This window comes from Thalassospira sp. HJ, from assembly GCF_000948415.1.
In the GTDB taxonomy this organism is placed as follows: domain Bacteria; phylum Pseudomonadota; class Alphaproteobacteria; order Rhodospirillales; family Thalassospiraceae; genus Thalassospira.
Map to the genome: position 1 here is coordinate 230,206 of NZ_JYII01000019.1, position 57,671 is coordinate 287,876.

The 57,671-nt window shown below is 55.1% G+C and carries 50 protein-coding genes (2 of these 50 only partly in view); 25 read left to right on the top strand and 25 right to left on the bottom strand.

Going from position 1 to position 57,671, the window contains the following annotated elements; translation table 11 throughout:
* A protein-coding gene (locus UF64_RS15360; RefSeq protein WP_044829592.1) for an AraC family transcriptional regulator crosses the window boundary here: on the bottom strand, positions 1-76 show its start. Its footprint begins 1,235 nt before the window's first position; the window shows 76 of its 1,311 coding nt (coding positions 1-76); the start codon lies at positions 74-76; its stop codon lies beyond the left edge, outside the window.
* 383 nt (positions 77-459) lie between these two features.
* Here UF64_RS15360 and UF64_RS15365 point away from each other — a divergent pair, with 383 nt between their 5' ends.
* The 4 genes from UF64_RS15365 (at position 460) to UF64_RS15380 (ending at position 6,763) form a co-directional block, all read left to right on the top strand.
* The gene (locus UF64_RS15365) at positions 460-1,044 is read left to right on the top strand and encodes a PadR family transcriptional regulator (protein WP_044829472.1); all 585 of its coding nucleotides are present in this window, start codon (positions 460-462) and stop codon (positions 1,042-1,044) included.
* 117 nt (positions 1,045-1,161) lie between these two features.
* Positions 1,162-2,349, top strand: coding sequence for an efflux RND transporter periplasmic adaptor subunit (locus UF64_RS15370; RefSeq protein WP_044829473.1), 1,188 nt, complete (start codon positions 1,162-1,164; stop codon positions 2,347-2,349).
* Between the two features lie 24 nt (positions 2,350-2,373).
* A complete protein-coding gene (locus UF64_RS15375) occupies positions 2,374-5,568 on the top strand; it encodes an efflux RND transporter permease subunit (protein WP_044829474.1) in 3,195 nt (1,064 codons plus the stop codon).
* Between the two features lie 259 nt (positions 5,569-5,827).
* Positions 5,828-6,763: a TIGR02285 family protein gene (locus UF64_RS15380; protein WP_044829475.1), complete on the top strand. Its 936-nt coding sequence runs from the start codon at positions 5,828-5,830 to the stop codon at positions 6,761-6,763.
* A gap of 54 nt (positions 6,764-6,817) precedes the next feature.
* On the opposite strand, the gene pssA is transcribed toward UF64_RS15380, so the two are convergent.
* The 4 genes from pssA to UF64_RS15400 all read right to left on the bottom strand — a co-directional run bounded on the left by pssA (position 6,818) and on the right by UF64_RS15400 (position 11,111).
* Complete coding sequence (pssA, locus tag UF64_RS15385; RefSeq protein ID WP_044829476.1) at positions 6,818-7,678, bottom strand: CDP-diacylglycerol--serine O-phosphatidyltransferase; 861 nt, start codon at positions 7,676-7,678, stop codon at positions 6,818-6,820.
* Positions 7,678-8,400, bottom strand: coding sequence for a phosphatidylserine decarboxylase (locus UF64_RS15390; protein ID WP_008890308.1), 723 nt, complete (start codon positions 8,398-8,400; stop codon positions 7,678-7,680). The genes pssA and UF64_RS15390 overlap by 1 nt, the downstream gene beginning before the upstream one ends.
* A 418-nt stretch (positions 8,401-8,818) precedes the next feature.
* Positions 8,819-9,919, bottom strand: a complete 1,101-nt coding sequence (locus UF64_RS15395) for an Ig-like domain-containing protein (RefSeq protein ID WP_044829477.1) — start codon at positions 9,917-9,919, stop codon at positions 8,819-8,821.
* A 220-nt stretch (positions 9,920-10,139) separates the two neighbouring features.
* The gene (locus tag UF64_RS15400; RefSeq protein WP_044829478.1) at positions 10,140-11,111 is read right to left on the bottom strand and encodes a hypothetical protein; all 972 of its coding nucleotides are present in this window, start codon (positions 11,109-11,111) and stop codon (positions 10,140-10,142) included.
* A gap of 346 nt (positions 11,112-11,457) precedes the next feature.
* Here UF64_RS15400 and UF64_RS15405 point away from each other — a divergent pair, with 346 nt between their 5' ends.
* The 6 genes from UF64_RS15405 (at position 11,458) to UF64_RS15430 (ending at position 17,324) form a co-directional block, all read left to right on the top strand.
* Positions 11,458-12,042 carry a TIGR00730 family Rossman fold protein gene (locus tag UF64_RS15405; protein WP_044829479.1) on the top strand — a complete coding sequence of 195 codons (585 nt, stop codon included), beginning with the start codon at positions 11,458-11,460 and terminating at the stop codon, positions 12,040-12,042.
* Between the two features lie 256 nt (positions 12,043-12,298).
* Complete coding sequence (locus UF64_RS15410; protein WP_044829480.1) at positions 12,299-13,084, top strand: DeoR/GlpR family DNA-binding transcription regulator; 786 nt, start codon at positions 12,299-12,301, stop codon at positions 13,082-13,084.
* A complete protein-coding gene (locus tag UF64_RS15415; protein ID WP_044829481.1) occupies positions 13,081-14,205 on the top strand; it encodes an ABC transporter ATP-binding protein in 1,125 nt (374 codons plus the stop codon). The genes UF64_RS15410 and UF64_RS15415 overlap by 4 nt, the downstream gene beginning before the upstream one ends.
* A 16-nt stretch (positions 14,206-14,221) precedes the next feature.
* Entirely contained in the window at positions 14,222-15,487 is a 1,266-nt protein-coding gene (locus UF64_RS15420; protein WP_044829482.1) for an ABC transporter substrate-binding protein, read from the top strand.
* 98 nt (positions 15,488-15,585) lie between these two features.
* Positions 15,586-16,479 carry a carbohydrate ABC transporter permease gene (locus UF64_RS15425; RefSeq protein ID WP_044829483.1) on the top strand — a complete coding sequence of 298 codons (894 nt, stop codon included), beginning with the start codon at positions 15,586-15,588 and terminating at the stop codon, positions 16,477-16,479.
* A complete protein-coding gene (locus UF64_RS15430) occupies positions 16,476-17,324 on the top strand; it encodes a carbohydrate ABC transporter permease (RefSeq protein WP_044829484.1) in 849 nt (282 codons plus the stop codon). The genes UF64_RS15425 and UF64_RS15430 overlap by 4 nt, the downstream gene beginning before the upstream one ends.
* An 18-nt stretch (positions 17,325-17,342) precedes the next feature.
* Here the strand turns inward: UF64_RS15430 and UF64_RS15435 are convergent, their stop codons facing one another.
* A complete protein-coding gene (locus UF64_RS15435; protein WP_044829485.1) occupies positions 17,343-18,254 on the bottom strand; it encodes a LysR family transcriptional regulator in 912 nt (303 codons plus the stop codon).
* A 236-nt stretch (positions 18,255-18,490) separates the two neighbouring features.
* On the opposite strand from UF64_RS15435, the gene UF64_RS15440 reads away from it, so the two are divergent.
* The 3 genes from UF64_RS15440 (at position 18,491) to UF64_RS15450 (ending at position 24,272) form a co-directional block, all read left to right on the top strand.
* A complete protein-coding gene (locus UF64_RS15440; RefSeq protein WP_044829486.1) occupies positions 18,491-20,158 on the top strand; it encodes a GMC family oxidoreductase in 1,668 nt (555 codons plus the stop codon).
* A 52-nt stretch (positions 20,159-20,210) separates the two neighbouring features.
* Positions 20,211-22,721 carry a CoA transferase gene (locus tag UF64_RS15445; RefSeq protein ID WP_044829487.1) on the top strand — a complete coding sequence of 837 codons (2,511 nt, stop codon included), beginning with the start codon at positions 20,211-20,213 and terminating at the stop codon, positions 22,719-22,721.
* Between the two features lie 480 nt (positions 22,722-23,201).
* Positions 23,202-24,272, top strand: a complete 1,071-nt coding sequence (locus tag UF64_RS15450; protein WP_044829488.1) for a cytochrome-c peroxidase — start codon at positions 23,202-23,204, stop codon at positions 24,270-24,272.
* Positions 24,273-24,452: 180 nt separating this feature from the next.
* Here UF64_RS15450 and UF64_RS15455 read toward each other — a convergent pair whose 3' ends face one another.
* Positions 24,453-26,036, bottom strand: coding sequence for a DHA2 family efflux MFS transporter permease subunit (locus UF64_RS15455; protein ID WP_082049812.1), 1,584 nt, complete (start codon positions 26,034-26,036; stop codon positions 24,453-24,455).
* On the bottom strand, positions 26,036-27,139 hold the full coding sequence (locus UF64_RS15460) for an HlyD family secretion protein (protein ID WP_052657670.1): 1,104 nt from the start codon (positions 27,137-27,139) through the stop codon (positions 26,036-26,038). Before UF64_RS15460 ends, UF64_RS15455 begins: the two co-directional genes overlap by 1 nt.
* Positions 27,140-27,233: 94 nt before the next feature.
* Here UF64_RS15460 and UF64_RS15465 point away from each other — a divergent pair, with 94 nt between their 5' ends.
* A complete protein-coding gene (locus UF64_RS15465; protein ID WP_044829593.1) occupies positions 27,234-27,884 on the top strand; it encodes a TetR/AcrR family transcriptional regulator in 651 nt (216 codons plus the stop codon).
* Positions 27,885-27,947: 63 nt separating this feature from the next.
* Here the strand turns inward: UF64_RS15465 and UF64_RS20735 are convergent, their stop codons facing one another.
* Entirely contained in the window at positions 27,948-28,121 is a 174-nt protein-coding gene (locus UF64_RS20735) for a hypothetical protein (RefSeq protein WP_200892686.1), read from the bottom strand.
* A gap of 420 nt (positions 28,122-28,541) precedes the next feature.
* Between UF64_RS20735 and UF64_RS15470 the strand changes: the two genes are divergently transcribed.
* Positions 28,542-29,756 carry an NADP-dependent isocitrate dehydrogenase gene (locus UF64_RS15470; RefSeq protein ID WP_044829491.1) on the top strand — a complete coding sequence of 405 codons (1,215 nt, stop codon included), beginning with the start codon at positions 28,542-28,544 and terminating at the stop codon, positions 29,754-29,756.
* A gap of 120 nt (positions 29,757-29,876) precedes the next feature.
* Here the strand turns inward: UF64_RS15470 and UF64_RS15475 are convergent, their stop codons facing one another.
* The 4 genes from UF64_RS15475 to UF64_RS15490 all read right to left on the bottom strand — a co-directional run bounded on the left by UF64_RS15475 (position 29,877) and on the right by UF64_RS15490 (position 34,013).
* Positions 29,877-30,740, bottom strand: coding sequence for a pirin family protein (locus tag UF64_RS15475; protein ID WP_044829492.1), 864 nt, complete (start codon positions 30,738-30,740; stop codon positions 29,877-29,879).
* 177 nt (positions 30,741-30,917) lie between these two features.
* Entirely contained in the window at positions 30,918-31,520 is a 603-nt protein-coding gene (gene wrbA / locus UF64_RS15480) for an NAD(P)H:quinone oxidoreductase (protein ID WP_044829594.1), read from the bottom strand.
* A 106-nt stretch (positions 31,521-31,626) separates the two neighbouring features.
* Positions 31,627-32,691, bottom strand: a complete 1,065-nt coding sequence (gene glpQ / locus UF64_RS15485) for a glycerophosphodiester phosphodiesterase (protein ID WP_235285097.1) — start codon at positions 32,689-32,691, stop codon at positions 31,627-31,629.
* A 134-nt stretch (positions 32,692-32,825) separates the two neighbouring features.
* A complete protein-coding gene (locus UF64_RS15490) occupies positions 32,826-34,013 on the bottom strand; it encodes a VWA domain-containing protein (RefSeq protein WP_044829596.1) in 1,188 nt (395 codons plus the stop codon).
* Positions 34,014-34,192: 179 nt separating this feature from the next.
* Between UF64_RS15490 and UF64_RS15495 the strand changes: the two genes are divergently transcribed.
* Positions 34,193-34,714, top strand: coding sequence for an isoprenylcysteine carboxyl methyltransferase family protein (locus UF64_RS15495; RefSeq protein ID WP_044829493.1), 522 nt, complete (start codon positions 34,193-34,195; stop codon positions 34,712-34,714).
* Between the two features lie 8 nt (positions 34,715-34,722).
* On the opposite strand, the gene UF64_RS15500 is transcribed toward UF64_RS15495, so the two are convergent.
* From UF64_RS15500 to UF64_RS15515, 4 genes are all read right to left on the bottom strand, one after another.
* Positions 34,723-35,571 carry a MoxR family ATPase gene (locus UF64_RS15500; protein WP_044829494.1) on the bottom strand — a complete coding sequence of 283 codons (849 nt, stop codon included), beginning with the start codon at positions 35,569-35,571 and terminating at the stop codon, positions 34,723-34,725.
* Positions 35,572-35,830: 259 nt separating this feature from the next.
* Positions 35,831-37,375, bottom strand: coding sequence for an autotransporter outer membrane beta-barrel domain-containing protein (locus UF64_RS15505; protein WP_044829495.1), 1,545 nt, complete (start codon positions 37,373-37,375; stop codon positions 35,831-35,833).
* A gap of 650 nt (positions 37,376-38,025) precedes the next feature.
* Positions 38,026-39,471, bottom strand: coding sequence for an autotransporter outer membrane beta-barrel domain-containing protein (locus tag UF64_RS15510; RefSeq protein ID WP_161794629.1), 1,446 nt, complete (start codon positions 39,469-39,471; stop codon positions 38,026-38,028).
* 746 nt (positions 39,472-40,217) lie between these two features.
* Positions 40,218-40,841 (bottom strand): TetR/AcrR family transcriptional regulator, encoded by a 624-nt coding sequence (locus tag UF64_RS15515; RefSeq protein WP_044829497.1) that lies wholly within the window; start codon positions 40,839-40,841, stop codon positions 40,218-40,220.
* A 143-nt stretch (positions 40,842-40,984) separates the two neighbouring features.
* Between UF64_RS15515 and UF64_RS15520 the strand changes: the two genes are divergently transcribed.
* The 9 genes from UF64_RS15520 (at position 40,985) to UF64_RS15560 (ending at position 51,058) form a co-directional block, all read left to right on the top strand.
* Positions 40,985-42,073 carry an extracellular solute-binding protein gene (locus tag UF64_RS15520; protein WP_044829498.1) on the top strand — a complete coding sequence of 363 codons (1,089 nt, stop codon included), beginning with the start codon at positions 40,985-40,987 and terminating at the stop codon, positions 42,071-42,073.
* A gap of 162 nt (positions 42,074-42,235) precedes the next feature.
* On the top strand, positions 42,236-43,099 hold the full coding sequence (locus tag UF64_RS15525) for an ABC transporter permease (protein WP_044829499.1): 864 nt from the start codon (positions 42,236-42,238) through the stop codon (positions 43,097-43,099).
* Position 43,100: 1 nt separating this feature from the next.
* The gene (locus tag UF64_RS15530; protein WP_044829500.1) at positions 43,101-43,892 is read left to right on the top strand and encodes an ABC transporter permease; all 792 of its coding nucleotides are present in this window, start codon (positions 43,101-43,103) and stop codon (positions 43,890-43,892) included.
* Entirely contained in the window at positions 43,889-45,001 is a 1,113-nt protein-coding gene (locus UF64_RS21165) for an ABC transporter ATP-binding protein (protein WP_044829501.1), read from the top strand. Before UF64_RS15530 ends, UF64_RS21165 begins: the two co-directional genes overlap by 4 nt.
* Positions 44,998-45,738: an MBL fold metallo-hydrolase gene (locus UF64_RS15540; protein ID WP_235285098.1), complete on the top strand. Its 741-nt coding sequence runs from the start codon at positions 44,998-45,000 to the stop codon at positions 45,736-45,738. The genes UF64_RS21165 and UF64_RS15540 overlap by 4 nt, the downstream gene beginning before the upstream one ends.
* A 66-nt stretch (positions 45,739-45,804) precedes the next feature.
* Positions 45,805-47,229, top strand: coding sequence for an aldehyde dehydrogenase family protein (locus UF64_RS15545; protein ID WP_044829502.1), 1,425 nt, complete (start codon positions 45,805-45,807; stop codon positions 47,227-47,229).
* A 470-nt stretch (positions 47,230-47,699) separates the two neighbouring features.
* Entirely contained in the window at positions 47,700-48,542 is an 843-nt protein-coding gene (locus tag UF64_RS15550) for a lipopolysaccharide assembly protein LapB (RefSeq protein WP_044829503.1), read from the top strand.
* A gap of 176 nt (positions 48,543-48,718) precedes the next feature.
* The gene (locus tag UF64_RS15555; protein WP_044829504.1) at positions 48,719-50,083 is read left to right on the top strand and encodes a DUF2254 domain-containing protein; all 1,365 of its coding nucleotides are present in this window, start codon (positions 48,719-48,721) and stop codon (positions 50,081-50,083) included.
* Positions 50,084-50,170: 87 nt separating this feature from the next.
* Complete coding sequence (locus UF64_RS15560; protein WP_044829505.1) at positions 50,171-51,058, top strand: GyrI-like domain-containing protein; 888 nt, start codon at positions 50,171-50,173, stop codon at positions 51,056-51,058.
* A gap of 77 nt (positions 51,059-51,135) precedes the next feature.
* On the opposite strand, the gene alaS is transcribed toward UF64_RS15560, so the two are convergent.
* The 8 genes from alaS to UF64_RS15600 form a co-directional block, all read right to left on the bottom strand.
* Entirely contained in the window at positions 51,136-53,790 is a 2,655-nt protein-coding gene (gene alaS, locus UF64_RS15565; RefSeq protein ID WP_044829506.1) for an alanine--tRNA ligase, read from the bottom strand.
* 180 nt (positions 53,791-53,970) lie between these two features.
* Positions 53,971-54,474 carry a GNAT family N-acetyltransferase gene (locus UF64_RS15570; RefSeq protein ID WP_044829507.1) on the bottom strand — a complete coding sequence of 168 codons (504 nt, stop codon included), beginning with the start codon at positions 54,472-54,474 and terminating at the stop codon, positions 53,971-53,973.
* Between the two features lie 22 nt (positions 54,475-54,496).
* On the bottom strand, positions 54,497-54,640 hold the full coding sequence (locus UF64_RS15575) for an entericidin A/B family lipoprotein (protein WP_044829598.1): 144 nt from the start codon (positions 54,638-54,640) through the stop codon (positions 54,497-54,499).
* 208 nt (positions 54,641-54,848) lie between these two features.
* Positions 54,849-55,025: a DUF1328 domain-containing protein gene (locus UF64_RS19970; protein ID WP_044829508.1), complete on the bottom strand. Its 177-nt coding sequence runs from the start codon at positions 55,023-55,025 to the stop codon at positions 54,849-54,851.
* 52 nt (positions 55,026-55,077) lie between these two features.
* Positions 55,078-55,218 (bottom strand): entericidin A/B family lipoprotein, encoded by a 141-nt coding sequence (locus tag UF64_RS15585; RefSeq protein WP_044829509.1) that lies wholly within the window; start codon positions 55,216-55,218, stop codon positions 55,078-55,080.
* A gap of 236 nt (positions 55,219-55,454) precedes the next feature.
* Entirely contained in the window at positions 55,455-56,528 is a 1,074-nt protein-coding gene (gene recA, locus UF64_RS15590; RefSeq protein WP_044829510.1) for a recombinase RecA, read from the bottom strand.
* A 495-nt stretch (positions 56,529-57,023) separates the two neighbouring features.
* Positions 57,024-57,503 (bottom strand): nickel-responsive transcriptional regulator NikR, encoded by a 480-nt coding sequence (gene nikR, locus UF64_RS15595; protein ID WP_044829511.1) that lies wholly within the window; start codon positions 57,501-57,503, stop codon positions 57,024-57,026.
* A gap of 104 nt (positions 57,504-57,607) precedes the next feature.
* Positions 57,608-57,671: the final stretch of a DMT family transporter gene (locus UF64_RS15600; RefSeq protein WP_044829512.1), read on the bottom strand. 836 nt of this gene lie beyond the right edge of the window; only the last 64 of its 900 coding nucleotides appear in the window; its start codon lies beyond the right edge, outside the window — the gene reads right to left on this strand; its stop codon occupies positions 57,608-57,610.

Consider the following 57,671-nt stretch of genomic DNA (forward strand, 5'->3'; position numbering starts at 1 on the left):
TCAGGCATAGGAACACTGCCTGCACCAAACCGACGGCTGCCACCACCACACTTACATAGTCCGTCCAACCGGTCATTCCGGCATGCTCCTGCATTTCTTGATCACGTTTCTTCTGCCCAACCTTGCACCGGTCAGGCCGTCTATATCGTTTCAATAGACACAATCGGACACTATCGGCGTCCGATTATGCACAGGCGGACGCAGCAACCCGCCGGTTTTGCCAATCTGATCATCAGACGAACCGGACCAGCATCATTGATTTCGGATCATGATGTAACACGATCGATGTCCGGATCGTCCAGATTGAAGGGCCGTCATAAAAAGTTCCATCATATTCGATTGACTATATCGAATTGATATATGATAGTTCGATATGTATCGGATTGATACAGTTGCTTTGATAACTTCCCCCATCAAGGCACGGTCAATCCGGGGGAAGCAACAAGGATAGACGACACAATGGACGTACGAACTCTATGCCTGGGTGCTCTGATGGGCGGCGAGGCAACTGGATATGAAATCCGCAAGATGTTTGAAGATGGCACGTTCAGCCATTTTCAAATCGCGTCCCTTGGCTCGATCTATCCGGCACTGACCAAACTGACCCAAGATGGTCTGGTGACCTTTGTCGAACATGAACAGGAAAACCGACCGGACAAGAAGATCTATCAGCTTACGCAAGAAGGCCGTCGCACATTCCTGCGCACCCTTTTGCAAACGCGTCCGGCCGAAGATCGATATCGTTCCGATATTCTGTTCATGCTGACCTTCGCCGAAGAAATGCCGATCGAGCTGACCGAGGCCCTGATTGATGAATTTGCCGCCCGTCATGAAATGATGAGCATGCAGATCGATCCGGAAAACCCCGACAAGCCGGCCCCGCAGACATCGCATGGCCGCGACGAAGACGGCACACCAAAACCCGGCTGTTGCTTTGTCGCCGGACTGGGACAGGCCATGTGCGAAGCGACCTTGAAGTTTATTCGCGAAAACAAGCAGGGCCTGCTTGATGAATTAAGAAATCGCAAGGCCAACAAGTCGTAAGCGACTTTACCCTAGGCAGCACACAAGATTGCCCAGCCAGAAATACCAAGTGCCAGACGTGCCCAACCAAGAGCCACTGACGCATTCCGGCAACGGAAGATTTGAGGGAACAGAACAATGAATGCTTCACGCCTGATCGCCATTCTACTGGTCGTTGGGACCGTTATATGGATCGGCAGCGCCTATTTGACCGGCGATGATGCGCCTGCGCAAGGCGAACAAAGCGCGGCCGCAAACCCGGCAAGCGAAAACGCGGCAGCCAAACCGCATGCCAGCGTGCGCACGATTACCAGCCGTGCGGTCGATCACGTCGATCACCTGCGCATTACCGGACGTACCGAAGCGGTCATTTCTGTTGATATCCGTGCTGAAACCGAAGCGCGCGTGATTGAAATCGGCGCGATCAAGGGTCAGGCGGTCCAAAAGGGCGATCTGATTGCCCGCCTTGAAGTCGGGGACCGTCAGGCCCGCGTTGCCAAGGCCCGCGCCCTTGTAGCGCAGCGTGAACTGGAACATTCGGCGGCTGAAAGCCTGGCTGAGAAAAACTACCGCTCCAAAACCGGCGTTGCAGAGGCGCTTGCCCTTCTCGAAGAAGCGCGTGCCGACCTGACCATTGCCCGCACGGAGTTGGGCAATACCGAAATCCGCGCGCCGTTTGATGGCATTGTCGAAGAACGCCCGGCCGAGGTCGGTGACCTTCTGTCTATCGGTGATCCGGTCGCAACCCTTATTCAGGGTGACCCGATGCTGGTCGTGGCCCAGGTGCCAGAACATTCGATCCGTGCGATTGATCTTGGCCAGCTCGCCAATGTCACCCTTTTTGATGGCAGCACCCATGACGGCATCGTGCGCTATACCGCGCGCGTTTCAGATAACGACACCCGCACATTCCGGGTCGAGGTCGAGATTGATAACGCCGATCTGCGCATTCCCGATGGCATGACCGCCGAGCTTGAAATTCCGGTCGGCACCAAGCGCGCCCATCTGGTGACGTCTTCTGTCCTGACACTAAATGACGCGGGCGAGCTTGGTGTTCGCTCGATCGTTGATGACAACAAGGTCGATTTCCTGCCCGTTGAACTTCAAGGCGGCACGCGTGAGCGCATCTGGATCGGCGGCCTGCCTGAAGAGTTCGAACTGATCGTGGTCGGGCATGACTGGGTCAAGGAAGGTGCGACCGTCGATGTCGTCCATCTTGAAACCGACAAGGACGGCCTGCCGATCATGCAGGATAACGAAGCCCCCGGTGCTGTTCCCGGGGCTGAGGACGGTGGCGCCACCCTTTCGGAAAATGCCGCGCAGTAAGCGCGTATCATGAGGAGATGAAAAATGTCCCTGATTGATCACGCGCTTAATCGTTCGCGCACCGTCATTCTGGTTCTGGTCCTGCTGCTTGTTACAGGTTGGGTTGGCTATAACACCATCCCCAAGGAAGCTGACCCGGACGTTCAGATCCCGGTTCTGTACGTGACCATGCATCATGACGGCGTTTCGCCCGAAGATGCCGAACGCCTTCTTTTGCGCCCGATGGAACAGGAACTTCGTTCCATCGAAGGTGTGAAGGAAATGCGATCACAGGCCTATCAGGACGGCGCATCGGTCACGCTTGAATTCTATTCCGATGTCGAGATTGATGAAGCGCTGGCAGATGTCCGCGAACGGGTCGATATCGCCAAATCCGAACTGCCAGATGAAACCGACGACCCCGAAGTGCACGAGGTCAACCTGTCGCTGTTCCCGGTTCTGGTCGTGACCCTTTCGGGGGACGTGCCCGAACGCGCGCTCCTGCGTATGGCGCGTGACCTGAAGGACGCGATTGAAGGCCTGCCTGCCGTGCTTGAAGCCAATCTGGCGGGCGAGCGTGAAGAACTTGTCGAATTCATCATCGATCCGATGAAGATCGAGGCCTATCGCCTCAATGGCGTCGACATCGTCACCCTGGTGCGGAACTCCAACGCTCTGGTCGCGGCAGGCGCAGTTGATACTGGCAGTGGCCGCTTTAATATCAAGGTCCCCGGCCTCTTTGAAAGCGTGAACGATATTCTTGATATGCCGCTTCTGGTCGATGGCGATTCCGTTATCCGCTTCCGCGATATCGGCGATGTCCGCCGGACCTTCAAGGATGCCGAGAGCTTTGCACGCCTTAATGGCGAACCGGCAATCGCGATCGAGGTTTCCAAACGGGTTGGCGAAAACATCATCGAAGTCATCGATGCCATCAAGGCCACCACGGCCGAGGCACAACAAGCCTTCCCGCCCAACCTGACGATCAGCTATTCGCAGGATAAATCATCTGACATCCGCACCATGCTGACCGATCTGCAAAACAGCGTGATCCTTGCGATCCTTCTGGTGATGGTGGTCGTCATCTGGTCACTTGGCTGGCGGTCCGGCCTTCTGGTGGGTCTTGCCATTCCGGGCTCGTTCCTGACCGCGATCCTTGTGCTGTGGGCGCTCGGGATGACGGTGAATATCGTTGTTCTGTTCAGCCTTATTCTTGCCGTTGGGATGCTGGTCGATGGTGCGATTGTTGTCACCGAATATGCCGACCGGAAAATGATCGAAGGCCTGCATCGCAAGCAAGCCTATCCGCTTGCCGCCAAACGCATGGCGCTTCCGATCATTGCTTCGACCGCGACAACGCTTGCCGCCTTCCTGCCGCTGGCCTTCTGGCCGGATGTGGTTGGCGAATTCATGAAGTTCTTGCCAATCACGGTGCTGTTTACCCTGACCGCATCGCTTGCCATGGCGCTGATCTTTGTGCCCACCGTGGGCGCATGGTTTGGCAAACCGGGCAGTCAGAACAATGAAAGCCTCGAAGCCATTGCAGCCGATCATGGCGATGACATCGAAAAGGTCAAAGGCGGCACTGGCGTTTATATCCGGATGCTAAAGACCTGCCTGCGGTTCTATTGGCTAATTGTGCCGGCGGCCTTTGTGGTTCTGATTTCAGTCTGGGCGGCGTTTGGCCAACTGGGCAAGGGTGTCGAGTTCTTCCCGTCTGTTGAACCCGAAGTGGCCATTGTTCAGGTCCGCGCACGCGGCAACATGTCCTATTACCAGCAGGACACCCTGCTGCGTGAAGTTGAAAACCGCATTCTGGCCCTTGATACCCATCATGAAGGCGAGAACTGGTTTGATACCGTCTATGCGCGCTCCGGTTCCGGTGCAGGTGGTAACGAAGCCGCCGAAGACGTAATTGGTGTCGTTCAGCTTGAATATGCCGATTGGCAGACCCGCCCCAAGGCGAGTGAAATCGAAAAGCGCATTCTGGCCGATACCGCCGATCTGGCTGGTATCCAGATCGAGGTCCGCGCTCAGGAAGCTGGCCCGCCGCAAGGCAAGGATATCCAGATCCAGCTGCGGTCTTTCTATCCCGAATTGCTTGATCAGACTGCGACCATGCTGATGACGGGCCTTCAGGATATGGGCGGTCTTTACAATTTCGAGGACGGAAAATCACCCCCGGGCATTGACTGGGAATACAGTGTTGACCGTGCGCAGGCACTGAAATTCGGGGCCGATATCACCCAGATTGGCAATGTCGTCAAACTGGTGACCAACGGCATCAATTTCTCGACCTATCGCCCGGATGATTCGACCGAGGAGATCGATATTGTCGGACGCTACCCGGCAAAGTACCGCTCGCTTGAGGAGTTGCAAAACCTCAAGATCGTGACGGACAAGGGCCTGGTGCCGATGGCCAACTTCATCAAACGCACGCCCATGCCCAAGACCGGCACACTCCATCGTGTTGACAGCCGCCGCACCCTGACCGTCAAGGCCGACGTGCAGGAAGGTGTTCTGGTTGATACCAAGCTTGGTGAGGTCAAAGACTGGATGAGCACCCTTGCGATCGATCCTCGCATTTCGGTCGAATTCAAGGGTCAGGATGAAGAACAGAAAAAGTCGGCCGACTTCCTGAAAAACGCGTTCTCGGTGGCGCTGTTCATCATGTTCATCATTCTGGTCACCCAGTTTAACAGCATCTCAAGTTCGCTTCTGATCATGATTGCCATCATCATGTCGACGGCGGGCGTGTTCCTTGGACTGATGCTGACCGGGCAGGCCTTTTCGATTGTCATGAACGGGATCGGTATTGTCGCGCTGGCCGGGATTGTCGTGAACAACAACATCGTTCTGATCGATACGTTCGACCGGCTCAAACACACCGCCAGCAGCATCGAAGCAGCCATCCTGCAAACCGGTGCACAGCGTTTGCGTCCGGTGATGCTGACCACGGTGACTACTATTCTTGGTCTGGTGCCGATGGTGCTGCAGATCAATATCGACTTCGCTGCGCGCGATGTGTCGGTTGGCGCACCTTCCACGCAATGGTGGGTGCAACTTTCGACCTCCATCGCGTTTGGTCTGGCCTTTGCCACGGCACTTACGCTGGTCTTTACACCCTGTGCGCTGATGGCGCGTCACAAGCTGGGCGGGCTGATGCGAAAGATCAAGCCGCGCCTCGCAAAGCCGTTCAGTTCAGGCCTGCCAAAAGGCCCGACGGATCAGACCAGCTAACCCCATAGCCGCGCGCTTTTTCCCCCGACCCCGCCGCGCGGTTACACCGGCCCCCTTCCCCGGGGGCCGGTGACTTTTTATCCCGGCAACACTGCAACGTGAATTGAGCATGCTTGCTATATCATTATTTTATAACTATATGATTTTTCGCTTCGAACATGATCGGGCGGAGGTGGCGAATACACACTTTCCTAAGGATTTTAGAAGTATTTTATCGTTATTCGTCACAACTGATTTCCGCCGGAATCAAAGGAACTGCATGGTATCGGCTCTCTGGCATAACGCGCGACCAAAGGTCTTTGGCATTGCCTGTGCGCTTGGCGCATTGATGTCTGATGGCGCGATGGCCCAGAATAGCTCGGAAGATCAATCCTTTACCTGGGCGGTTCCCGCCTTTGCCCCGGCCTTCATCCATGAGCAAGGCAAGCTGACCGGCTATGCTGCCGATACCCAGAACTGGTTTGCCGCCCAACTGCCGCAATATCGGCACGACGTTCTTCATGTGCCGCTTGCCCGCCTTCTGGCCGAAATGAAAAACGGCGAAGGGTCATTGCGCTGCTCGGCAACGCTGATCCCGACCCCGGAGCGGCGCGAATATATCACCTTTGCCAAGACCATCCTGCTGCATCTGCCGATCTCGATTGTCATTCGGGCTGAAGATGAAGACCGCTTTACGCCTTATCTGAATAAGGAAGGCCATGTGGAGCTTGAGCAGCTTCTGGCAGATGAAAGCCTGTCAACGGCGGTGCGGATCGGCCGGGCCTATGGTTCGCGCGTCGATGGCCATCTAAACCGGTTCCGCGACACCCATCAGGTCATGCAGGTTGCCGAGGATACCAAGTTCGTTCGGATGCTGGACCTCAAACGCATCGACTGGACGCTTTATTTTCCATCCGAAGCCGAATATTACCGCCGCACCCAAACGCCCGGGCTTGAAATCAAGGCCCTGCCGATTGCCGGCAACACCACCCTGCTTGAAGCCACGATTGGTTGTGCAAAAACGCCCGCTGGGCAAAAGGCGATTGCCGAAATCAACGCCATCGTCGATGACAACCCGACCATGCCCTGGACGGAGTTTTACGCCGAATGGCTCAGCCCCAATGACCGTGAATGGTTCAATGCCGCGCGCGACCAATACATCCACGCCGAACATTTCGAAACCCGGCTGGAATACAGCCCCTCGACCGCGCAATAGAAATCAAAAAAGCCGGCATATGCCGGCTTTTCTTTTGATGTTTTGATCTGATGATCAGTTCTGATGGACGCGGTTCAATCCCTCTTCGGGATCGTCATCGGGTTCACCGTCATCGTCTTCTTCATCTTCCTTGTCCTGACGCTGCTGGTTCTCAATCCCCATACGGCGATAGGAGCGATAAGACAGCGGGAAGGTTATGAAATAGATCGCGGCAATGGCCGAAAGGGTCAGCCACGGCGAGGACACCAGAAACGCCACCGACGCCCCAAATGCCAACATCAACGGCAACACCCAGGCGCGCGGCACCTTGACCTTCTTGAAGCTGAATGTCGGCAGGCGCGATACCATCAGGCCCGCAATGATCACACCATAAGGGGCGACGATATAGGGGCTGTCAAAGATGCCTTCGCCGAACTGGAAGGTCAGAACAATCGGCCACATGGCAAGGGCGGCTGCCGCCGGGGCCGGAACCCCGGTAAAGAACCGGTAGGCCCAAGTCGGCAGTTCAGGTTCGCCCAGCATCTGCGTGTTAAAGCGCGCCAGACGCAGCATCATGCAAACCGCAAACAGAAGCGACAATGCCCAGCCAATGCCGCCAAATTCATGCAGCGACCAGAAATACAGCATCATGGCCGGAGCAACGCCAAAGCAGACAAAGTCCGACAGGCTGTCAAGTTCGCCCCCAAAACGGCTGGATGCGTTGAGCATGCGGGCAAGACGGCCATCAAGACCGTCAATGATCCCGGCAATCAGAATGGCGGCAACGGCGGCTTCCCAACGATCCTGCATCGCAAAGCGGATCGAGGTCAGACCGGCACACATCCCCATGATCGTCGCAACGTTCGGCACAAGTCGCGTTAGCGACATCGCCTTGAAACGACGGGGACGACGAACGGGATCGATGCCGCCTGCCATTATCGGATCTCCCCGACTGCGGCGTCCTTGCCCTTGGCTGAGACATCAGCAAGGACGGTTTCACCGGCAATCGTCGTTTGCCCGACAATCACGTTGGGCGAGACACCTTCGGGCAGATACACATCCACGCGCGAGCCAAAGCGGATCAGACCGAAACGTTCACCCGCTTTGAGCTGCGAACCGGTACCGACATCACACAGAATACGGCGCGCAACCAGACCGGCTATCTGGACAACACCGAACTCGCGGCCTTCCTTGTCACGGACAAGAAGGATCTGGCGTTCGTTGTTTTCCGATGCCTTGTCGAGTTCGGCATTGACGAACTTGCCGGGCACATAGGCCTCGCCAACGATTTCGCCATTGACCGGGCAGCGGTTCACATGGACGTTGAACACATTCATGAAGATCGACACACGCGTACGCGGGGTCTTGTCGTCAAGTTCAAGTTCCTTGGGCAGCGGCGCCTGCGAAATCATGCAAACGCGGCCATCTGCCGGGGAAATCACCAGATTTTCATCGGTGGGCGTAATACGATCCGGGTCGCGGAAGAAATACGCGCACCAAAGTGTCAGGATCACGCCGATCCAGCCCAGCGGTTCCGCAATCAGGAACAAGCCCACAGTGATCGCTGCAAAGATCGCAACGAATTTCCAGCCTTCCGGATTGATCGGCACAAGAACGGATTTCAAAGTCTTAATTCCCTGGTTGCCATGGTTGGGCATATCAATTTGGTACGCATGGTACCGTGCGGGCGCATTCCTACCATCTAGTGATGACAAAGGGCAACGCAACCCGCGTCAAACTGTTTGGCCCCAAACTAGGGTTAGGTCCTACTAATTTGGTTTGAATGGTCGCTCAGATTTGTGCGGATACACGAAGCCAAACCGCCGGAAGATATCTATCTTTCAAGGTTTTGCGACACAGTAGACCGTGCAAATCTGGTCGATCCGAAGGACAGAGTTTATATTTGCAAACTCCTGCGTCAAATCCCTTGAGCGGGATGCCAACCCGCTCGGCGGCATTTTCCTTGGATTTCACAAATATAAACTCTGCCATTCCAATCAAATTAATAGGGCCTAACCCTAAAAGGGGCAAAACACACTTACCATGTGCTTTGCCCCTCGCAAAGAAAAGTGATGCTTATTGCTGAATTTCTTCGTTCGGCAGTGCAAAAATCTGCCCCGGGTAAATCAGGTCAGGATCGCGGATCTGGTTGCGGTTCTGATGATAGATCACCCAGTATTTCAGGCCTTCGCCATAGGTGCGGCGCGCAATACGCCACAGGCTGTTGCCCGGCTGAACGACATAGCGAGAACCTGGCTCAAGAATCTGGTCAGGTCTTGCGCGTTCGAACGGAATTTCAACACGTGCGGTCACAGTACCCGAACTATCAAGCTGATCTGCACGCATCGTGTAATTGCCCGGCTCGATCGGCTCGCCGATGGTCAGTGCCCAGTTGCCGTTTTCATCTGCCGGGGCAGTTCCGACATGCTTGTTATCAAGATAGATCCGAACGGTATGATCGAGATCCGCCTTGCCTGACATCGCAACACGGCCTTCGGTGTCGTAATCAACAATATCAATCGACAGACGCGGCAGGGTTGCATCCGGCGTATCGGTTTCTTCGGTTGCAGATGCGGCTTCTGGTGCCGGACCCTGCATGACGGTTGCAGCACCATTGCCTTCGGCCGGAACCTTAAGCGCGATCACAGGCTGCTTTTCGCTTTCCGGTGCGCTCTCAGCTGCCTCGGCAGTTTCGGCGGTGTCTTCGGATACCGGTGCAGCCTCTTCCTCGGGGATCAGGACAACGACCTTGTCTTCGGCCTTGGAAACAGTGCCGGTGGCATCTTCGGCCTCAAGCGACAGTTCTCGATCCCCGCTTGCCAGCGGCTTGTTGGGCAGAACAACCCATTCGCCGCGCTCATCAGCTGTGGCTTCGCCAATCACTTCATCGCCTTCGCGGATACGGACCGTGCTGTTGGGTTCGGCGCGACCGGCGATCACGGCATTTCCATCCGGACCGATGCGCACGACATCAAAGCTTGGATTGGTAATTTCGGGGGCAGCGGTTTCCGGCTCGGATGCCGGTTCGCTTGGCGTCGTTTCAGTCGCAACTGCTGGCGCCTGGGTGACTGCCGGTGCGGTTTCGTCATCCGCACTCTTGGTCAGCATGTAGTTCAGCGCAATCGCTGCAATGATCAGTACAACGCCGACAATGACGAGGATATAGGGTCGCTTCACCGGAAATATCCTTGAACGATGTTTATGTTTTTAACGGTCGCGCTCAAGACACTGAAATTGTTTGCCATATTCCCCTCAAACAACTCGTCCGAGCACGTTAATTAGAAACTTGTACTACTTTCAGCGCGCAGTTTCCATAACGTAACGAACAAACGATACAGCGCAACCGTTAGGCAAAGATGAAGAGAATCAGTCTACTCGCCCCGAGTCAACCTTCGCCTCAAACTGCTCTGGCTGCCATTTCGGCACCGACATAGGCAACAAGGGCTGCGATGATCAGTGGCAAGGCCAGCACGCCAACCTTGATCACACTGCCCAACAGCACCGCCTGCGCAGGGTTATCACTTGGCAAATGCGTGGCCAGCCTGACCGATGCCTGTCGCCCCGACACCACCAGCAACAAGACCGCAAAGGCAAGACAGGATGCTGGCACAATGATCATCGCACTGGCTGCCGCCGCCATCAGCGCCCCGACAACACCAAGCCAGACCGCAACACGGTATTGCGGTGCTGCCTTTTCCGAAATCACGGCCACGATTAGGGCCACCGTCAGGGCTGCCTGCAAGACAACAAAATCACTTAACCCGAACAGATGAACGATGATCCCCTGCCCCAGGGCCAATGTCATCAGAACCGCCACCGGTCCCGGCTTTGCGAGATTGATAATATCCACTGCCGCATCGGCCTTGCTTGCCTTGGGCTTGGCCGTCTTGGTCTTCTTGCCCCTGGTCGGTTTGGCGACCTCGTCATCGTCTTCGGAGAATTCCGGGCGCGTCACCCACAGGAAGCAGCCGCCAACAATCAGAAACGCCAGCCAGGCAATGATTTGGATCGCACCGGGATGGTATGAAAGCCCGCTGATCGGGGCTGCCAACACCAACCAGGCACCCAGCAACAAGATCACCCCGGCAACGCCCAGCGATACCCGTTCCGACAGTCGGGAAAAGTCCATAATCGCGCCGCAGATACCGCCAAGTACAAGCATCAAAAGGGCCGCCCCCACGCCACCGCGTGCAGTTTCGGGCAAGCCGATGGCTGCCGGCACGGCAACCGCCACCGCCGGAATGATCGCGCCCAACACAAGGCGGCGCGCAATCGCACGTTCCAGCCCCAGCCACAAGGCCAGCATCAAAACAGCGGCAATGATGCCCGAGATCACGATGGCAAGAATGAATGGACTATCGACAAACACGTTGGGCGGTCCTGCCTTCTTTTTATGGTTACGTTCAATACAGTTTCCTGCTTCAGGAACTACCCATCCCACAATCAGGTTCAGAACTTGTTAACCCTGCGACAAAAAGCGCGCGATCGGAGGGTTTCCAAGGTAGTGCGATCAATGCCAAAGCGTGTTGGCAACAATACGGCCAAAGGCGATCAAATCAGGGCACGGGCATGTCACTTAAATTTCAGATGCTGCCATGCGGAAATTACTGCCACAGATGTGATTTGATCGGTTAAGGTCGCTTTCCGTACGGGACGATGCGCAAACCATGCGCCGTTCCGCTACCTGCGAAACAAGAAACACAAGGCAGGTCGCCATGACTAAAGTTAAATCAATCTGTGTCTTTTGCGGTGCGTCGAACGGCAAGGACCCGCGACACATGGAAAATGCCATCGCCTTTGGCAAGATGATGGCCGAACGCGGCATCACGCTGGTCTATGGCGGGGGTCGCATCGGTCTGATGGGGGCTGTGGCAGATGGCGTCATGCAAAATGGCGGCACCGTGGTGGGCATCATTCCGGCCCATCTTGATGATATCGAAGTTGGCCATACCGGCCTGTCCGAACTGATCGTTTGCAAATCCATGCATGAACGCAAGGTCGAGATGTTCCGGCGCTCGGACGCCTTTGTCACCTTGGCCGGCGGCCTTGGCAGCCTGGACGAGGCGTTTGAAGCCATGACGCTGCGCCAGCTTGGAATTCATGACAAGCCGATGGTGTTCCTCAATGCGCTTGGCTATTGGGACAAGTGCTTTGACATGATTGACGGCATTATCGAGGACGGCTTTGCCCGCCCAAGCCACAAGAACCTCTATACCGTTGCCAACACGCTTGATGAAATCTTTGAGCAGCTTGCCGCCGAACCGGCCCCGCGCTTTGACCCGCGCGAAAAACTGTTCTGATCCGAACGTCACTCCGCACTCAAGCATCAAGACGCCGTCCGATTCACATCGGGCGGCGTTTTTTTTGTTACAGCGCCGTCATCCATCGATGAATTTGCCAGTCATGTTCGTTTGAGCATCACCTCAAAAGGCGCGGTTTTCTGCCGCGTTCGCCGCCTTCTGAATATTCATATGAATGTCATGCTTCTGAAATCTTAGTGACAACGAAGCCGCGTATGATCGCTTCAATGTTCAAAACAACAAATTGAACGATCAAATGAATATTTCTGCGCGACAACGCGACATCATCGACATCCTGCGCCGCGACAGTTTTGTCTCCATCGACAAACTGGCCGAGCATTTTGACGTTACCCCGCAAACCGTGCGGCGCGACGTCAATATGCTGAGCGACGCCAATCTGGTGCGCCGTCGCCATGGGGGCGTTGAATATGCCGGTGAACCGGGCATGAACCTGTCCTATGACAGCCGCCAGGTCACCAATATCGCGGCCAAGCACGCCATATCCCTGCATGTCGCAAGCCTGATCCCCGACGGGGCGTCGATCCTGATCGGGATTGGCAGCACGCTGGAACTGGTGGCGCTTAATCTTGTCGATCATCGCAACCTGACCGTGATTACCAACAACATGAATGCCGCCATGGCGTTGGGCAACAATACCGGCAACCGGATTGTCATTCCTGGCGGCACGCTGCGCCTGCCTGATCGCGATGTCATCAGCCCAGAAGCCGAGGCGATGTTTAACAAATACAAGGTCGATTTCGGCCTGTTTGGCGTCGGAGGGATCGAACCCGATGGGACCCTGACCGATTTCGATCATCGCGAAGTATCCCTGCGCCAATCGATTGCGGGTAACTGCCGCAATTCCATCCTTGTTGCCGATCAATCGAAATTCGGCCGCCCGGCCCCGGCCAAGGGCGGACACATCACCGACCCGGACTTGATCGTGGTTGATGGCGTCCCGGGTGGCGTATTCGATCCGTTGTTTGACCGTCAGGACGTTCGCGCACGTCTGCAAATTGCCAAAAGCGAAAATTACGAATGACTGACCAATCCCCCTTTATTCGCATCACTTCCGTGTCGCGCGTGTTTAACGGCGGCAATGGCGTGCATGACCTGTCACTCGACATTCCACGCGGAAGCTTTGTCGTTTTGCTCGGCCCATCTGGCTGTGGCAAATCGACAACCCTGCGTCTGATTGCCGGCCTTGAAACCGCAGATCAGGGAAGCATCGCGATTGATGGCAAGGACGTCACCAGCACACCGCCGTCGAAACGCGGCCTGTCGATGGTGTTTCAGTCCTATGCCCTGTTCCCGCACCTAAGTGTGGCGGAAAACATCGTCTTTGGCCTGAAGGTTCGCAAAACCAAAAAGGACGAGATCAAAACCCGTCTTGAGGATGCGCTTCGCGTCACCGGCCTTGAAGGATATGAAGACCGCAAACCAGCCCAGCTTTCCGGTGGTCAGCGCCAACGCGTGGCACTCGCCCGCGCGATTGTCGCCGGCCATCCGCTGTGCCTGATGGACGAGCCGCTTTCAAACCTTGATGCCAAACTGCGTCATGCAGTGCGCAAGGATATCCGCGATCTGCAGCAGCGCCTTGGCATCACGGTGGTTTATGTCACCCACGATCAGACCGAAGCCATGAGCATGGCCGACATCGTCATTCTGATGAAGGATGGCCGGATCGAGCAGGTCGGTGATCCAGCCGATCTTTACCTTAAGCCCGCGACCGCCTTTGCCGCGGGTTTTGTTGGAAGCCCACCCATGACGCTGATCCCGGCCAATGCACTCCCGGCCAACGTCATCCCAGGTGGCTTTGATGCCAACACCCTGACCTTTGGCATTCGCCCCGAGGACCTGGTTCTGAGCACCGATCCCAAAGCCATAAAAACCGGCATTCCTGCGACCGTCACGGGCAGTGAATTCCTTGGTGCAGAGACATTCGTTTTTGTTGCGATCCCGGGCACTGAGGGGGCCACCGGCCGCCTGCCGGGTCGCGTTGAAATTTCGCCCGGGACAGAAGTCTCGCTCAGTTGGGCTGGCGCTGCGGCCCACTGGTTTGATGGCGAAGGCGGTCATCGTCTGACACCGACGGTACCGGGCACATCAGCGCAAGATACCAAGATCACCTCTCAACCTGACACTGCAACTTCGACACTTTAACAGGGAACTTTTGTCCATGCGTAACATCGTAACCAGTGCTGCAATCGCAGCCGGACTGATGGCAACGGCGGCAAGCCCGGCCTTTGCCGCCACCGAGTTGACCATGTATTACCCGATCGCTGTTGGCGGCCCGCTGACCAACGTCATTGACGGCATGATCGAAGGTTTTGAGTCCGAAAACCCGGACGTCAAAGTCAACGCCATCTATGCCGGCAACTATGACGACACCCGTCTGCGTGCGGTTTCCGCAATCAAAAGCGGCGATCCAGCACAGCTTTCGGTCATGTTCTCGATCGACGTGTACGACCTGATCGAACAGGACCTGATTGTCCCGTTTGATGACGTTGTCAAAACCGCAGAAGACAAGGAATGGCTGAACGGCTTCTATCCGGCGCTGATGGCCAATGGCAATGTCGATGACAAAACCTGGGGCATCCCGTTCCAGCGTTCGACCATTGTCATGTACTACAACAAGGACATGTTCCGCGCAGCCGGTCTTGATCCGGAAATGCCGCCGCAAACCTGGGAAGAACTGGTTTCCACCGGCAAGGCGCTTTCGAAAGACGGCAAATGGGGCCTGATGGTTCCTTCGACCGGGTATCCGTACTGGATGTTCCAGTGCTTTGCCATCCAGAACGGCAAGGAACTGATGAGCGGTGATGGCACCGAAACCTATTTCGATGATCCGGCCGTTGTTGAGGCGCTTCAGTTCTGGCGCGACCTTGCGACCGAAGAAAAAATCATGCCGGAAGGCACCATTGAATGGGGCACGCTCCGTCAGGCCTTCGTTCAGGGGCAGACGGCCATGATGTGGCATTCAACCGGCAACCTTTCGGCTGTCAAGCGCGAAGCAAAGTTTGATTTCGGCGTTGCCATGCTGCCGAAACACAAACAGCCGGGCTCGCCGACCGGTGGCGGCAACTTCTACCTGTTCAAGGATTCTACTGACGAGCAGAAAGAAGCATCGCTGGCTCTGATCAAATACATGACCGCACCGGAACGTGCCGCAGAATGGTCGATTGCGACCGGTTATGTCGGTGTTACCCCGGCGGCCTACGAAACCGATGCGCTGAAGTCCTATGTCGCGGACTTCCCGCCGGCACTGGTTGCCCGCGATCAGCTTGAAGTTTCGGTTGCCGAGTTCTCGACCTATGACACCGCACGTGTCCGCGAAGGTCTGAACAACGCCATCCAGGCGGCCCTGACCGGCGAGAAAACCCCGGAAGAGGCCCTTGGCGATGCCCAGGCCGAAGCCAACCGTCTTCTGCGGGCCTTCCACTAAGAACGCCCGATCTGCACGCCGAAGCGGGGAATTTCCCGCTTCGGCACCTTTTCTTTGATGATTTTATTTATCCGTTTTGATTGCAGGACGTGCCGACCATGAACGAAATGGCCCGACTTCAAAAACGCAGACTTGCGCTTTATGGCTGGATGTTGGCCGCACCGGCACTGGCCCTGATGAGCCTGTTTGCCTTTTACCCGGCCATTGCGACCTTCTGGCACAGCCTGTTTACGCGCGGCACGTCACGCCGCCCGTCGGTCTTTGCCGGGTTTGAAAATTATGGCGATCTGTTTGCTGATCCGACCTTCTGGACGGTTGCGACCAACAACCTGATTTATGCCGGGGTGACCATTCCGGTTTCGATCATGTTTGCGTTGGTCATGGCGCTTTGGGCCAATGCCCATATCCCGGCCCGCTCGTTCGTGCGCAGTGCCTATTTCACCCCGACCATTTTGCCGATGATTGCCGCGGCCAATCTGTGGCTGTTTTTCTATACGCCTGATCTTGGTGTGATTGACCAGATTACCGGCTTTTTCGGGGCATCACCGACGAACTGGCTGGGCCAGCCCGAAACGGCACTAGCATCCGTCATCATTGTGACGATCTGGAAAGAAGCCGGCTTCTTCATGATCTTTTACCTCGCCGCGCTTCAGACCATTCCGCCGGACCTTCGTGAAGCCGCCCGGATCGAAGGGGCTGGTCGCTGGACCTATACACGCCGTGTTTTGCTGCCGCTTTTGATGCCGACCACGATCTTTGTGTTCGTCAATGCGATGATCAATTCGGTCAAACTGATCGACCATCTGTTCATCCTGACCAAGGGCGGCCCTAACAACGCGTCCAAACTGATCCTTTATTGGGTCTGGGAAATGGCATTTGCCTATTTCGACAGCCCACATGCCGCCGCCATGACCATCCTTGTCCTACTCGCCCTTGGCCTTGTCGCCGTCGCGCAGTTCCGACTGGTTGAAAAACGGACCCACTACCGATGAACACAGACACCACCGTTGCAAACACCAAACTCACCCTGCCCGATTTCGACAAGCTGCTTGATGCGCTTGGTGCTTGGGTTCTCGCGATTGTCTGGATTTCACCGTTGCTGTTTGCTGCCTGGGCGGCATTACAGCCATCGGGCACGGCCCTTGGTCTGGATTTCTCCAACCCGCTGACGTTTGTGAACTTCACCTATGTCTGGGGGGCGGTGCCCTGGGGCGGGTATTTTGCCAATACCGTGATCCTCGTCACCCTGATCCTTGCGGGTCAGCTGGTGCTGTGTACCCTTGCCGGGTTTGCCTTTGCGCGGTTCGAATTCAAGGGCCGCGATACGGTCTTTATCCTCGTTCTACTGCAGCTCTTTATCCTGCCGGAAGTCCTGATTGTCGAAAACTACGCCATCGTCTCCAAGCTTGGGCTTTTTGATACAGCCCTTGGCATCGGCCTGCCCTATATGGCCAGTGCGTTTGGCATTTTCCTGTTAAGGCAGGCATTCAAATCCGTGCCGGTTGAACTTGAAGAAGCCGCACGGATTGAGGGATGCAGTTGGATGGGTGTTCTCTGGAAAGTTTATGTGCCCGCCGCCAAGCCGGTTTATCTCGCCTATGCGCTGGTCTCGATTGCCACGCACTGGAACAACTTCCTGTGGCCGTTGATTGTGACCAACTCGCCGGAAACACGGCCGCTGACAGTCGGGTTGTCACTGTTTGGTGCGCCGGAAACCGGGGTCGATATTTCGGTCATCAGTGCCGCAACCATCATGACCATTGCCCCGCTTCTGATTGCATTTCTGATTTTCCAGCGGCAATTCATTCAAGCGTTCCTGCGCGCAGGCATTCGCTAAAACTCTGTCAGCCCCTTTTTACCAGGTTGAATCCAACACTTCGAAAAGCGCTGCTATCGTTGGCGTTTCGCGCTTTCGTTCTGTCGTGATCAGACTAAGGCAGGCCGGGATGGACACCGAATTGCAGACAGCAAGCCCAAAGGTCTGCTTTTCGTGCAGTGCAATGGAATCACGGCACAAACTCAACCCGACACCGGACCGGACCATCTCAAGCATGGATGCCTCCTGATCCACCAGCGCAACCGAGTTTTGGGTGCATTCAAACTCGTCAAAAATGCGCCTAAGCAAGCGCGAATGAACTGAGGCCTGCGTTGTGCCAATCCATGGCAGCTTTAACAAGGACGCCCAGTCGGCATTTTCGACCCGGCTTTCCCACCCCACCGGGGCGATCACGCGATAATTGAAGTCAGCTAGTTTTATGGCGTGAATGGCCTCTGACGTCTCGGCGGCAATATCAGCGGCGACGTCTGGCCCGCTCAGATAAAACCCGGCATCGATCTGATTGCGCAGCACGCCTGCCAGCATATTTCCGCTGACACCGTGGGCCAGCTCCGTCTCGATGTCGGGAAAGTCGGTGCGCAGTTGGCTTAACATCCGGCCAAGCCGAATGAATTCCGGATCAACGATGGTGCCAAGCCGTAGCTTCCCGCTGACACGACCAGCGCGCTGACGTGCACTTCGCCGAAACTCGTCCATGGCCTCAATGACCTGTTCGGCCTTTGTCAGCATGGCTTGGCCATCAGCTGTAATCTGCAACCCTGTGGACGTGCGCTTGAACAGGGTAATCCCGGTTTCCTCGCCAAGACGTTTGATCTGATGGCTGATCGCAGGTTGCGTCAGATTAAGCACCGATGCAGCGCGCGACACACTGCCCTCGCGTGCGACGGTGACAAAAGCCAGCAACATGTTCATGTTTGAAAAGCGGGTCATATAAAAAACACTAATATTGCTATTCGTGTTTTGTCATTAGATTTGTGCATCACTTCACGCCTTAATTGAATTTCGGGTTCTGGTCGATTTCTAGAATCACCGGGAACCGATTGACACCAAACAGGTCAGGCGACGATCAAGACAGCCTTTCGGACTTTGCGTTTGACGGCGCGTTTGACGGCTTCTTCGTGCGGACAGCCCGGCCCATAAAAGCGCCGACCGGGAGGCACATTGTTATGACCGCAACCATTCCAACGTTCGATTACATCGTTATCGGGGCTGGCACCGCAGGCAGCCTCCTTGCAAACCGGCTGAGTGCGGATCCCAAGAACAATGTGCTCCTGCTCGAAGCTGGCAAAGCCGACAATTACCCGTGGATACATATTCCGGTGGGCTATCTCTATTGCATTGGCAATCCGCGCACCGACTGGATGTATGAAACCGAACCCGACAAGGGGCTGAACGGGCGCGTTTTGCGTTATCCTCGTGGCAAGGCGCTTGGCGGATGTTCATCAATCAACGGCATGATCTATATGCGCGGCCAGGCACGTGATTACGACAATTGGGCCAAGCTGACCGGTGATGATGCCTGGAACTGGCAAAACGTGCTGAGCGATTTCAAGCGCCATGAAAATCACTACAAACTTGATGGCGGTGCGAGCCCGCAGGCCAGCAATGGCAAGCCTTTTTCCGAGATGCATGGCAGCGGGGGCGAATGGCGCGTTGAAAAGCAGCGCCTGCGCTGGGATGTGCTCGACAGCTTCATTCAGGCTGCTGGTGAAAACGGCATTGAACCAACCGATGATTTCAATAACGGCGATAATACCGGCATCGGCTATTTTGAAGTCAATCAGCGCTCTGGATGGCGCTGGAACACATCCAAGGCATTCATTCGTCCGGTCAAATCGCGCAGCAACCTGACGGTCTGGACGGAATCCCAAGTCGAAAAACTGACCTTCGGGAGTGATGCCAATGGTCAGAAAATCTGTACCGGGGCGGTCATCAACCGGGCCGGCACCGCGCAAACCATGACGGCCGCCAAGGAAACGCTTCTGTGTGCCGGCGCGGTCAATTCGCCGCAAATCTTGCAGATTTCGGGCATCGGCCCGGCAGCGCTTTTGAAACAGCATGGTATTGATGTTGTGGCAGATGCCCCCGGTGTCGGACAAAATTTGCAAGATCACTTGCAAATTCGTGCCGTTTTCAAGGTGAAAGGCGCCAAAACGCTCAACACGCTTGCCAACAGTCTGGCTGGCAAGGCGAAAATTGGTTTGGAATATCTTCTGAACCGCTCCGGTCCGATGAGCATGGCACCCAGCCAGCTGGGTGCCTTCACCCGATCTGATCCCGATCGGCAATATTCAAATCTTGAATATCATGTTCAGCCGCTCAGCCTTGAGGCCTTTGGCGGTGATCTTCATGATTTTCCCGCCGTCACGGTGTCGGTCTGCAACCTGAACCCGACCAGCCGCGGCACCATTCAGATCAAGTCCGGCGATTTTCGTACCCCGCCGCAAATCGCCCCCAATTACCTTGATACCGACGAAGACCGCAAGGTGGCCGCCGACAGCCTGCGGCAGGTCCGCGACATCATGTCAAAACCGGCGATGGCGAAGTATCAGCCCGATGAATTCAAACCGGGTGTGCAATATCAAAGCGATGAAGAACTGGCCAAGCTGGCTGGTGACATCGCAACAACGATCTTCCACCCGGTAGGGACGGTCAAGATGGGTCACGCGGATGATGCGTCCGCCGTGCTTGACCCGCATCTTCGCCTGAAAGGGATTGGTGGTTTACGCGTTATCGATGCATCCGTGATGCCCGAAATCACCAGCGGCAATACCAATTCACCGACCCTCATGATCGCCGAAAAAGCCGCTGGCTGGATCTTGTCTGGTCAGTAACCGTTATCTGCAGCTCCCCCTGCCCCACACACAAGCAGACTTCGGAGGATAAATGTATACCCGGTTTTCCCAACTCCCTCTGACAGGGGTCAAGGTTATCGATTTTGGCCAGTATATTGCAGGCCCGGCTGTGGCGATGTTGCTTGGTGATCTTGGTGCGACGGTTGTTCATATCGACCCGCCAACTGGCCCGATGTGGGACAGCCCAGCAAACGCGACGCTTAACCGAAACAAGGTGATCGTCAATCTGGACCTTAAGTCCGATGAAGGCCTTGAAAAGGCGCGCGCATTGTGTGCTGAAGCCGACATCATCATTGAAAACTTTCGGCCCGGCAAATTTGCCAAACTTGGCTTTGATTTTGCCGAGATGCGCAAGGAACGACCAGAACTGATCACCCTTTCGGTTCCGGGTTTTGCATCCAACGATGAAGAGCGCCGCGAACAGCGTGCATTTGAAAGCATCGTCGCCGCCAGTTCCGGCGTCTTTACCGATATGGGGCTTAACCGAGTACTGATGGGCCTGAACCCGTCATTTTCGCCGTTGCCGCTGTCGTCGGCTTATGCGGCGCAGATTGCGGCGTCTTCGGTTGTTCTCGCTCTGCAGTCGCGTCAAATCACCGGATTGGGCGATCAGATTGAAGTACCGCTGGCCGCCGCCATCATGGAAGGGCTTTGCTATAACTCGATCAAGATATCTGACATTCCCAAACGCTATCTGACCCAGCGCGAACTGGAAATCGAACGCAGACGTATCGAAGGTCTGCCGATGAATGTCAGCTATGAGGAACTGCAAGAACTTCTTGATCCGTTTTTCAGAAGCTACATGTGCAAGGACGGCCGGATGTTCTATGTGGTTTGCCCAAGCCACAAACATCACGCAAAACGCTGCCTCGAAGTTCTTGGCATCTATGATGAACTGGTTGCCGAGGGCCTGACGTCAGAAGACGATACCTACAAACCGCAATGTGAATGGGAATCTGAAACGTCACTTGGCGTCTATCCCATGCCCAAGGACTGGGCTGACAAAATTGCTGCGCGCATGAAGGAAGTCTTCATGACCCGAACATCGCATGAATGGAAAAAGATGTTTGGTCGCGGCGGCATTCCCGGTGCGCCACAACGTTGGCTGCAGGAATGGATCCATGACGAATATGCCGAAGGATCCGGCCTGATGATCGATACCTGGGACCCGGAATATGGCGAAATGACCACACCCGGCCCCGTCGTCTGGATGGAAGAAAGCGGTGAAGAGGCGCTTAAACCCGAACCGCGTCGTTGGGTCGATTTCAACGAAGCGCTTAAAATCCTCAAAAAACACCGGACCGAAATCCCCGATCCATCAGAAGCCGTTGAACAGGAAGGCTGGCTCACTGGCGTCAAGATTCTTGATCTTTGCAACGTCATTGCCGGACCACATTCAGCCTGTTACCTCGCACGGTTTGGCGCAGAGGTGATCAAACTTGATCCTGCCGTTCCGATGTATGACAGCTGGAACACCGTCGTTTACGGTCTGTCCCAGATGCGTGGCAAGAAATCAATTCTGGCAGATATTCGATCAGAGCACGGTCGCAAGGTCTTTGAAGACCTGGTGAAATCGGTTGATGTCATCATCTGGAACGCCCCGGACAGTCAGGTCAAGCGCATGGGACTTGATGCGGAAAGACTTCGCAAGCTCAATCCCAATGCCATTTTCTGCAAACTCGACTGTTTCAGTGGCGTCAACCGCGGTGTGCGCACCGACTATATCGGTTATGACGATCTAGTGCAGGCCGCAACCGGCATCATGTTGCGATTTGGCGGGGCAATGGATCGCCCCGAAGAACACGCCCATGTTGGCACGATTGATGTTATGTGCGGCTTTGGCGGGGCCCTTGCCGTTGCGGCCGCACTCTATCAGAAATACCGGTTCGGACGTATCGGGCGGGGACGTACGTCACTTACCGCCAATAGCGGCCTGTTGCAGATACCCTTTGCCTATGACTACCGCGGGCGCGGACTCTTTAATGAACCTTCCGGCCCGGAAATGAACGGCAATGACGATCTGAATCGCTTCTACAGCACTGCATCGGGGATTTATGTGCTGCTCAGTGCATATGAAGACGATTTGCCACGGTTTCGCAATGTCGAAGGCCTCGAAGATTTACCCGACATCCCGGCGGAAGAACGCGCGGTCTATCTTGCGACGGCCTTCCAGACCATGCCGGCAACCGAATGGATCGAACGCCTGCATGCGGCGGATATCGGGGCTGCCATCTGCGACAACATTGATGCCTTGCGCGCCGAAAACACGCGTGAGGCCGATGGCACCCCGGGCACAGACAGGGGGAGCTATTCCTTCTCTGTCTATCCGGACCATCCCAGCGGGCATGAGATCATCCAGCTTGATCCATATGCGGTACGTACAACCCGTTCCAAAGTGGTCGCCCTTTCCCCTTCGGAAAAGTTTGGCACGTCAACACGCGCGATCCTGCAGGATCTAGGCTATGCCGATCAGGCAATTGAAGCCATGCTGAAATCTGGCGACCTGAGTGAGTCCTGGAGCCAGGAATATCTTCCAAGCTGAGGAAGAACTCACCTGAACCTGGCGTGGCCTGATGCTGTACTGACCAACCACCCCGTTGCCCTTTCCCGCGGCAACGGGGTTTTTTTGTCTGCCCGTTATGACCGAAGGCAAGGTGTGTTCTCGATCTCTTTTCATCGTAGTGCGATTACATCAGACTGAATCCTGCAACTGATCCCTGCAGGATGTATCTCCGTGCCCCAAGCGCGAAGAGCCACGCGATCTCCCCCCGTTCGTTGTGTGGCAGCAACATCTTGCGCCTTTCGGCGTCATCCCCGAAAGGCATCAACGCCCGGGCCTTTCCACCCGGGCGTTTTCTTTGTCACACTCACCCCGATAAATGCCAGTTGCGACTTATCATTATTGAACTTAAAATTAAATAATTTGAATATACAAATATTTGTTCAAAAAGTTGATATATATCAGGGTTGTGCAACCCCGTTCTTGGTGTAGTAGCCAGACCACCAAAATGGGAGAGACCAAATGAAATCCCGTCAACTTCTAACCAAAGCCCTCCTGTCCACCGTTGCGGCATGTGCCCTTGGCGGTGCGGCAATCGCGGCAGAACCAGCAGAACTTCGTGAAAGTGCGCTGGAATATTTTGAAGTCATTCCGTCGATGGTCCCGGCCATCGAAGGCAATGCCGTCACCCGTGAAAAGGTTGAACTGGGCAAGATGCTGTTCTTTGAACCGCGTCTGTCTTCCAGTGCGATCATTTCGTGCAACACCTGCCATAACCTTGGCATGGGTGGTGATGACAACCTGGAAACCTCCATCGGGCATGGCTGGCAGAAAGGCCCGCGTAACGCTCCGACGGTGCTGAACGCCGTATTCAACGAAGCCCAGTTCTGGGACGGCCGTGCAGAAGACCTCAAGGCACAGGCCAAAGGCCCGGTTCAGGCCGGCGTTGAAATGGCCAGCACACCTGATCGCGTTGTTACTGTCCTGAAATCGATCCCGGAATATGTCGAACATTTCAAAACGGCATTCCCGGGCGAAGACGATCCGGTCACCTTTGACAATATGGCAAAGGCCATCGAGGCATTCGAGGCAACCCTGATCACCCCGGCATCCCGGTTTGACCAGTTCCTTGAAGGCAACGACACCATCATTACCGAAACCGAGATGACCGGTCTTGAACTGTTCATCGATACCGGCTGCGCATCGTGCCACAACGGTGTGAATGTAGGCGGTACCGGCTACTATCCGTTCGGTGTTGTCGAACAGCCGGGTTCCGAAGTCCTGCCGCCAGATGACAAGGGCCGCTTTGCTGTCACCCAGACGGCAACGGATGACTATGTCTTCCGTGCAGGTCCGCTGCGTAATATCGCACTCACCGCACCTTACTTCCATTCCGGCAAGGTCTGGAATCTGGAACAGGCGGTCGCGATCATGAGCAGCTCGCAGCTGGGTGCAGAACTGTCTGATGACGAAGTCAAGGCGATCACCGCCTTCCTTCAGACCCTGACAGGTCAGGAACCGCAGGTCACCTATCCGATCCTGCCGGTCAGCTCCGCGGATACGCCAAAGCCGGAAGCCATGATCGCCAACTGATCATAGCTAAACCGAACTTCCGAAACCCCGCTAGACAAAGATGGCGGGGTTTTTCTTCTGCCAATAGTCCACAAAGAAAACCGGCCCCTGCGGAGCAGGGACCGGCACGGTCGCACGCAAGCATATGCTTGCAGGGGTCGGGGGAACGCTGTGCGACCGGTTCGAATATTCCAAAGGCGGTTAGTGACCGCCGCCACCCCCGCCTGCTATGGCGCGTGGGGGCTTGGCAAAGGGCAGTAACAGAAACGCAATCAGGAAGGCTGCCGCCATCGCCAGATAGACGTCATTAAATGAAATGATCGAGGCTTCGCGATTAACAATGTCGACGATGAATTTCATGGCCGCCGCATGCGGGTCGGGCAGGCCCATCTCGCTATATCGCGCTGTGATGGTCGCAAGATAATCCTTGAACGCGGTGCTGGCCGGGTTGATGTGATCAGACAGGATCGAGAAATGATAATCGATCCGCTTATCAAGCAGCGTGTTGATCGCAGCCATACCAATCGCCCCGCCCAAATTTCGCATCAGGTTATAAAGCCCGCTGGCGTTTTTGATCTTTTCCGGCGGCAAGGTCCCAAGCGCCAGATTGGTCACCGGCAACATGCAAAACATCAACGCCGCCCCGCGCACAACCTGCGGCCAGATCAGCTCGTTAAAGGAAACCTCGCTGGTGTTAAACCCGTGCATGGCAAGGCCGGCGGCAAACAGCGCAAGCCCGATGCCTAGCACGACACGCGGCGGATATTTCGCTGTCATCTTCCCGGCAATCGGTGCCGACAGGAACTGCGTAATCCCGGTGACTGCCATGATCACGCCGATCTCAAGACTGTCATAGCCCCGCACGCGTCCCAGCATCAGCGGCATGACATAGACACTGCCATACAGCCCGACACCAAGCGTAAAGCTGAACACACAGCCCATGGTGAAGTTGCGATCGGCAAAGGATTTCAGATCCACAATCGGCTTGTCATAGGTAAACATCCGCCAGAAGAAATAGATCCCGGCAAGGACGCAGGTAATTGTGCCATAGATGATGGCGGTTTCATCAAACCAGTCATTCTTGGGCCCTTCATCCAGGACATATTCCAGACTGCCGAGAAACACCGCCATCGATAAAAGCCCGCGCAGATCAAACCCCTTGAGCAGCCCAATATCACCACGATCAACGCGCAGCGTCATGGCAACGACGGCCGCAATCATCAGGCCGGGAATGACATTGATCAGAAACAACCAGTGCCAGGACAATGACTGGGTCAGGAACCCGCCAAGGGTCGGGCCGATCGTCGGGGCCATGGTGGCGATCAACCCGGTCATGACCGAGGCCGCATTGCGCTTTTCCGGCGGGAAGATGATGTAGGTCGTGGCAAATACGGTTGGGATCATTGCCCCACCAAGGAACCCCTGCATCGCGCGGAACCAGATCATGCTTTCAATCGACCAGGCAAAGGCCGATGCCACCGACATCACCGTAAAGCCAAGGGCGGAAATCACGAACAACCAGCGCGTTGACATCAGCCGCGACAAAAAGCCCGAAAGCGGGATCATCACCACTTCGGCAATCAGATAGCTCGTCTGGACCCAGCCGATTTCATCGGGGCTTGCCGACAGGCCCGCCTGAATGTTTTCAAGCGAACTGGCGACGATCTGAATATCAAGGATCGCCAGAAACATGCCGACAACCATCGCGACCCAGCCGACAAACTGGGCGGTTTCCATCGGACGTGTTTCAGATTGGCCGGTCGCTGCCGGGCTGGCGGTTGCCATCAGTTAAGCTCCGAAAGTTCCGCCGTCGGAACCACACCCTGCGCAAGACCAACGCCGGCGGTTTCTTCCTCGCCATTGGCATTACGGGTATCGACATTGACCACCACCGACAGGCCCGGTCGCAATGCCTTGGCCCATTTGCTGTCATCAAGCTCGATCCGAACCGGGACACGCTGGGTGATTTTGGTGAAGTTCCCGGTGGCATTTTCCGGCGGCAACAGGCTGAACTGCGCACCTGTAGCAGGTGCAAAGCTTGCGATATGGCCGATAATCTCGGCATCGGGGAAGGCATCGACCTCAACCGCGACCTTCTGGCCCGGTGCCATGTGGCTGATCTGGGTTTCCTTGAAATTGGCAACGATATAAGTACCCGGAAGCGGCACCAGCACCAGAAGCTGTTCGCCCGGCTGCACCAAGGCACCGGTCTGAACCGAACGGTTGCCGACAACACCATCAAACGGCGCGTAAATGCGCGTATCATCAAGCGCCTGCTGGGCAAGATCACGGGCGGCTTCGGCCTGTCTTACGGCACGTTCGGCCTCGATCTTCTGAGCGCGCAACACGCCAAGACGGCCTTTTTCGACGGCCAAAGTTGCATTGGCTGCGGCCACCTGTGCCTGAGCGGTCTGGCGATCGGCCTTGGCGTAATCAAATTTCTGACGGCTGGCCGCACCCTTTTTGACCAGATCGTCATAGCGTTTGAAATCATCACTGGTGCGTTCCAGCTCGACGCGTGCGATATCGACGTTGGCTGCTGCCTGCTTGATCGCTGCATCCTGAAGGGTGATCTGTTCTTCCATGGTGCCAACCGCAGACCGGCGCGCTTCAAGGGCTGCTTCGGCCTCGGCCAGTTCAAGGCGGAAATCCTCATCCTTGATGGTCAGAAGCAAATCGCCCTTGTGCACCGGCTGGTTTTCCGCCACCCGCAAATCACCAACATATCCCGATACCTTGGGCGATACGGCGACCTCGTCAGCCTGCAGATAGGCGTTATCGGTACTTTCATGGTACTGACCTTCGGTCACCCAATAGTACCCGTAATATCCACCGCCACCGATAATCGCTGCTGCGATCAGGGGCAGGATGATTTTCTTCACACTCATTGCCTGATTTTTCCTTTTGGTATTGATCAGTACCATTTACGAATTTATGGTACCAATCAGTACCAAACGTCAAGCCTTGAATCGGAAAAACTCTGTGTCAGACGAAAAAACGATTGATCCCAGAACCCTGAAACGTCGTGAAGCCATAATAGAGGCCGCGCGAGAATTGTTTTGCGAACACGGGCTTGCGGGCACGACACTGGAAATGATCACGGCCGAGGCCGGCGGTTCGCGCCGAACGATTTACGAGCTGTTTGGCAATAAGGACGGCGTGTTTGAGGCTGTCATTCGCGATTGCACGGGCCGCATCACATCGATCATGTCCGATTTGGCAATGTCACAAAAACCGATGCGAGACGCCTTGATCGAATTTGGCGAAACCCTCATGACGGTCCTGACCACGTCAGACGCAATCCGCTATCTCAGATTATTTCTTTCCGAAGTTCCGCGTTTTCCCCATTTGGGAAAAGTATTTTATGAAACCGGACTGATGACGGGCAGGAAAAGGATTATTTCGTACTTCGAACGTCAGATAAGTGAAGGTAATTTCCCCGACGAAGACCCCGTTCAAGCTGCAGCATTCTTTGTCAGCCTAATCAAATCTGACTATGACTTCCGCCAGATGACCTATGTTGGATGGGAACCGCAGGCGAAGGATCTCCATGCTCATGTGATTGCTGCTGTGGACATGTTCCTGCGGGGCTATGGTATTGACCCTGAGGTTGCTGGATTGAAATCCAGCTGACGTGCGGTTTGCGAACAGGAAAAACATGGTCCCCCGACCCCGTTTTCCATGCCGTCGCCCCCATTAGTCAAACAGGGTCAGCAACCGCCAGGCAATCGGACCAAGCATGGTCAGAATGCCGACCCACATCATCACCACACCCCAATTACGATCACGGTTGGTAAAGCCAAAACCAAGCAGGCAAAAACCAACCACGCAGGTGATCAGGACGATGATGTTTTCATTTGTCATGTTCATGACAGTTCCCCTTTGATGGAGTCCCGGTTACCGGAGTCTCCCCCTGTTCACCGGCATTACCATCACGATATCGGTTAACTGACCGTCCCGTCATTGATCCGGATCAGAAAAATCAATCGCGTGAAGCCGATAGAACGTTTTTTCGAACGTCTCGTCGAATTTGCCTAAACGATCAGGATTATTGATCTTTTTGGCAACAAAAATCGCCAGATCAGGCCACGGTAAGGCGCGGGTTTCCGGGTTTCGTGCCCCTCATCACATTGTTGTATCCCAGCCCTCTTTGATTTTCTGGTGGCTTACTGTATGTTGCGCACTCCCGACGCGGCCAGGGCGCTCCCTCGCGCGCCGGAAGACAGAGATTTAACCATCTTGAATGGCAGCCGCGCTGTATATCGGCCGCGGCCAGCAAGGGAGTATTCTATGAGCAAGATTCAAGTTAAGAATCCGATCGTCGAACTTGACGGCGATGAGATGACCCGGATCATCTGGGACTTCATCAAAAACAAACTGATTCTGCCGTATCTCGACGTTGACCTGAAATACTACGATCTTTCGGTTCAGAAACGTGACGAGACCGACGACCAGATCACCATTGATGCGGCAAACGCCATCAAGGAACACCGCGTTGGTGTCAAATGCGCAACCATCACCCCTGATGAGCAGCGCGTTGAAGAATTTGGTCTGAAAAAGATGTGGAAGTCGCCGAACGGCACCATCCGTAACATCATTGGCGGTACCGTTTTCCGTCAGCCGATCATCTGCTCGAACGTTCCACGTCTGGTTCCGGGTTGGACCCAGCCGATCGTTATCGGCCGTCACGCATTTGGTGACCAGTACCGCGCGACCGACTTCAAGGTTCCGGGCGCAGGTAAACTGACCATCAAGTTCCAGCCGGCAGACGGTGGCGAAGCCATCGAGCACGAAGTCTTCGACTTCCCGTCCTCGGGCGTTGCCATGTCGATGTACAACCTTGACGATTCCATCAAGGGCTTCGCACGTGCTTGCATGAACTATGGTCTGTCGCTCGGTTGGCCGGTTTACCTGTCGACCAAGAACACCATCATGAAAGCCTATGATGGCCGCTTCAAGGACCTGTTCGAAGAAGTCTTCCAGACCGAATTCAAAGACAAGTTCGAAGCTGCTGGCATCACCTACGAACACCGCCTGATCGATGACATGGTTGCATGTGCGATGAAATGGAACGGTGGTTTCGTTTGGGCTTGTAAGAACTATGATGGCGACGTTCAGTCCGACACCGTTGCACAGGGCTTCGGCTCGCTCGGTCTGATGACCTCCGTTCTAATGACCCCGGATGGGCAGACCGTTGAAGCAGAAGCTGCACACGGCACCGTGACCCGTCACTATCGTCAGCACCAGCAGGGCAAAGAAACCTCGACCAACCCGATTGCGTCGATCTTTGCCTGGTCGCAGGGTCTTAAGTACCGTGGTGAATTCGATGGTACCCCGGAAGTCGTCAAGTTTGCTGAAACCCTTGAAAAAGTTTGCGTCGACACCGTCGAAGCCGGCTTCATGACCAAGGATCTGGCTCTCTTGATCGGCCCGAACCAGAAATGGCTGACCACCAACCAGTTCCTCGACAAACTGGATGAAGGTCTGAAAGCTGCAATGGCCTGATCATTCTGATCAGACTGGCAGTTTGCCAATCAAAGAAGCCCCCGCCAATGATATGGCGGGGGCTTTCTTTTTTCGTGATAGCGATGTCTTCTCGCTAACGCGTTGCGAGATTCGCCTTACTTAGGAAGCAGCCTTACGGACAAAAGTGCCGCGCTGATAGTCGTCAAAGGCCTGCATCAGTTCCTGCTTGCTGCTCATCACAAACGGGCCATAGCGCACAACCTGTTCATGGATCGGGCGTGCGGCAATCACCAGCATCCGGCCACCATCAACCCCGCCTTTAAGCGTGAGACCATCGCCGTCTTTCAAAATCGCCAGGTGATGGGTCGGGACATCCTTACCACCAACAACCGCGTCACCGACAAAGACATAGACCACCGCCGTATGACCCTCGGGCAGCGAAACGGTGACTTCCGCCCCGGCATCAAGCTTGGCATCGACAAAGACCGGGTCGGTCGAAATGCCATTGATCGGGCCGGTTGCTCCATGCATTGACCCGGCAAGCAGACGCAATTGCGCCCCCTCAGCCGGCGCGATTTCCGGCAGTTCATCAGGCTCCATATTTTGGTAGCGAGGATCGATCATCTTGTCCTTGGCGGGCAGATTGATCCAAAGCTGGAAGCCCTGCAAAAGACCGTTTTCCTGCTCAGGTGTTTCGGAATGCACGATCCCGCTTCCAGCCGTCATCCACTGACCGCCGCCCGAACGCAAAACACCCTCATTGCCCATGCTGTCCTTATGGCGCATCGCACCTTCGACCATATAGGTCACGGTCTCGAACCCGCGATGGGGATGCTCGGGGAAGCCCGCGATATACTCATCCGGATTATCGGTCGAGAGTGAATCAAGCATCAGAAACGGATCAAGCATATCAAGCTGCGGCGTCCCGATCGAACGGCGCAGCGACACCCCCGCACCATCCGACGTATCCATCGCGCGCAAGACCCGCTCAACAGCCCGTGCATTTTTCACAGTTTCAGACATTTCAAAAACTCCTGTGCCATCGGCAATCCTGCCTGACAAATTTTCATGACACGCATGGTCGCACAAAACTGTCGCCGAACAAGACCCAATCAGGCATCTGATTGTTTATCAAATGGCAACAAAAAAGGCAGCGCAGGAACCCTGCACTGCCTTGATCGCTTGAACGAGCGGCTGAAATCAGCCCGCAAGCTTCGCTGCAAGTTCTGCAACATGCTTGCCCTGGAACTTGGCGATAGCCAGTTCATTGGCGGACGGCTGACGCGAACCGTCGGCACCGGCGAGCGTGCCTGCACCATAAGGTGAACCACCAGTAATTTCGTCCATATTAGTTAGACCGGAACAGCTGTAAGGCACACCAACAATCACCATACCCTGATGTAACAAGGTCGTATGGGTCGAGGTGATGGTTGTTTCATGACCGCCATGCTGAGTGCCGGTCGATGTAAAGACAGAACCGATCTTGCCGATCAGCTCACCCTTTGCCCAAAGACCACCGGTCTGATCAAGGAAGGTCCGCATCTGACCAGGCATATTACCAAAGCGGGTCGGCACCCCAAAGATGATCGCGTCATATTGCGGAAGATCGGAAACTTCGGCAACCGGCGCAACCTGGTCAAGCTTTGCACCTGCGCCCTTTGCAACATCTTCGGGCATGGTTTCAGGCACACGTTTGACATCAACATGCGTTCCGGCAACACCACGTGCACCCTCGGCAACGGCATTGGCCATAGTTTCGATATGTCCATACATCGAATAATAAAGTACCAGTACTTTAGCCATGTCATCCTCCTTGGTTGAATTTGTCACCGCATATAATGTTTCAAGATCAAACCTCTGATAACGGCCACCTTGGAAACAGACTGTTCGCTAGCAAATGCGATCCCGATCACGCATCCGGATTGCGCGCGAGGTATTGAACAACCTGATCAGGGAAATCGGTGAAGATGCCATCAATCCCGGCATCATCGAAAATCGCCTTGAGCGCGATCTGCATATCCCCCGCCCATTTCGGCAACTGATCGGCCCGAAGCGTATAGGGATGCACCTTCAATTGCGCGCGCTGGGCGGCAATCAGGGTCGGCGTCATAATCGCCGTACCATTTTCGCTCAGCCCGCTGATCACCTGTGGCAACCACGGGCCGATACCATCAACAACGCGCGCCATTTCAACAACGCCTTCATCGGATTTCAGATAGTCGTAATCCGTGCCTTCCGGCGGCCCCCAACGGTTTTCACCGAGAAGCTGCACCAGTTTGCCCTGATAGTTCAGCTCTTCACGGATACGCTTGGTTTCCGACCAGTCAAAACACTGCACAAAGGCATTTGAATCCGGGTTGTTATAACCCCACTGTTCCATCACCGTGATGACGGTCTTGGCGATATCCTGTCCTTCAGCGTGGTGGAAGGCCGGGTCCTTGATTTCCGGATAGATGCCGACATCACGCCCGGTGGAATGGTTCAGGCCCTGAACGAGTTTGATTTCTTCTTCAAGGGTCGGGATCTTGAACATGCCGAAATCGCCCGGGAAGCGGTCTTCATAGACCTGTTTGCCGGTATCGGCCTTGAACCGTTCGGTCACATTAAGTGTCTTGAGCTCCGCCAGCGTGAAATCAATCGCGTAATAACGCCCGTCTTCACGTTTGCGATCGGGGAATTTTTTGGCAACGTCGGTGGTGGTATCGATATGGATGTCATGCAGGATGACCGGCACACCATCCTTGGACAGAACCACATCCTGTTCGATGTAATCGGCTCCCATGCCATAAGCCAACGCCTTGGCCGGCAGGGTATGTTCGGGCAAATATCCCGACGCACCCCGATGGGCGATCACCACCATTTCCTGATCAAGTGCCTGTGCATTGGCCGAATTCATCGCACCAGTCACAGGCATCAAGGTTGCGGCGGCAAGCCCGCCAAACGCAAGCAGGGTCGACTTGATCAATTTGCTCATCTGCATCCCGGGTTTCCTTATCCAGTGTCCTTTTGTGATCAAGGACTATAGGCGGGGTTTGGTATTACAAAAACGCATCCCCGCGTCTTGCACGCAATCTTCATCAAACTGTTACCTAGGGTCAAAACGCCGGTCTAGCGGTTAAGTTCCCCGGTCATGCGATCAAGCCCGTCAAGGGTTAGCGGGAACATCCGCCCTTCCATCAATTTGTGCATGATCTGGATCGATTGATGGTGCCGCCACCAGTTTTCCGGTTGCGGATTGATCCAGGCCGCATGCTCAAAATGATCAAGCAATCGCTGCATCCAGACAGCACCGGCTTCGGCGTTCCAGTATTCCACCGCCCCGCCCGGATAGGTGATTTCATAGGGACTCATGGTGGCATCACCAACGATCACCAGCTTGTAGTCCGCGCCATAAGTATTGATCACATCCCATGTCGAAACCTGATCATTCCAGCGCCGCGTATTGTCCTTCCACAATCCTTCATAGGGGCAGTTGTGGAAGTAGTAATATTCAAGGTGCTTGAACTCGGTTTTGACGGCTGAAAACAGCTCTTCACAGACCTTGATGTGATCATCCATCGACCCACCAACATCAAACAGCATCAACACCTTGACGGCGTTATGACGTTCCGGGCGCATCTGAACATCAAGCCAGCCCTGACGTGCAGTGGATGTAATGGTACCCGGTAGATCAAGCTCGTCCGCCGCCCCTGTCCGTGCCCATTTGCGCAGGCGCCGAAGTGCGACCTTGATGTTGCGGGTGCCGATCTCGACACTGTCATCAAGGTTCTTGAATTCCCGCTTATCCCAGACTTTGACCGCCCGGCGATGACGGGATTTATCCTGCCCGATCCGCACCCCTTCGGGGTTATAGCCATAGGCACCAAACGGCGATGTCCCGGCCGTGCCGATCCATTTATTTCCGCCCTGATGGCGGCCCTTTTGTTCTTCAAGACGCTGTTTCAGCGTCTCCATCAATTTTTCCCAACCGCCAAGTGCCTCGATCTCGGCCTTTTCTTCGTCACTCAGGAATTTCTCGGCAAGCTTGCGCAACCATTCGTCGGGGATTTCAGTCTGCTCGACCTCGTCCATACCCTCAGCCAAATCGATCACGCCTTTGAAATGCTCGGAAAACACACGATCAAACTTATCAAGATGCCGCTCATCCTTAACCAAGGCCGAGCGCGCCAGATAATAGAAATCCTCAACCGAATAGCCTGCCAAGCCCTTCTCAACAGCCTCAAGCAAGGTCAAATATTCGCGCAAACTGACCGGAACGCGTGCATCTTTCAGCTTATAGAAAAAGCCAATAAACATCAGAACCTTCCCGCTCCAGCCGCGCGACCCACTGCTACAGACAAAACCTTTACGGTATTTGACGGCTTTCCATACAACCGAATAGTGCACAAAGACGCATCCTTCGGGCACGTTGCGCGCGCAAAAGCCGGGCGATCCAGCCCCGGCGTAACAACAATAAATTCGCGAGCAGATTTTTGATGACTGATTTTCTCTATGGCTTTGTGATCATTGCCGCAATCACCCGCTTTGTGACGCTTGGCATTTCCAAACGCAATGAAGCGCGCCTGCGGGCTGCCGGTGCGACCGAACATGGCAGCGGAACGACGAGGCTTCTGACCATTGCCCATATTGGCTTTTACCTTGCCTGCTTTGTCGAAGGCTTCTATCGCGCAGCCCCCATCGATACCGTGACCTATGTCGGGATCGGTTTGTGGATTGTGTCGATTGTCGTGCTTGCCGGCGTGATTGCGACCTTGCGTGATCTGTGGACGATCAAACTGATCATCGCCCCCCATCACGAAATCCGCACCAGCATCCTTTATAAAATCTGCAAGCATCCCAATTACTTCCTGAACATCGCCCCTGAATTGCTGGGCTTTGGCCTTGCCCTTCAGGCGTGGGGCACATTGATCGTTGGTTTGCCGATCTATGCCGCCATCCTCTGGCGTCGCATCCGGGCTGAAGAAACCGCCATGAAGGCGACCTTCCCGGCCTATTAACGCGGGAACTAGCGCCCTTCGCGCCGCGCCATGAAGGCAAGCCGTTCAAACAGATGCACGTCCTGCTCGTTTTTCAGCAACGCGCCATGCATTGGCGGCACGGCGGTCTTGGCATCCTTGGCACGAAGCGCTTCGGGCGGCAGATCTTCGGCCATCAGCAGCTTTAACCAGTCAAGAAGCTCCGAGGTTGATGGCTTTTTCTTAAGCCCCGACACCTCGCGCATGTCATAGAAAAGGTTCAGTGCCTCGGCAACCAGACGTTTCTGGATGCCGGGATAATGCACCTCGATGATCTCGGCCATGGTATCGGCATCGGGAAAGCGGATGTAATGGAAGAAACAGCGCCGCAAAAACGCGTCAGGCAGTTCTTTTTCATTGTTCGATGTGATGATCACAATCGGGCGATTGGTCGCCTTGACGGTCTGCTGGGTCTCATAGACAAAGAACTCCATGCGATCGAGTTCCTGAAGCAGGTCGTTGGGAAATTCGATATCGGCCTTATCAATTTCATCAATCAACAAAACCGGCGCGTCACCATCTGCTTCAAACGCTTCCCACAGCTTGCCTTTGACGATGTAATTGGCAATATCATGGACACGCTCATCGCCCAACTGACTGTCGCGCAGACGCGACACCGCATCATATTCATAAAGCCCCTGCTGGGCACGGGTGGTCGATTTGATCGACCATGTAATCAGTTTCTTGCCCAGTGATTTTGCAATTTCTTCGGCCAGAACCGTCTTGCCTGTGCCCGGCTCCCCCTTGACCAAAAGCGGACGCTGCAACGTGATCGCCGCATTCACCGCGACCATCAGATCTTCGGTCGCGACATAATTCTCCGTACCCTGAAACTTCATTTTTGCCCTGCAACAGAGGTTGACGTTTGCGTTAACTTAAGACGCATCCCCGTCAACAGCAAGGATCAGATCAACCTGACGTGCGATTGAGGCCCAAGGGCAATGATTAAGGACCAAAAACAGGTTTTTATATGTAAGCCGCAACGCCGTTACAGCATTACAAGAACATAACTGAAGCGGGGGGATAGCCCCCCGCTTCATGTATCAACCCGCATTACGCATATCATGACGGGCATATTGAGTTGATATGCCCCCGCCCCTAGAACGGAAAGGCGACAGAAACCTGCGCCACCGTTTCGCTAGAGGAAACCGCATTGGTGTGGGTCAGGTTAACCTCGCTGCTAAATGCACCATCTTCGGCGGTGAAGGTGAACCCGGTACCAAATGTCTGGCCGCTGTCCGGGTTGAAGTTGCTACGCACATAGGGCGATACAATGCCAAGCGAAGTCCCCTCGCTGCCACTGAGCGCAAATGTATAAGCGATCAGACCACCAATGGTGTATTCGCTATAATCATCGGTGCCCAATTGCTGCTCACCTTCGATAGAACCGGAAAGCCCGGTTGAACTTGATATGATGCGAAGCCCGCCACCCAGATTAAATGCCGTCTTGTCACCGTTTGTTTCATCGGTCATGTCATAGACGAAATCTGTTTTGGCGAATGGTTGCAACGTGGTGCCTGCCGCGTCAAAGCTATAGGCCGCCTCGACCCCCGGCTTAAGACGGCGGGTGTTGGACACGGTTTTGCCAACCTGTGTGCCGTCACTTTCGGTATAGCCATCAACGGTTTTGCGCGCCGCCATAAAGCTGACATTGACGGTCACATCCAACGGCAATGTTTCTGACGGGCGCAGGACATAGGCCCCGCTGAGCGACCCGAACCACATATCTGAATCTGTGTTGCCTCTGACCGAGCTATCCCGGCTCAGGTCAATATCGCCAAGGCTGTAACCGACAATGGTCGAAAGCGTCACGCCGTCGGCTGGCTGATAGACGACATAAGGCGAAAGCGTCCAGTTGGTTTCGTCGTAATAGCCGGAATTATACGTGGTGGTCAGGGCCGTTTGCGAATATCCCATCGAGATACCGCCAACCAGTTCCGGGCGCAAACGCATATCAACGCCAAGATTATAGCCCCACACATCCCCGTCATAGCGGCTGTCACCCGCAGCATTGTTCCGGTCATTATCGACCGAGGTGTAAGACCCGTGTCCCCAGACCGTAAAACCACTATCGGCCAGCAGACCCAGGCTTTGCTCGATCCCGCGCAGCGGATCATCGCCCGTGTTCGCATCACCGGCGGCTGACAGCGTGGTTTGCGAGCTATCAAATGAGGCCTGCATGGCCAATTCACGCAGCGAGGTGCCACGCGACTTCATAACCATCGCTGGCTTCGCTGCGGTCGTCGAACTGGCCGGGGCCGAGAAACTGCTGGACGAAGGAAGGTCGCCTGTAGTCGGGGCAGGAACACCACCCGTGTTTGGCGCAGCGATACCACGCGTGGCGGGGGCCCGCGAAATGGCAAGAACGCGTGTCTCGAAATTCTTGCCAACAACCGTCGCCTGAGACCGCGATACAGAAGCCTGCAATTGCTGGGAGATAGATTCACTGGATGAGGAAGACGAGGACGAAGATGCCACAGCAGGGTCGGAAACACTGGCCGAGGTAATATCAAGTGCGCCACTGGAAACCGTATAGTTCACAGTCAAGATTTTCTGAACACCAGCCGAAACTGTTGCCTTGACCGTACTTGTATAGGTTCCATCGACTGCCTCTGAGTCTTCGCAGTTGGCACCGGCTGCCACCGTTCCCAAATCACCTATTGTGCAGCCAAGATGATCCGTTTTCGCAAGAGAACCATTCAAATCATTGTCTGCGCTGAAGGAAACTCTTGGCGGGTCAGGCGGGGTACTTCCGTCAATACTGGCGGCAAAATACAAATCCCCTACTCCAACACCTAGAGAACCATCGGCAATATAACAAGCGCTCCCAGACACATCAAAAAGAACAGATGAGTCAGTTGTATCAGTATTGGACCCGGTGCAGGTGATGGTCGCTGCCTGCGCACCCGAAGACACGATACCGCTGCCCAAAACAAGGCAGAACGCGCTCAAGGCAAGTAATTGCCAAACATTACACCAGCCACGCCCGGCCATTCCATTTAATCTGTTCTCTGCGTTTCCAGATCGAAAACCGTCCGTTGTCGCCTTAAACATGTGAAATACCCTCAACACTTTCCACATTTGAACTTCAAATTTTTAGTTTTTTATTTTTAATCACAATCCATTACAGGATTTTTGCTTCGACACACGACCATCCCCAATCGCCCCCAATCACGAAGGAGAACAGTCAAAAAAGACACATCATGGAAGAAACTTGCTTGATCAGGAACAGATCGAACAAGCCGATACAGGAACGCGCATATCGCCATCAATTGTGATACATACCCCCGCCCCTAGAACGGAAAGGCGACAGAAACCTGCGCCACCGTTTCGCTAGAGGAAACCGCATTGGTGTGGGTCAGGTTGACCTCGCTGCTAAATGCACCATCTTCGGCGGTGAAGGTGAACCCGGTCCCAAAGGTCTGGCCGCTGTCGGGGTTGAAGTTGCTTCGAACATAGGGCGATACAATGCCAAGCGAAGTCCCCTCGCTGCCACTGAGCGCAAATGTATAAGCGATCAGGCCACCAATGGTGTATTCGCTATAATCATCGGTGCCCAATTGCTGCTCGCCTTCGATAGAACCGGAAAGCCCGGTTGCACTTGATATGATGCGAAGCCCCCCACCCAGATTAAATGCCGTCTTGTCACCGTTTGTTTCATCGGTCATGTCATAGACGAAATCTGTTTTGGCGAATGGCTGCAACGTGGTGCCTGCCGCGTCAAAGCTATAGGCCGCCTCGACCCCCGGCTTAAGACGGCGGGTGTTGGACACGGTTTTGCCAACCTGTGTGCCGTCACTTTCGGTATAGCCATCAACGGTTTTGCGCGCCGCCATGAAGCTGACATTGACGGTCACATCCAACGGCAATGTTTCTGACGGGCGCAGGACATAGGCCCCGCTGAGCGACCCGAACCACATACCTGAATCAGTGTTGCCTCTGACCGAGCTATCCCGGCTCAGGTCAATATCGCCAAGGCTGTAACCAATAATGGTCGAAAGCGTCACGCCGTCGGCCGGTTGATAGACAACATAGGGCGAAAGCGTCCAGTTGGTTTCGTCGTAATAGCCGGAATTATACGTGGTGGTCAGGGCCGTTTGCGAATATCCCATCGAGATACCGCCAACCAGTTCCGGGCGCAAACGCATATCAACGCCAAGATTATAGCCCCACACATCCCCGTCATAGCGGCTGTCACCCGCAGCATTGTTCCGGTCATTATCGACCGAGGTGTAAGACCCGTGTCCCCAGACCGTAAAACCACTATCGGCCAGCAGACCCAGGCTTTGCTCGATCCCGCGCAGCGGATCATCGCCCGTGTTCGCATCACCGGCGGCTGACAGCGTGGTTTGCGAGCTATCAAATGAGGCCTGCATGGCCAATTCACGCAGCGAGGTGCCACGCGACTTCATAACCATCGCTGGCTTCGCTGCGGTCGTCGAACTGGCAGGGGCCGAGAAACTGCTGGACGAAGGTTGATCACCGGTCGTCGGGGCAGGAACACCACCCGTGTTTGGCGCAGCGATACCACCCCTGGCGGGGGCCCGCGAAATGGCAAGAACGCGTGTCTCGAAATTCTTGCCAACAACCGTCGCCTGAGACCGCGATACAGAAGCCTGCAATTGGTGGGAGATAGATTCACTGGATGAGGAAGAGGAAGATTCTTCGTCAGGGAGCGAAACACTGGCAGAGGTAATATCAACGTTAGTCGTCCCGGAAACCGTGAAGTTTACCGTCATTGTGGCGACAACACCTGCGGAAACATTGGCCTTGAGAGTATTTGTATAGGTTCCATCGGCCACAGATGTGTCATTACATACCCCCCCAGCCGTCACCGTACCCAAATCACCGATTGTACATCCAAGATGATCTGTATTCCCTGGTGTCGTATCTAAATTGCTATCGGAAAAGAATTGGGCGTTAGCGGCTGAGGCTGTTGTCTCAAACAGAATATCACCTAGACCTTGGCCTTGCGTATTATTTTCAATGGTGCACGTCTTGGCCGCAGAAGAATAAAGAATAGTTGTTCTGTTAAGCGGGCTATCGGCTGCTGCGCCGGTGCAAGTCACTGTTGCGGCATGAACGCTGCTTGGCGCCATGCCGAGGCCAGCAACAAGACAAAACACTATTAGTGCAAGCAATTGCCGGGCATCACGCACCCCACGACCGGACACGCATTGCATGCGGAGTGCCGCTTTCATATGACGCGAAACATGCTCTTTTACAGCTACGAAAAGAAACATTATATAAGCACCCCCTAAATTAGCATTCAATTTTTAGGGGTAACTATTTCTATTTGCAAGCAAATATTGATCTTTTTTGCACAGCATGCCGCAAAAGTGGCAATCGGAGTAACAGATTGATTTAACGAGAATCTCTTGATCCGGTGCTTATGATACGAAAATCGGCATGGAAACCGGTGCCCGGCCCCCAATGCGGTGCCTTGTAGAAAGCCGGTGATTGCACTGATAAACTGAATGACAGATCAGTCAGCACCAACGGACATCAGTGATGCCACAGGCAAATTTTGCTTTGCCACGCTTGCCTTAAGGCCATTGACATCCATGTCCTCGTCTTTGACGAACTCGATAAACATCATATTCACATTGTTAAACAAAAGTTCGCCCACCGCGTCGCAATCGACCTCGCTTCGTACAATACCGCGTTGTTGCAAGGCACGAATCAGATCGCAGACCTGTTTGGACAGGCGATGATCAAGGGCGGTGTAGCGTTTTGAAAACGGCGTTTCGGGCTGCGCAATCGACAGCGACATCGCCGTGCGCCACATCTCCTTGGAAAGATAAGTCAAAGAGTGATCGTAATATTTCCCGATCAGCTCCGATAAGGCGGGTGCGACTTCATCATGGTCGCGCGCAATGATCGCGTCCCCCGCGGCAAGGACTTCCTCGACCTCCATCGAGACCGTGGCCATCAGCATATCGCCCTTGTTTTTGAAGTAGTTATAAAACGTCCCGACAGATACACCCGCCATTTCGGCAATGTCTTCGATGCGCGCACTGTCATATCCGACCTTGCGAAAAAGGGTCGTCGCCGCCTCGAGAATACGGCGGTTTTTGTCGGCTTTCTTTTGGGCGCGCAGTCCTGACATCGTCACTCCGGAAAAACTGAACGGGTTCAAAATTTACATTGACTCAAAAAATGAACACGTTCAATATTTTTTCAACGGTGCCGAAACGAGCGCCGAAGAACCCAATACAAGGGAGGCCTCAAATATGAAATCAGGGAGAGCCTATGTCTCGTCACGTCTCTACGGGGAAGACCCGCAACAAGTTTCTGAGTAGCACTGCGACCTTTATTCTGGGCGCGGTTGCCATGGTGCACAGCGCGCAGGCAACCGAAGAGCTCAACGCGCTTGTCTGGTGCGACCATACCGATCCGGCCTTGATTGAGCCGTTCGAGAAAAAATACGACGTCAAAGTCAATCTCAAGGAATATGAAGGCACCGGTGCCGGTCTTTCGATCGTCGAGCAATCCCGTCCGGGCGACTGGGATGTGTTCGTGATTGACGGCGTTGATGTGCACCGTGCCGTTGAAATGGGCGTTCTGGCCGAAATCCCGGCCGATGCCCTGCCGACGTCCGATATCTTCCCCGAAGTCGTGATGGCTGAGAACAACATCGTTGATGGCAAGACCTATGCCGTTACCGAGAAGTTCGGCTACAACACCATTTCGTTTGATAAGACCAAGGTTGATCCCAAGGACATGGAAGACATGTCTGTGATCTGGTCGGACAAATATGCCGGTCGTATCGCGGTTTATGACTATTACCTGCCAGTGATCGGCCTTGTTGGTCTGGGTCTTGGCATTGATACGGCGGATCTTGGCGCAGACGATATGCCTGCGATCAAGGAAAAGCTGTTTGCGATGAAAAAGGCCTCCAAACAGGTTGGTGAAGTTGTTTCATCCCAAACGGCACTTGCCACCGGCGAAGTCGACATTCTGGTGGGCGGCGGTGAATGGATCACGGCTGTGCTGTCCGAAGAAAAGCCGAACCTTGACTGGGTAATCCCGAAACAGGGCGGCCTTCGCTGGGCGCAGTCGATCGGGGTAATGAAGGATTCCGAAAAGCCTGATCTGGCCCTGAAATTCGTTCAATATATCCTGAGCCCCGAAGGCCAGGCGCGTCTTGCGACCTCCTCATGCTATTGGGGGATGCCGGCCAACGCGAAAGCTGGCGCAAACCTGACCGATGCCCAGAAAGCAGCCCTTCGCTGGGATGATCAGGAAGGCTATCTCAAGAACTCGCAGCTTTACCCGATCCCGGATGCTGATCTCGATGCCGAGATGCAGGATGCCTGGGTCGAGATGCTCCAGCAGTAAGCAATCCCTTGTCTACTGCCACCTGCCGATGTCCCGCTTTTTGCGGGGCATCGGTTCCAAACTGCGTTAGACTAAGCCAGAACGGCGCTCATTTTCCCCAAGCGAGAGACAAGCAACCACCCCACCAGTTCAAGTGGGTTGGCTTGCGAAAAGGATACCGTTATGGCCACTGCCAGCCTTGAAACACGCGAAAATCGCCGCGCATGGGGCTTTGTGACCCCGGCCCTGCTTTGGACCATCGCGTTTTTCGTTATTCCCTTTATCGTCATGGCCGCGATCAGTCTTGCGACCCGCAAAGGGCGCGAGATCGTCATGGCGTGGAATTTTGATAATTACATCGAATTCTTTGAAAAGGCCCATTTGCTTAAAGGTCTTTTTGTCTCGCTTGAGATTACTTTTACCGTAACCCTGATTTCGGTGATCCTCGCCTATCCGCTGGCCTGGATCATTGCCGAACGTGTCCCCCAGAAATGGCAGCGTATGGCGCTGATCATGGCGATCCTGCCCTTCTGGACAAGCTATGTGGTACGCTCCTATTCTTGGCTTCTGGTGCTGGCGCAAAACGGGGTGATCAACAATAGCCTGATCTATCTCGGCATCATCTCCGAACCGCTTGAGCTGGCAAGCACACGCACCGCCACCGTCATCGGGTTCGTGCATTTCTTTGTCATGCTTTTGACCCTGACCATCTATGCCAATCTGGTGCAGATGCCGCCGAACTATCGCCGCGCCGCCGCCGATCTTGGGGCCAACGGGTTTCAGGTGTTCTGGCATGTTGTGTTACCGCTAACATTGCCCGGTATCATGGTCGGGGCGTTCCTGACCTTTGTGCTATGCATTGGTGATTACATCACCCCGCAGATCCTGGGTGGCAATAACGAGCTCGCCCTGCCGCAGGTCATCATGTTGCAACTGGGCCGCCGGGCCGATTTCCCGATGGCCGCCACGCTTTCGATCATTCTGATGGTGGTGGTGACACTGGCCTATATTGCCTGCGCCCGTTGGCTCAAGATGGAGAGAACGTAACATGATCTCTTCACGCTTTTCCAAACTGCTGTCCTGGTCCTATTTGATCGCACTTTATGGCTTCATCTTTTTGCCGGTCGCGGTTCTGGTGCTGTTTTCGTTTCAGGATGGCCGCCTGCCGGTACCGCCGTTTAACGGCGCGACCCTTAAATGGTATGGCGAGGTATTTGCCGACAGCCGCCTGATGTCGGCCCTTGGCAATTCGCTGATGGTTGCCCTTGGCTCCGCCACGGTTGCCTGCGTCCTTGGCTTCTGTGCGGCTTATGGGTTGGCGCGCTTTGTCCTGCCGGCATCCCGTCTGCAACGCGGGCTTCTGATCGCGCCGATGACGGTCAGTTACCTGATCATTGCGCTGGGTTTGCTGACGACCTTTAACTGGGTCGGCGTCTCGTTGTCGCTTTGGACTGTCGGGATTGGTCATGTTGTGATCAATCTGCCGCTATGCTTTGCGATTATTTATGCCTCGATGGGGGACCATCAGAAAAACATCGAACGGGCCGCCCGCGATCTGGGTGCTGCCGAATGGCAGGTGATGACGCAGGTCTCCGCCCCGATGTTAATGCCCTCCATCCTTGCAGCCTTTTTCCTGGCGGTGACGTTCAGCTGGGATGAATTCATCATCGCATTCCTGCTGTCACGCTTTGACGTCACCCTGCCGGTTGAAATCTGGAGCATGCTGCGTTCGGGCCTGAACCCGAAAACCAACGCGGTCGGAAGCGTTGTCTTCCTTGTATCGGTTGCGCTGCTGCTTATTCTTGAATTGATTGTCTTTAGAAGGACGGCAAAGAAATGACCGCCCCTGTATCCATTCGCAACGCCACCAAGACCTTTGGCGACTTCACCGCCCTTGACGATGTCAGCCTTGAAATCGCGGCTGGCGAATTCATCGTCCTTCTGGGCCCGTCGGGCTGTGGCAAGACCACCTTGTTATCGCTTTTGGGTGGTTTCCTGTCGCCAACCAGCGGCACGATTGAAATCGATGGCAAGGATATGGGCGACGTTGCCCCCGCCAAACGCCCGACGACCACGATGTTTCAGGATTATGCCCTGTTCCCGCATATGACCTTGCGCGACAACGTCGCCTTCGGCCTTAAGATGCGCAAGGTCGGCAAGGCCGAACGCCATGCAAAGGCCGAAGAACTGCTTGATATGGTCGGGCTCAAGACATCGGCGAACAAGAAACCGCATGAACTGTCTGGCGGCCAGCGCCAGCGCGTCGCCCTTGCCCGGGCACTTGCAGTTGAACCCGATGTTTTGTTGCTCGACGAACCGTTGGGCGCGCTCGACCTCAAGCTCCGTCGTCAGATGCAGGATGAGCTTAAAGCCATTCAGAAACGGGTTGGCACCACCTTTGTCCACGTCACCCACGATCAGGAAGAAGCCATGGCGATTGCCGATCGCATCGTGGTGATGAATGCCGGCAAGATCGAAGATGTCGGCAGCCCCGAAAACATTTATATGCAGCCCAAAACGCTGTTCTCGGCAAGCTTCATGGGCGAGGTCAATTTCATCCCCGGAACGCTTGAAAGTGCGACCGAAACAACGCTGACCATCAAGACGGCACTTGGCTCTGTCGAACTTCCGGCGTTTGACCACGCGGGCTTTACTCCCGATTCCCAGGTGACCCTTGCCATCCGACCTGAACATTTCCGGGCCAGCACCGGCACCGGACCGCGTGTCACGCTTGGCAAGGCCAAGGTCGAAGACGGATCGTTTTTTGGCACCCATCATCGCGCCCATCTAAGCCCGCTTGATTATCCCGGCATGACGATCACCGCCCACATGCCGCAATCAGCGATCATTGAACCGGGTGCGTGGGTGGAGCTAACCCTTGATCCGGCCTCTATCGTGCTGCTGCCCGGCCATCCGCCCCACCCGATACAAGAAAGTGCCGCGTCATGAGCCAGACGAATATGGACCGCGCCAAACCCGAAGACTGGTACAGCCTCAAAACCGTTGGCGATGACGTCACCTATATCGGCGAGCCGTTTATCGAGGAATTTTACCGCTGCAACATCTGGCATGTCCGTGGGCGCGATGGCGACATGCTGGTCGATAGTGGCATGGGGGTTGTATCCCTGACCGAATGGGTGCCGCTTGTCACCGAACGGTCCGTTCAGGCGGTTGCCAGCCACACCCATTTTGATCATATCGGCTGCCACCACGAATTTGAAAACCGGGTGTGCCATCGCTGTGAGGCCGATCTTCTTGCCGCACCAACGCGCAAGAACACGCTGGCTGATCCCTATGTCACGGACGAGATTTTCACCAAACTGCCGCCGCTTCCCTATGCCTCGACCACCTATGCGGTCAAGGCGGCACCGGCCACCCGGATTGTCGAGGATGGCGATGTGATTGATCTTGGTGATCGCCATTTCGAGGTCATTCACACACCGGGTCATTCACCCGGTGGCATTGCCCTTTGGGAAAAGGCGACCGGCATCCTGTTTTCCGGGGACATTGTTTATGATGGACCTTTGATCGAAGACACTTATCATGCAAATGCAACCGACTATGTCCGATCGATGGAACGGCTTTATGATTTGCCGGTCCGGATCGTGCATGGCGGGCATTTTGCCAGCTATGGCGGCGAACGCCATCGCGACATCATAAAAAGCTGGCTGAGGGAACGAACCTGAAACCGCGCCACCAGCGTCGGGGATAAAGCCCCGGCCCGAACCACACAAATGATCAGGAAGGCTCCTATGGATAACGCAGGCAAATTTTACATCAACGGCAAGTGGGTAGATCCGATTTCATCGGAAAAGATGGACGTGATCAATCCGGCCACCGAAGAAGTCATCACCCAAATCACGCTGGCCAGCGAAGAAGATGTCGACCTTGCGGTCGCCGCAGCCAAGCGCGCCTTTGAAAGCTATAGCCAGACCACCCTTGAACAGCGCCTTGGCTGGCTTGAAAACCTGCTTGCGATCTATAAGCGCCGCTATGGCGAAGTCGCAGATACCATCACCAAGGAACTCGGCGCGCCAACCACCATGTCACACGAACAGCAGGCCGCAGCCGGCACTGCCCACCTCGAAGATTTCATCGTTGCGCTGAAAAAGCTCAAGACCGAGGAAACCCTGTATAACGGCGAGCATCTGCTGCGCGAACCAATCGGGGTTTGCGGCCTGATCACGCCGTGGAACTGGCCGATCAACCAGATCGTGCTCAAAGTGGTACCGGCGTTGGCCGTTGGCTGCACCTGTGTGCTCAAGCCGTCCGAATTCACCCCGCTTAACGCCATGCTTTATGCCGAAATGATCCATGAGGCAGGCTTCCCAGCCGGCGCATTCAACATGGTTCAGGGCGCAGGCCCGATTGCCGGTGCAACCCTGTCGCGTCATCCCGACATCACCATGATGTCCTTTACCGGATCGACCCGGGCGGGCAAGGCGATCACCAAGGACGCCTCGGAAAACATCAAGCGCGTTACGCTTGAGCTTGGCGGCAAGTCGCCCAACATCGTGTTTGACGATGTCGATATCGAAGATCGTATTGCCTGGAGTGTGAATGCCGTCTTCAACAACTCCGGCCAGACCTGTGATGCGCCCACCCGCATGCTTGTGCAGCGTTCGATCTATGACGAAGCCGTCAAGGTCGCCAAACGGGTTGGTGAAGAAGCATCGGTGGGTGATCCGACCAAGGAAGGTGATCATATCGGCCCGCTGGTCAGCCACATCCAGTTTGACCGTGTCCAGACCCTTATTCAGGCAGGCATTGACGAAGGTGCCACCCTTCTGGTCGGTGGTGCGGGCAAGCCCGATGACACCAATGAAGGCTACTTCACCAAGCCGACGATTTTCGCCGATGTGAACAACAATATGCGCATCGCCCGCGAAGAAATCTTTGGCCCGGTCGTCTCGATGATCCCGTTTGATACCGAAGAAGAAGCCATCGCCATCGCCAATGACACGCCTTATGGCCTGGCGGCCTACGTCCAGACCCCGGACGCCGAAAAGGCTGACCGCGTTGCCCGCAAACTGCGCGCCGGTATGGTTCTTCTAAACGGTTCCTCCCCGCTCGCCGGCAGCCCGTTTGGTGGCTACAAACAATCGGGTAATGGCCGCGAAGGTGGCCTGTTCGGCCTCGAGGACTTCATGGAAATCAAGATGATCCATAAGCTTTAAGGCACGTGCTGCGTTACCTCTAAAGGCCCCGGAAATTTCCGGGGCCTTAATTGTTTATTGGCCCATCACACCTACACTTGATCCACCGTCATCAATTCGTGACGACATAGGGCTGGCAATGATCGGTTTGGGGACTATAATCCCATCGTTAATCGATAAATCTAGGGTCAGAACCCATTAATTTGATTTGAATGGCAGACGTTGTATTTGTGAAGTCCAAGGAAAAGTCCGCTGGGCGGGCCGGTGTCCCGGCCAAGGGGTTTGACGCAGGAGGTTGCAAATACAACGTCTGTCCTTCGGATTCACCGGATTTGCACGGGCTACTTTGTCGCAAAGCCTTGAAAGATGAATATCTTCCGGCGACTTTGCTCCGCGTATCCGCACAAATCCGGTGAACCATTCAAAACAAATTAATGGGTTCTGACCCTAATATCCGGGCAACGGATTGCGATTGGATTGGGAGACCTCCTATGAATGCAATGTCCTTTTCTGATATGGGGCTTGCGGCCTTGAAACGGTGTCAATATGACGCCGCAATCAACATGCTGCGCCAGGCACTTGGCGAAGATATGGATAATCTGGATGCCCGCTTCGGACTGGCGCGCGCCCTTCATGAAAAAGGTTCGGTCATCGAAGCAGTCGGTGAATATCGCACGGTGCTGCAATCTGATGGGGGTCATGAAGACTGCCTGCATCACATTGCACGCGCTCTGTTGCAAAATGGCGATGCGCGCGGCGCCTTGAACCACGTCGATATCGTTCTTCGCAACAAGCCGACCGACCCGGAATTGCTTGCGCTGCGCGGGCAAGCATTGATTGCACTTGAACGCTATGACGCAGCCCTTTCATCGCTGCAATCGGCGGCACATCACAATCCTGGCTCGGAAACCCTTCATCGCCTGATCGCCAAGTGCCATCGAGCCAATGAGGATTTCGAAAGCGAGCGGCGCGCGGTTGAGCAACTGCTGCGCATCAATCCGTCATCGCTCAGCGCATCAAATGATCTCGGTGTCATCAACCTGCGGGAAGGCCATCTGATCGCAGCGTTCGAGGCATTTGAACAAATCCTTTCGCAAGATGCCGATCACCCGCAGGCGACATTGAACCGTGCGATTGCCCTGACCGTCATGGGCGGCATGGATCATGATGCGATCTGGAACCGGGTGATGGAGGTCTGCGACGGGATCGAGGATATTGATGATATCCGAAACGCTGCCGATCAATTGGCAAAGCTTCCGGACACTGCCCGCAAAGGCACGGCCGAGGCCGATCGCCTAATCAAGATGGCTGCCATTGAAGAGATCGATATCTGATCTGAGAAGGCTACTTTTCCGCCCCCTTCCAACAGCGTTCCCGCCGTCAAAAGGCCCAAGCGGGAACCGCATGCCATAACCGGCGTTTAATCATATGATGTGCTTTGCGTTTTCCCTGATCTGGATCACGCGACACTGTTTGATCTGCCTTTGGTTCAAAAAGGGATCCTTGCATCATGGTTCAACGCCTGATCCGCGTCTGGGAATTTCTGGCCTATAGCCTGTGGCTGTCGCCGCTGCTTTTCGCAGTGGGCGGGGCGGCGATTGCTGTTGGCGTGATGGCCCTTCCACAGGACTGGTTGCGCGATATCCTGCCCGAGATCTTGCCGGGCTTTAGCGATATCGACACGGTGCGCAGCCTGCTTGAAACATTGCTGGCCACCCTTGTCACCATGACGACCTTTGCGCTGTCGATCACGATGGTGGTGTTGACCCTTGCCGCCGGATCGCTTGGCCCGCGCATGATCCGCAATTTTATGGGCGATACCAAAACCCAGAACGCGCTTGGCATCTTTGTCGGCAGCATCCTGTTTCTGATCACATCCCTTGTGATGATGGGCAGCAACCCGGGAAGCGCGCCGGTGCCGCATCTTGCCACCACGGTCGGGATTGCGCTGTTTGTTATCAGTGTTTTTGTCCTGATCCTGTTTGTTCATCACCTCGGCCGGTCCATCGTTGCCGATGAAGTCATTCAGCGTGTTGGCAAGAACCTTGAAGAAACCATTCAGTCGGCCTGCACCACCCTGTCTGAGCCAATCAAGGCCGCCGAAAAGGCACAGTCACGCTTGCCCGATCCCCAAGACATCGCGCGAGACCAAGCAATCTGCATCGGATCGTCTGGTTATGTGCAGGGCATCGATTATGAAAAAATCTGTGAGATCGCCAAGGGAACTGATACCCGCATCTCGCTGGTGATCCGGGCAGGTCAACATGTGCTGGCAGGCGATATCGTCGGGCAGATTGATCCCGCCAAAGACGGCACTTCGACCAAGAATATCGATCAATGCCATGCCGACATTCTCGACGCCATCATGATTGGCACACATCGGACCGCGATGCTTGATGTCGAGTTTGCGCTCCGCCAATTGGTCGAGGTCGCCTTGCGTGCGCTGTCGCCCGGGATCAATGACCCGTTTACCGCCATTGCCGCGGTTTATCGCCTTGGCCGTGCCCTACCGCATGCCATGCAGTTCCGCTATCCCGTCGGCATCTGGATTGATGATAGCGATGAGGTCCGCCTCAAAGCCCTGCTGTCAGATTTCGACGGCATGCTGGGGGCGGCTTATGACCAGATCCGACAATCAGCCGCCAGCAAACCCGATGTCTTGCTACCGATGGCCGAAGTGCTGGAGAGCCTGATGCGGCTTGCCCACACCGATCAACAACGCGACACCCTGCGCACCCATGCCCGCATGATCGCCAGTATGGCTGAGCGCAACGTGCCCGAAGAAAACGACCGCAAAGCCGTGCTAAGGGCCGCAACGCGGGTCCTGCATCATCAGGAACCGGCAAACAATCGAGGCTGCGAAAAAGACACCTGAACCGCAAGAATGGTCAGGCAATCCTTTTCCATTCCGGGCAAACTGATGGCATCAAGTCCGTAACCAGTCCGTTGAAAAGCGATCCCGATGCCTGAAAGCCCGCAAGATCACCTGCAAAACCGGTTTGCCCGTGTCATCGCCCATATCGATGACAATGCGGACCGACCGTTGGGTTTGGCGGAACTGGCCGGGGTTGCCGCCTATTCACCCTTTCATTTCCATCGCCAGTTCGCCGCCCTGTTTGACATTTCGGCCACAAAGTATGTCCGGTTGGTTCGTATGCGTCGTGCCGCGAACAGCCTTTTGTTTCGCAAAGATATTCCGGTCACGGATATCGCCTTTGACGCAGGGTTCGAAAACGCGGAATCCTTTTCACGCGCCTTTCGCAAACTCCATGATCAAAGCCCGTCAGACTTTCGCAACCATCCCGACTGGGACAACTGGCAAGCGCCTTACGCCAAACTCCAGCAGGTCCGGAGGGACACCATGACCAACGAAGTAACCAGCTCTGTCACCATCATCGATTTCCCGGAAACCCGAACTGCCTGCATGGATCATATCGGCCCGCCAGCCCGGATTGGTGAAACCATTCAGCGCTTCATTGCCTGGCGCAAAATCCATCATCTGCACCCGTCAAAACATGCCACCTTCAATATCGTCTGGTGTAATCCCGACGATACCCCGCCCGACGCATTCCGTATGGGTCTTGCCGTGGTCACCGATCAGGAATTGTCCGAGGAAGACAAACAAAAAGGGCTTTATGTGCAAACCCTACCCGCCGGACGCTACGCCAAGCTGCGCCATATCGGCAGCGACCAGACATTGGGCGACAGTGCGCTTTCACTCTATCGTGACTGGCTGCCGCAAAGCGGTGAAACGCCGGGTGACTTCCCGCTGATCTTCCAGCGGATCGCGTTTTATCCCGACGTCGCCGAGCATGAAGCCATCACTGATATCCTGCTACCGCTGGCATGATCGCCAATCTTCAGACAAAACAAAAGGGCCCCGATCGGGGCCCTTTTTATTCATCATACTTTTGCGGATGGTATCGCTTAGCCTGCGATATGTGCCTCGATCGCGGCCAGTGCGGCGTCGGCTTGCGACGGGTCGGAACCACCACCCTGTGCCATGTCCGGACGGCCACCGCCACCCTTGCCACCGAGTTTTTCAACACCGATGCGGACAAGATCGACTGCGCTGTATGTGTCTTTAAGGTCTTCGGTCAGGCCGACAACAATGGAAGCCTTGCCACCGTCACCCGAAACCAGCGCCACAATGCCAGAGCCCATCTGTTCGCGGAGCTCGTCAACCATGCCTTTGAGTTCCTTGGCCGGAATACCGTCAAGCGAACGCAGTGCGATTTTGACACCGTTGACTTCCTTGAACGCGTCACCACCGGATGCCGCGCCAGAACCAGCGGTCGCCAGCTTCTTGCGCAGATCGGAAACTTCGCGCTCCAAACGACGGCGTTCTTCCTGCAGCGCCTTGACGCGTGCCGGGACGTCTTCCGGGACGGCTTTAAGGTCAGATGCAACCGCCGTCAGAACGTTTTCGCGTGCTGACATGTATTTGGCAGCATCGGCACCGGTGAGAGCTTCGATACGGCGGACACCGCTTGAAACAGCACCCTCGGAGACGATCTTGAACATGCCGATATCCCCGGTGCGCTTGACATGCGTACCGCCGCAAAGTTCGAGCGAATAGGCATGTTCGTTGGCAACCGGCAGGCCCATCGACACAACGCGGACTTCATCGCCGTATTTCTCTCCAAACAGCGCCATCGCGCCGAGCTCAATCGCCTCGTCCGGGGTCATCAGACGGGTGGTGACTTCGCTGTTTTCGCGGATCAGGCTGTTAACGTCGGCTTCGATCACCGCGGCTTCCTCGGCCGTGACGGCTTTGGGATGCGAGATATCAAAGCGCAGACGATCAGCCGCCACCAGCGAGCCCTTCTGGGTCACGTGGTCACCAAGATGCTTGCGCAGAACCGCATGCAGAAGGTGGGTCGCCGAGTGGTTGGCACGAAGCGATGAACGGCGGCTATGATCAACGCGGAATTCCGCGGCATCACCAACCTTGACCTCGCCCTCGGTCACTTTGCCGAGATGCACATGCAAAGCACCCAGCTTTTTCTGGGTGTCGGTGATTTCAATGATCGCACCGTTTTCGGTTTTGATCACACCGGCATCGCCCTGCTGACCACCGGACTCGCCAAAGAAGGTCGTCTGGTTGGCAAGAACGGCAACCTCGTCACCCTTGGATGCGGTTTTGACTTCGGCACCGTCCTTGATCAGGGCAGTAACAACGCCTTCCGCACTTTCGGTTTCGTAGCCGAGGAATTCGGTCGCACCATCACGGTCATTGATGTCAAACCAGACTTCCTCGGTCGCCGCTTCGCCCGAACCGGACCAGGCTGCACGTGCCTTGGCTTTCTGTTCTTCCATGGCGGACGTGAAACCGTCTTCATCGATGCCAATTTTGCGTTCCTTGAGCGCATCGGCGGTCAGATCAAGCGGGAAGCCATAGGTGTCGTAAAGCTTGAAGGCGACATCACCCGAAAGGGTCGCGCCCTCACCCATGCCATCGGTCGCGTCATCAAGCATCTTGAGACCGCGATCAAGCATGGTTTTAAAGCCCTGCTCTTCAAGCTTGAGGGTTTCTTCGATCAATGCCTGCGCACGGACAAGTTCCGGGAAGGCATTGCCCATTTTGCGGACCAGCGCCGGGACCAGTTCATACATCACCGGATCCTGGGTTCCGATCATGTGCAGATGGCGCATCGCGCGGCGCATGATACGGCGCAGAACGTTACCGCGACCGGCATTGGACGGCAGAACGCCATCAGCAATCAGGAAGCTAGTCGAACGCAGATGGTCGGCAACCACGCGGTGCGAAACGTTATGCGGACCATCCGGATCGGTATTGGTGGCGTCTGCCGATGCTTCGATCAGCGCGCGCATCAAATCAATGTCATAGTTGTCGTGCTTGCCCTGCAGGACAGCGGCAATACGTTCCAGACCCATGCCGGTATCAATCGACGGTTTTGGCAGGTCAACGCGTTCGCCATTTGCCATCTGCTCGTACTGCATGAAGACGAGGTTCCAGATTTCAATGAAACGGTCGCCGTCTTCTTCCGGGCTACCCGGAGGGCCACCCCAGATGTGATCGCCATGGTCAAAGAAGATTTCCGAGCACGGACCGCACGGGCCGGTATCGCCCATCGACCAGAAGTTATCAGAGGTCGGGATACGGATGATGCGATCATCGGTCAGGCCAGCGATCTTTTTCCAAAGACCATGTGCCTCGTCATCGGTGTGATAGACCGTGACCAGCAGCTTGTCCTTGGGCAGACCGTATTCCTTGGTGATCAGGTTCCAGGCGAATTCGATCGCGTTTTCCTTGAAGTAGTCGCCAAACGAGAAGTTGCCGAGCATTTCAAAGAAGGTGTGATGGCGCGCGGTATGACCGACATTTTCAAGGTCGTTATGCTTGCCCCCGGCGCGCACGCATTTCTGCGAAGTCGCGGCACGCGAATAATCGCGGTGTTCCTGGCCGGTGAAAACGTTCTTGAACTGAACCATCCCGGCGTTGGTGAACATCAGGGTAGGGTCATTGCGCGGCACCAGCGGGCTGGAGGAAACGACTTCGTGGCCGTTCTTGCGGAAGAACTCCAGAAACGTGGTGCGGATATCGTTAACGGTCTGCATATCTCTCCAACCCGGAAAACGCGGAAAAACTGCGCCCGCCATGCTGGCGAACGGACTGCCCTATTTAGCGGCTCGGCCCTGCCCTGTCCAGTCAGGCGAAAGGAGTCCGGGGCATTTGCCGCAAGTTTTCCGGATTTAAGGGATCAGCTGGCTTTCAAACCGCCTTTGCGAACCCGAATTTCAGTCGCGCTGGAGTGAAAATGTGAATCGATCCCGGTTCATTGCCTCGACAAAGCCCACTGGCTCAAACCCAAGCCCCAACAGCAATTTGCGTGATCCGATATTTTCGGGATGGGCAAAGGCGGTCAGGTGCGTGAGTGATGTGTTGTCACGGCCATAGGTAAGGGCCGCGTTGGCCAGCTCCCGCCCAAAACCCTGCCCCCATGCGGTTGGTGCGAAGTAATAGCCAAGTTCCGGTCCCCAGCCGGGATCGAACGGATCCGTATAAAGCCCGCCCCAACCGATGATGTCGCCGGTTTCACGCAACCTTACGACCCATGGCGCAAAGCCGTCGCGGCGCCGGAACCATTCATGGACCAGCACGCGCTTGCGACAAGCGGCAAAGCTTTCATCGCAATGGGTGAAGCGCATCGCATCATGATCGCCAAGGAAGGCATAAAGATCGGGGATATCAGCCAGCTGCGCGGACGAAAGCTCGAGGCGTTCGGTATAAAGGCGGGCCATATTGCGGCGGACCGTTTTCGGACTAGTCGTTTGCACTGTCCTGAATCGTCTTGCCAAGGTTTTCCATATCGCGCCCGAAGCCTTCGGCGGTTTCGCAGGCACCAAGGGCGAGGCCAAAACCAAGAACCATCAGGACGGCCATAAGACGTTTTGTGATCGTTTTCATCTGTTCAGGATGCTCCATTCAAGTCCGGATAACAGGCATGTCGCCCGTCTTGTTGTTTATCGTGATATTCTGGCCTTGGGGCATCGGGCTTGCAACCGTTATCGCACCCGCCAGCGCAACGATAATCCGGACACAAAAAAGGGACGCCGTTTGGGCGTCCCTTTTCTACATGCGTTGCTCGTGTCAGAGCTTTGCAAATCTCTGCCCGTCAGACTGGCGGGCCGCGGCCGCGGAATGCGTTGACCGCAAGGGAAATCACAAACAGCGCGACAAAGACAAAGAACAAGATCTTTGCAAAGCCAACGAAGGTCCCGGCAAGACCGCCAAAGCCAAGAACGGCAGCGATCAGAGCCAGAATCAAACAGAATATTGCCCAACCTAACATGGGATTCTCCCAAGGTTATTATTAAGGGTTATGCGAATTGATCCGTTCGGGATCAGGAAGCGCCATCCTGGATTGCTTCACCGGCATCTTCGACGTCTTCGCCAAAGCCTTCGGCGGTTTCACAGGCAGCAAGACCAAGGCCCATGCCCGAAATCATCAGAATCGCGAGAAGCTTTTTCATGGTGTTCGACATGTTCGTTCTCCTGTTTGCTCTTTTTAACGTGCTCACAGGAATTCAAACGACGACAACCATGAATTGTTCCTATGATCGCATCTCACCTGATGATTTTTGGCCTTCAGATCCCATTCAAAATATTGTTTTTAAATGTCTTTTCTGAATCATGATCATTTTGGGGCACAAAAAAACGGGCCCCGAGGGAGCCCGTTTTTTCATTCTGTTCTTCGGCAAGAGACGATGATCATGAAAGATCAATCGTCATTGACCGGTTCATCTTCGCTCATATTGGTCATGGCTTCGGCGATCAGACCGGCACTCTCGCGAATGCTGTTTTCGATCTCCTGGGTCATTTCCGGGTTCTCGCGCAGGAAGCTTTTCGCGTTCTCGCGGCCCTGACCGATACGGGTCGAGTTATAGGAGAACCAGGAACCGGATTTCTCGACGATGCCGGCCTTGACACCAAGATCAAGAATCTCGCCCATCTTGGAGACGCCTTCGCCATACATGATGTCAAATTCGACCTGCTTAAAGGGCGGTGCCATCTTGTTTTTGACGACCTTGACGCGTGTCTGGTTGCCAACGACTTCGTCGCGGTCCTTGATCTGGCCGATACGACGGATATCAAGGCGAACAGAGGCATAGAATTTCAACGCGTTACCACCGGTGGTGGTTTCCGGGCTGCCGAACATCACACCGATCTTCATACGGATCTGGTTGATGAAGATAACCATGCAGTTCGAACGCGAGACCGAGCTGGTTAGTTTACGCAACGCCTGGCTCATCAGGCGGGCCTGCAGACCAACATGGGTATCGCCCATTTCACCTTCGAGTTCCGCACGCGGCACGAGGGCAGCGACCGAATCGACGACCAGAACATCAATCGCACCGGACCGCACCAGCGTGTCGGCGATTTCAAGGGCCTGCTCACCAGCATCCGGCTGGGAAATCAGCAGTTCGTCAGTGTTTACACCCAGCTTGCGGGCATAACTCGGATCAAGGGCGTGTTCAGCATCAACAAAGGCACAGGTTCCGCCAAGCTTCTGGGCTTCGGCGATGGTATGGAGTGCCAGTGTGGTTTTACCCGAACTTTCCGGGCCATAAATCTCGACGATACGGCCACGCGGCAGACCGCCAATGCCCAGTCCAATATCAAGACCGAGCGAACCGGTTGAAATTGCGGAGATATCAACGGCGCTTTCCCGCTGACCCAGCTTCATAATCGAACCTTTGCCAAATGCCCGTTCGATCTGCCCAAGGGCGGCTTCGAGTGCCTTCTGCTTATCCATAGTATCCTTATCCACCAAATGCAGCGCGGTCTGAATCATTGCTCGAACTCTCTTATTCCACAGGGCCGGGTTGGATGCAACGCAGGCGGTTCCCCGGACCTAATTGCGGAACGCCACCGCTAGACTGTCTTGTCTCTTGCCGCGGCCTGCCACCGCGTTCTCATCGACAAAACAACTGAGAACATAATGCGAACATTCTCACAAAATTTCGAATGTTGCAAGTTTGTTCTCATTTTTACGGTTTATGGAGATGGGAACGGGCTCAAACCATTTGTCGCACAAAACAGGCTCATGGTCCGCCATCACCTAAATTGGACGGAATGCATATTAATTTGGACTCTCGGCACATTGTATTTTTGCCGGCAAGCTATATGCTTTTTGCCATCGCGTCCCAAACGCGTATCCCTCAGGGGATGGGAGGTGCAGTTGTCACATGCCTTGCGATTTTAAGAGCCATCGCACGGCAACCCGGGACGGCTCCCTCCCGACATGCATTTCCAAAGCGTCCACAGTTTAGCCAGACCAACAGTACCGTCAGGTGGTGATTTTCAAGTGCTCGTGCTTGTGGGCATGGCCGTGGTGATCATCACCGTGATGATGGGTTTCGACATGCAATTCGCCCGGAACGGTATAAAGCTGTCCGTGGCGCACACCGGGCTGGGCCAGCACCTTGTCGGCAAAGGCCCGAATTTCCGAGAGCCTTCCGCGCAGCGTCACACTTTCAAGGCAGGTGTCATGATCAATGTGGAAATGCACGGTCGAGACCGTCAGGTTATGATGTTCGTGCTGGGTGCTCATCAGGCGTGATGCCAGCATGCGTTCCTCGTGATCATAGACATAGTTCAGAACCGCAATCCCGACCCCGTCGGCATTTTCTTCAAGCTTGGTGTTCTGAAGCTTTTCCCGGATCAGATCGCGAAATCCCTCGGACCGGTTGGTGTAGCCCCGGTGATCAAGGAAGGCATCAAAGGCCTCCATCAGGTCATCTTCGATGGAAACGGTTACACGGGTCATGGCTTTGTCCTGATGGTCTTTTGGTTTGCGTGCCCGAAGCTTAGCCGATTGATCGCAAAGTCAAAAGGGGTCAACGCAGTTTCCGCTGCCAGCAATGCTTATCGCTAGTGCATAAACAGCAAGGCGACACCGCCAAAGGCAAGGCATGTGCCCGCCACCGCCTGCCAG

Excerpts from the sequence above, each read along its gene's own strand:
- UF64_RS15365 (WP_044829472.1), top strand. The coding sequence starts at position 460 with ATGGACGTACGAACTCTATGCCTGGGTGCTCTGATGGGCGGCGAGGCA.
- UF64_RS15370 (WP_044829473.1), top strand. The coding sequence starts at position 1,162 with ATGAATGCTTCACGCCTGATCGCCATTCTACTGGTCGTTGGGACCGTT.
- UF64_RS15375 (WP_044829474.1), top strand. The coding sequence starts at position 2,374 with ATGTCCCTGATTGATCACGCGCTTAATCGTTCGCGCACCGTCATTCTG.
- UF64_RS15380 (WP_044829475.1), top strand. The coding sequence starts at position 5,828 with ATGGTATCGGCTCTCTGGCATAACGCGCGACCAAAGGTCTTTGGCATT.
- pssA (WP_044829476.1), bottom strand. The coding sequence starts at position 7,678 with ATGGCAGGCGGCATCGATCCCGTTCGTCGTCCCCGTCGTTTCAAGGCG.
- UF64_RS15390 (WP_008890308.1), bottom strand. The coding sequence starts at position 8,400 with ATGCCCAACCATGGCAACCAGGGAATTAAGACTTTGAAATCCGTTCTT.
- UF64_RS15405 (WP_044829479.1), top strand. The coding sequence starts at position 11,458 with ATGACTAAAGTTAAATCAATCTGTGTCTTTTGCGGTGCGTCGAACGGC.
- UF64_RS15410 (WP_044829480.1), top strand. The coding sequence starts at position 12,299 with ATGAATATTTCTGCGCGACAACGCGACATCATCGACATCCTGCGCCGC.
- UF64_RS15415 (WP_044829481.1), top strand. The coding sequence starts at position 13,081 with ATGACTGACCAATCCCCCTTTATTCGCATCACTTCCGTGTCGCGCGTG.
- UF64_RS15420 (WP_044829482.1), top strand. The coding sequence starts at position 14,222 with ATGCGTAACATCGTAACCAGTGCTGCAATCGCAGCCGGACTGATGGCA.
- UF64_RS15425 (WP_044829483.1), top strand. The coding sequence starts at position 15,586 with ATGAACGAAATGGCCCGACTTCAAAAACGCAGACTTGCGCTTTATGGC.
- UF64_RS15430 (WP_044829484.1), top strand. The coding sequence starts at position 16,476 with ATGAACACAGACACCACCGTTGCAAACACCAAACTCACCCTGCCCGAT.
- UF64_RS15435 (WP_044829485.1), bottom strand. The coding sequence starts at position 18,254 with ATGACCCGCTTTTCAAACATGAACATGTTGCTGGCTTTTGTCACCGTC.
- UF64_RS15440 (WP_044829486.1), top strand. The coding sequence starts at position 18,491 with ATGACCGCAACCATTCCAACGTTCGATTACATCGTTATCGGGGCTGGC.
- UF64_RS15445 (WP_044829487.1), top strand. The coding sequence starts at position 20,211 with ATGTATACCCGGTTTTCCCAACTCCCTCTGACAGGGGTCAAGGTTATC.
- UF64_RS15450 (WP_044829488.1), top strand. The coding sequence starts at position 23,202 with ATGAAATCCCGTCAACTTCTAACCAAAGCCCTCCTGTCCACCGTTGCG.
- UF64_RS15455 (WP_082049812.1), bottom strand. The coding sequence starts at position 26,036 with ATGGCAACCGCCAGCCCGGCAGCGACCGGCCAATCTGAAACACGTCCG.
- UF64_RS15460 (WP_052657670.1), bottom strand. The coding sequence starts at position 27,139 with ATGAGTGTGAAGAAAATCATCCTGCCCCTGATCGCAGCAGCGATTATC.
- UF64_RS20735 (WP_200892686.1), bottom strand. The coding sequence starts at position 28,121 with ATGAACATGACAAATGAAAACATCATCGTCCTGATCACCTGCGTGGTT.
- UF64_RS15470 (WP_044829491.1), top strand. The coding sequence starts at position 28,542 with ATGAGCAAGATTCAAGTTAAGAATCCGATCGTCGAACTTGACGGCGAT.
- UF64_RS15475 (WP_044829492.1), bottom strand. The coding sequence starts at position 30,740 with ATGTCTGAAACTGTGAAAAATGCACGGGCTGTTGAGCGGGTCTTGCGC.
- wrbA (WP_044829594.1), bottom strand. The coding sequence starts at position 31,520 with ATGGCTAAAGTACTGGTACTTTATTATTCGATGTATGGACATATCGAA.
- glpQ (WP_235285097.1), bottom strand. The coding sequence starts at position 32,691 with ATGAGCAAATTGATCAAGTCGACCCTGCTTGCGTTTGGCGGGCTTGCC.
- UF64_RS15490 (WP_044829596.1), bottom strand. The coding sequence starts at position 34,013 with ATGTTTATTGGCTTTTTCTATAAGCTGAAAGATGCACGCGTTCCGGTC.
- UF64_RS15495 (WP_044829493.1), top strand. The coding sequence starts at position 34,193 with ATGACTGATTTTCTCTATGGCTTTGTGATCATTGCCGCAATCACCCGC.
- UF64_RS15500 (WP_044829494.1), bottom strand. The coding sequence starts at position 35,571 with ATGAAGTTTCAGGGTACGGAGAATTATGTCGCGACCGAAGATCTGATG.
- UF64_RS15510 (WP_161794629.1), bottom strand. The coding sequence starts at position 39,471 with ATGACGGTAAACTTCACGGTTTCCGGGACGACTAACGTTGATATTACC.
- UF64_RS15515 (WP_044829497.1), bottom strand. The coding sequence starts at position 40,841 with ATGTCAGGACTGCGCGCCCAAAAGAAAGCCGACAAAAACCGCCGTATT.
- UF64_RS15520 (WP_044829498.1), top strand. The coding sequence starts at position 40,985 with ATGTCTCGTCACGTCTCTACGGGGAAGACCCGCAACAAGTTTCTGAGT.
- UF64_RS15525 (WP_044829499.1), top strand. The coding sequence starts at position 42,236 with ATGGCCACTGCCAGCCTTGAAACACGCGAAAATCGCCGCGCATGGGGC.
- UF64_RS15530 (WP_044829500.1), top strand. The coding sequence starts at position 43,101 with ATGATCTCTTCACGCTTTTCCAAACTGCTGTCCTGGTCCTATTTGATC.
- UF64_RS21165 (WP_044829501.1), top strand. The coding sequence starts at position 43,889 with ATGACCGCCCCTGTATCCATTCGCAACGCCACCAAGACCTTTGGCGAC.
- UF64_RS15540 (WP_235285098.1), top strand. The coding sequence starts at position 44,998 with ATGAGCCAGACGAATATGGACCGCGCCAAACCCGAAGACTGGTACAGC.
- UF64_RS15545 (WP_044829502.1), top strand. The coding sequence starts at position 45,805 with ATGGATAACGCAGGCAAATTTTACATCAACGGCAAGTGGGTAGATCCG.
- UF64_RS15550 (WP_044829503.1), top strand. The coding sequence starts at position 47,700 with ATGAATGCAATGTCCTTTTCTGATATGGGGCTTGCGGCCTTGAAACGG.
- UF64_RS15555 (WP_044829504.1), top strand. The coding sequence starts at position 48,719 with ATGGTTCAACGCCTGATCCGCGTCTGGGAATTTCTGGCCTATAGCCTG.
- UF64_RS15560 (WP_044829505.1), top strand. The coding sequence starts at position 50,171 with ATGCCTGAAAGCCCGCAAGATCACCTGCAAAACCGGTTTGCCCGTGTC.
- alaS (WP_044829506.1), bottom strand. The coding sequence starts at position 53,790 with ATGCAGACCGTTAACGATATCCGCACCACGTTTCTGGAGTTCTTCCGC.
- UF64_RS15570 (WP_044829507.1), bottom strand. The coding sequence starts at position 54,474 with ATGGCCCGCCTTTATACCGAACGCCTCGAGCTTTCGTCCGCGCAGCTG.
- UF64_RS15575 (WP_044829598.1), bottom strand. The coding sequence starts at position 54,640 with ATGAAAACGATCACAAAACGTCTTATGGCCGTCCTGATGGTTCTTGGT.
- UF64_RS19970 (WP_044829508.1), bottom strand. The coding sequence starts at position 55,025 with ATGTTAGGTTGGGCAATATTCTGTTTGATTCTGGCTCTGATCGCTGCC.
- UF64_RS15585 (WP_044829509.1), bottom strand. The coding sequence starts at position 55,218 with ATGTCGAACACCATGAAAAAGCTTCTCGCGATTCTGATGATTTCGGGC.
- recA (WP_044829510.1), bottom strand. The coding sequence starts at position 56,528 with ATGATTCAGACCGCGCTGCATTTGGTGGATAAGGATACTATGGATAAG.
- nikR (WP_044829511.1), bottom strand. The coding sequence starts at position 57,503 with ATGACCCGTGTAACCGTTTCCATCGAAGATGACCTGATGGAGGCCTTT.